Here is a 57,671-nt window from a genome sequence, read left to right on the forward strand (position 1 = left end):
TATGATATCAATTACTTGCTTGGCAAACACCTCTTAAAGACGAGTAAATCATTATGACCCCACTAGCCCTAGTACTGATCATCGGCGCCTATTTGTTAGGCTCGATCTCTAGTGCGGTTTTGATTTGTCGTATTCTTCGCCTGCCTGATCCAAGAAAAGTTGGCTCCAACAACCCTGGGGCGACCAACGTTTTGCGTATCGGCGGGAAAAAAGCCGCAGCCGCAGTATTACTGTGCGACATGCTCAAAGGCACCATCCCTGTCTGGGGCGCATTCTTCCTTGATATTGAACCGATCATCTTAGGTGTAATCGCGATCGCTGCCTGTCTTGGCCACATGTACCCAATTTTCTTCCACTTTAAAGGCGGAAAAGGCGTTGCCACCGCACTGGGCGCAATTGCTCCGATCGGCCTCGACTTTACCGCGATGGTGTTGGCAACGTGGTTAGTAGTCGCGCTTACGTTTCGTTATTCGTCTTTGGCGGCGTTGGTCACTGTGCTATTAGCGCCGCTTTACACTTGGATGTTTAAGCCGCAATACACGCTACCCGTTGCGATGCTTTGCTGTTTGATTGTCTTTAGACATCACCAGAACATTAAACGTCTGTTAGATGGCACTGAGCCGAAAGTCGGTGAGAAAAAGAAAGGACTAGATGAGGCCTCATAAGTAGAGGCCTTATTGTTATTTATTCGCCTGTGACTAGGCGTGTTTCGCTAAAAACTGCTCCAGCATTTGAGAAACAAACTCTGGTTGTTCTAAATTGGAAATATGCCCCGCCTGAGGAATTTGAACCAATTCAGAGCCCGCGATACAATCTTGCATAAGGTAAGACTCGAGAACTGGGCGTGGCGCATCTTCTTGACCGACAGCGATAAGCACAGGTAACGCAAACTTTTCAATGTCTTCAAACTGGTCACGACGACCAAATACCATCTTACCCATTCGAGCGACTTCAACCGCTTGCTCTCCAGCCAGCGAAGCTAGGTGCTGACGGAAACCATTCACTAACTCTGGCGAATTTTGCTGTGCGTTACGAGCAAAGAAGAGTGGCGTGACCGCCTCAACAATCGCTTCCGGTACGACTTGCGCCTGAGCAATGGTATCCAGCATAGCGAAGTACTTGTTGTGCATCACTTCAGGCTCTAAGCCGACGAAAGTGTCCATTAACACTAACGACTTAACACGCTGAGGAACCAAGTTCACCACTTCAGTGCCCCACATGCCGCCAACCGACAAACCGACAATAGAAAACTCATCGATGTTTAACTGATCCATCAAAGCGACGATTTGTCTCGCATAATCAGTGAGCGAACGTGTGGTTTCTGGCGCGAACTGCGAATCGCCGTGCGCCCAAAATTCAGGGACGATACAGCGGTACTTATCGCTCAATGCAGCAACTTGCGGCGCCCACATCTTGCTATCCCATAGATAGCTGTGCCCGAAAACGACAACAGGCCCTTGCCCTTGGTCCAAATAAGCCATCTCACGGCCATCAATAGAAAACTTTTGCATTGGTAACTTTTGCATTGTTTATTCCGTTATCTTGGTCGGTAGAAGCTCGATAGAACAAGCTTTACCAACTGGTTGTTGCAATCGTTATAAAAGAAAAAGGCCGCGTTGAATGGCGACCTTTGTAAACATTAGCTGGTTATGAAAGCGGTTCTAGTTGGTCAATTGGCCAACGCGGTGTGGCTTGAACCGACAGATCCGCCACTTCACCATTTTTCAGACGCTGCATACCTGCGTAAGCGATCATTGCACCATTGTCGGTACAGAACTCGGTTCTTGGGTAATAAACTTCACCGCCGACCTTTTTCGCCAACTGCTCCAGATCCGCACGTAAGCGACGGTTCGCACTTACACCACCCGCAATCACGATGCGTTTGAAACCGGTTTGTTCAAGAGCGCGTTTACACTTGATAGTCAAAGTTGCACAAACAGCCTCTTCAAAGGCTAACGCGATATCGGCGCGAGTTTGCTCGTCATCACCGTTTGCGGCAATGGTATTCGCAGTGAACGTCTTCAAGCCAGAGAAACTCATATCCAAACCTGGACGATCTGTCATCGGACGAGGGAATTTAAAACGACCTGGCGTGCCTTTTTCTGCCAATTTCGAGAGAAGTGGACCACCTGGGTAATCCAAGCCCATCAGTTTCGCGGTTTTATCAAACGCTTCACCGGCCGCATCATCAATCGATTCGCCAAGAATCTTGTATTCACCAATCCGTTTAACTTCGACCATCATCGAATGTCCACCCGACACCAAAACCGCAACAAATGGGAACGGTGGTGGGTTATCTTCCAGCATTGGCGCTAAAAGGTGACCTTCCATATGGTGTACTGGCACCGCAGGCACGCCCCAAGCGTAAGCAAGGCTGCGGCCAATCGTCGCACCAACCAATAGCGCGCCGACTAAACCAGGGCCCGCCGTATACGCTACACCATCAATATCTTTCGGTGTCAGATTCGCTTCTGCCATCGCGGCTTTAATAAGAGGAATGGTTTTCTTAACATGGTCGCGAGAAGCCAACTCAGGCACTACACCACCGTAGTCTGCATGCAGCTTTACCTGACTGTATAGTTGATGGGAAAGCAGGCCTTTCTCATCGTCGTAAATCGCAATTCCTGTTTCATCACAAGAGGTTTCGATACCGATAATGCGCATGGTTTACCTTGGATGTCTCTGTCTATGATTCAAAATTGGCGCAATATTACATTGCTAGCGCCGTTCAAACAAATTTTGTACATACTATAATCGACAAAGTGCTTTACAAAGCCGTAGTGATCGGATTAAAATTCCGCACCATTTTTGATCAAGCTGATTGTAGACCTAGCAACTAAGCTAAGTACTGTGAAGTCAGCATTAACGAATTAACCCCTGAGGTGAAAGGCATATGCCAGTAGTTAAAGTACGTGAAAACGAACCGTTCGACGTAGCTCTACGTCGTTTCAAGCGCTCTTGCGAAAAAGCAGGTATCCTTTCTGAAGTGCGTCGTCGTGAGCACTACGAAAAACCAACTACAGTTCGCAAACGCGCTAAAGCAGCAGCTCAAAAGCGTCACGCTAAGAAGCTAGCTCGCGAAAACGCTCGTCGCGTTCGCCTGTACTAATAACTAAGTCCTAAAAGATTATAGTTATGGCTCTTATTGAACAACTCAAAGAAGAGCAAAAATTAGCGATGAAAGCCAAGGACAAATTGCGCCTTGGTACTATTCGTTTAGCTCTTGCAGCAGTAAAGCAACGTGAAGTTGATGAACAGATCACTCTGGGCGACGACGACATTCTTGCTGTACTGACCAAAATGGTTAAACAACGTCGCGACTCTGTCGCTCAATATGAATCAGCGGGTCGTCAAGACTTAGCCGATGCTGAGCAGGCTGAAATTACTGTACTTGAGGAATTTATGCCTCAACCGCTAACAGATGAAGAAGTAGCTGTACTGATTGAAAGTGCAATTGCAGAATCTGGTGCTGCGGGCATGCAAGACATGGGTAAAGTAATGGGCGTGCTTAAGCCTCAGATTCAAGGGCGCGCAGATATGGGTAAAGTAAGCGGTCTAGTTCGTTCTAAACTGGCTTAATTATCCAACAATATTTGCAGCAAGCCGTGCTATCCTTTGGAACGCACGGCTTGTTTGTATCTACTACTGTATTTTCTTTCTTTGTTAGGTTTTATGGCAGGACACATCCCTCGCAGTTTCATCGATGACCTACTCGCCCGACTTGATATCGTCGATATCATTGACGCACGCGTAAAACTTAAGAAAAAAGGCAAAAACTACAGCGCTTGTTGCCCTTTCCATAACGAAAAGACCCCTTCATTCAGTGTGAGCCAAGAAAAGCAGTTCTATCACTGTTTCGGCTGTGGTGTGCATGGCAATGCCATCGACTTTATGATGGAGTACGAGCGTTTAGAGTTCCCTGAAGCGATTGAAGAACTGGCGTCTTTCTTAGGCTTAGACGTCCCTAGAGAACAAAGCAGCAATGGTCGTTTTCAATCTAATCGACCACAGGCCAGCACTGAGCAAAAACGCAACCTTTACGATTTAATGGGCAGCATTGCTCAGTTCTATCGCGATCAACTTAAGCTTTCGAGCAGTAAAATCGCGATTGAATACCTGAAAGACCGTGGTTTATCCGGCGAAGTCGTCCAGAAGTTTGGTATCGGTTATGTCGCGGACGAGTGGGACTTAGTCCGTAAGAACTTTGGTCAAAACCCGCAAACGCAAGACATGTTGGTATCTGGCGGCATGTTGATTGAGAACGACAAAGGCAACCGCTACGACCGTTTCCGTGGTCGTGTGATGTTCCCGATTCGTGACCGCCGTGGCCGAGTGATCGGTTTTGGTGGACGCGTGATTGGCGAAGGTACGCCAAAGTATCTCAACTCGCCAGAGACACCTATATTCCACAAAGGCAAAGAGCTGTACGGCCTTTACGAAGTCATGCAGGCCTATCGCGAACCGGCGCAGATTTTGGTGGTCGAAGGCTATATGGATGTGGTCGCGCTGGCGCAGTACGGTGTCGATTACTCTGTCGCCTCTCTAGGTACTTCGACGACAGGCGATCACATTCAGCTGTTGTTCCGTCAAACCAACACTGTGGTGTGTTGCTATGATGGTGACCGCGCTGGTAAAGAAGCCGCTTGGCGCGCACTAGAAAATGCGTTGCAGTACCTGAAAACAGGCAACACACTGAAGTTCTTGTTTCTCCCAGACGGAGAAGACCCGGATAGCTACATCCGAAAATATGGCAAAGAGGCGTTTGAGCAACAGATCGAGCAAGCCACGCCGTTATCCAACTATTTGTTTGATAATTTGATCGAAATGCACCAACTTAACCTTGGTAGCAACGAAGGTAAATCGGCCTTGCGTGCTCACGCTAGCACCTTGATCAACCAGATCCCTGATCCCTATTTTCAAGAGCTTCTTGAAAAATTGCTCGATGAACGTACAGGCTTTGATAACCGGTTGCGTCAAGCGCGACAAAAAACTGGCGAAACTCGACCTCAGCCACATAAAAAAATAAAACGTACGCCGATGCGAGAGGTTATCGCATTACTGGTACAAAATCCGAGCTATGCTCAATTGGTGCCGGATCTGTCAAGTGTGAGAGACTTAACAGTACCAGGACTAAGATTATTTGTTGAGGTGCTTGAATATTGTCATCAGCATCCCAATATAAGCACAGGCCAGTTGATGGAAAACTGGCGAAATACAAGCCACGAGGCTTTACTCTCTCGTCTTGCCGGGTGGGAAATCCCCCTCGATGAAGACAACGAACAAGATATATTTTTGGATTCATTGGATAACATTCTTGCCCAGTGCGTCGAAAAACAAATTGAAAACCTGCAGGCTAAAGAAAGAAGTGTCGGTTTATCAACCGAAGAAAGAAGGGAGCTACTAGCTTTGATGCTAGACTTAAAAGCGTAACCCTGTTCGAATAGTCAGCAAACAATTAATTTGTTATTATGTGTGGTTTGCAACTCGCATACTAATTCCTTCACCAGATACTAAGTTGGATACCGTCTATGGATCAAAATCCGCAGTCACAGCTAAAACAACTTGTCATTAAAGGCAAGGAACAAGGCTATCTGACCTACGCAGAAGTAAACGACCACCTACCTGCAGAAATCGTAGATTCAGAGCAGGTAGAAGATATCATTCAGATGATCAACGACATGGGTATCCGTGTTGTAGAAACAGCACCTGATGCTGATGATCTAGCCCTGAATGATGATGAAACCATCACCGATGAAGATGCAGCGGAAGCTGCGGCTGCTGCGCTTTCCAGCGTAGAGAACGAAATCGGCCGCACCACTGACCCAGTACGTATGTACATGCGTGAAATGGGTACAGTTGAACTGCTTACTCGTGAAGGCGAGATCGACATCGCGAAGCGTATTGAAGATGGTATCAACCAAGTTCAAAACGCAGTGGCTGAGTATCCAGGCACTATCCCTTACATTCTTGAACAGTTTGATAAAATTCAAGCTGAAGAGCTTCGTCTGACAGACCTGATTACAGGTTTCGTTGACCCAGACGCTGATGAGACAGCAGCTCCAACTGCTACTCACATCGGTTCTGAGCTTGCTGAGTCTGATCTTGAAGATGAAGACGAAGAAGATGAAGAAGACGACGAAGATGGTGAGGACGATGAAGCAGAAGACGATACAGGTATCGATCCAGAGCTAGCTCTGGAGAAGTTTACTGCTCTACGTAATACCTTCCAGAACTATCAACTTGCTTGTAACGAGTTTGGTCAGGAAAGCCCGAAAGCGCAGATCGCGCACGAGCTTGTACTGGACGTATTCAAAGAGTTCCGTCTGACGCCAAAACAGTTCGATTACCTTGTTGACGAGCTACGTACCTCTATGGAACGTGTTCGTACTCAAGAGCGCCTCATCATGAAGGCTGCCGTTGAATACGGTAAGATGCCGAAGAAATCGTTCATCGCTCTATTTACGGGTAACGAATCAAGTGAAGCTTGGTTAGATGAGATTCTCGCTTCAGATAAGCCGTATGCAGACAAGATTCGTCGCAGCGAAGATGACATTCGCCGCTCGATCATGAAGCTGAAAGCGATTGAAGAAGAAACCTCTCTAACGGTTCAGAACATTAAAGACATCAGCCGTCGTATGTCCATCGGTGAAGCAAAAGCTCGCCGTGCGAAGAAAGAGATGGTTGAAGCGAACTTACGTCTTGTAATTTCTATCGCGAAGAAATACACCAACCGTGGTCTACAATTCTTGGATCTGATCCAGGAAGGTAACATCGGTCTGATGAAAGCGGTAGATAAGTTCGAATACCGTCGTGGTTACAAGTTCTCGACTTACGCGACATGGTGGATTCGTCAGGCGATCACTCGTTCGATTGCAGACCAAGCTCGTACTATCCGTATTCCGGTTCACATGATCGAAACGATCAACAAACTGAACCGCATCTCGCGTCAAATGCTACAAGAGATGGGTCGTGAACCGCTACCGGAAGAACTGGCTGAACGCATGCAAATGCCGGAAGACAAGATCCGTAAAGTACTGAAGATCGCTAAAGAGCCAATCTCAATGGAGACACCAATCGGTGACGACGAAGATTCGCATCTAGGTGATTTCATCGAGGATACCACGCTAGAGCTACCTGTAGACTCAGCGACCATGACCAGCCTACGCGTTGCAACAAAAGACGTATTGGCAGGCCTAACGCCTCGTGAAGCAAAAGTACTGCGTATGCGTTTCGGTATCGATATGAACACTGACCACACTCTTGAAGAAGTGGGCAAACAGTTTGACGTAACCCGTGAACGTATCCGTCAGATCGAAGCGAAAGCACTGCGTAAACTGCGCCACCCAAGCCGCTCAGAAACTCTGCGCAGCTTCCTAGACGAGTAAGTCTAAAAGGCACAATACGCTAATTGATGAAAAGGTGAGCTATTGCTCACCTTTTTTGTATTCAACGGATTTAAGTGGATAAAATCTAAGCGCATTTACCCTTCCCTCTGGCTAGACAGCTTGATCTTCATCCCCTATAATCATTGCCCTATCAAGGCCCCTTAGCTCAGTGGTTAGAGCAGTCGACTCATAATCGATTGGTCATGTGTTCAAGTCACATAGGGGCCACCATTATTCCTTAAGGCTTATGGAGAAATCCGTAAGCCTTTTTCGTTCTAGTCCTTTCCATATCCGGTCTGCGATTACTTCCTGTAAGCTCTGGTCCATTAGGTAAGCCGAAAAACTCCACGTAGTCACCACAGAATCACACTTCCTGTCTCAGAGTGATATCCACCATCAGAACCTTCTCTCGTCTGTACAACGCGAATCAGAGCAGATACATACCACTCAACACCAGAACCTAACCCCAGAAAAACTTCGCGCTGGAACCAACAAAAATATAACCAACATCCTGTCCATTAGCTGAAGTTATTAATATAGGTATGGGATGGATAGCTAGTTCAGTGACGGGAAGGACACCCATGATCCTAAAACTCTCAGAACTAGCCAGTCAGGAAAAAACAGCATTCAATGATGACCGATTACCCTCAGTGGTAATCGGTCTGTTATCTTTTAAGTGATTTAGGTCAGCAGTAAGCGACACTCAACTACAGCACCAGAAACAGCGGCTAGTCACTGGACTGGTATTCATACTCGAACCGGAAAAACTAACGGCACACTGGATTACAGCGCGAATCTGGTATGAGTTATGGCTACGAGTTGGGTTAGTCGAATAGGATGGAACTACCGTCGACGACGACGGCAAACTGGACGGAAAACCTAAATAGGAAATTTACATTAGGGTTCGTGTCCAGCTCGGTATCTAGCCAAAATCACAGCTAAAGACCGGACAGAGACCGGACCGACGACGCCGTCGCCAAAGTTGCTGGAACTACATCATGCAGGACGTTAGGCAGAATAAGCCTTAGAGAGAGATTACAGGGCCAGTCTGGTGTGACCGACCCAGCGATCTAGGATTTGTGGTTGTAGGGATTGGTGGTGCTAGATTTGGGGGGAAGTGAGTGGATTGTTAAAATGTGACTGTTCTCTTTATCTAAAGTTGGTAGTTTGAGCGATAAATGAACTGTACTTTGTGATAACATCTTACCAAATTAGATGAAGTGCAATTTGATTAGCATGGTTACAATAGAAAAAATCGAGATAAAAAACTTTCGTTCTTTTGGTAATAGGAAGGGAGATACAACAAACTTAGATAAGTTAAGCTCGTTAAACATTCTTTCTGGCTCAAACGATTCTGGCAAATCCAATATTATTAGAGCATTAAATCTTTTCTTTAATGGTCATACAGATATAGATAATTTTTTTGATTTCCAGAGGGATTTCTTCAAAAAAGCAATGTCCGATGACGAAAATGATATAAATGAGAAAGTTGTTACGGTAAAAATTTTTTTCAGAAATGAGAAAAATCACAACAAGAATAAACAATATCCTACAAAAGTATTCTTACCAGAAAGGTTCTTTGTCAGTAAACGGTGGACGAAAGCATCTTCTTATAGCCTATCAGACTTGCGCTCAAATATAGAAACATCGTTCAAGCACGAAAAAGGAGATATATTCGAGCACTTCAAGGATGGTACCACTAATGCTATAAAGTCTACGACTAAAGCTAGTTTACAAAAGCAGCTTACAGAATTTCTTGCACAAATACAGTTTCATTACGTACCAGCAATTAAAGATAAACAGTATTTTTCTAAGCTTTATGGTGAGCTCCAGCATACTCTTTGGAAAACAAAAACATCTAAAATAGACCGGAAAAAGAATGACTTCCAGAAAGAAATACAGAGTGAAACTGCTAAAATAATGCAGGATTTTCAATCCACTCTTGGAGATATGCACTCAAATTACCAGCCAGTATTCCAGCTACCTTCTGATTTGGTCGATTTATTTAAAACATTACAAGTTCAAACTGGAAATGTTGAGTTATCACAGCGAGGAGATGGTGTACAAGCGAAGCTAATACCAGAAATTTTGCACTATATTGCACTAAAAGAGCGTAGTTACACAAGCCGGACTGTTAGAAGTGATGTTCAGTCGAAGAAATACTTTATATGGGGATTCGAAGAGCCTGAGAACTCATATGAATATAAAAATGCGCAAATACTAGCTGATAGGTTTAAAGATATTTTTTCTCAAAGTGCTCAGATATTTATCACTACTCACTCTTTTAATTTTTTAGCAATGAAAGGGGATAATATTTCAAAGTATCGAGTTTGGCATAATCCTGAAGTGTCTTCATCAAAAATAAATAGAATCAAGCCTTCAAGAGAAAACGATTCAGAAAAAGAGACTTTAGAACTTTCGGATATCTATAAACTAAATGATGATTTGGGTGTTTTTACATTAAATGAGAAGCTTCTTCAAATTTATAAAGATATTGAAAAAGTAAAGAGTGAGCTAGAAGAAAAAGCATCAAGAATTAAACAGCATAAATCATATCTACTTGTTGAGGATAAACTTGAGCAAATATATAAAGTCGCATGGCTTATACTTAACGACATCCCGATTAATATTGACACCTTCGATGAAGACTTTGAAAAGAACTGTTCTTTCGAAATACATGGTCTAGGTGGGGCTGGAGCTCTAGGTGGGTTTCTTAGAAGTAAAAATACAGCGATTCATAAAGATGCTAGAGTTGTTGGTGTATTTGACTTTGATAAAGAAGGTTCAGAAAACTTCCATAATCTTAAAAAGGACAGTTTTTGGCCTAAAGAGGTCTTAGGTGCCAAAGAATCAGGTATTTATAGGAAGCGTAGCGACCATCCATATTTTTATGCGATGCTTTTACCTGTACCAAACAGATTAAATCATCTAGCAGATTTACAGCATGCAAATTTTTCGAGTTACATCGAGATAGAAAATTTACTACCCAATGAATTCTTGCTTCAAGGAAAGTTTGTCGATGAAAAAATAATAGTTGGAGTTAAATACCAAAAAATAAAGGATACTGCTAAGTCAAAACTATGGAAAAAAGCAGCAATCTTAAGTAAGGAAGATTTTAAAGACTTCGAACCTCTATTCAATACCTTTAATCAATTAGTTAGTAGTGATGAAGTTAATAAAGAACTCAACTTAATAACGGAAGAAAATGTCAAAAAATATGAAGATCAAAAAAACTTCTCTCTAAATAAGTAGTCAGTTAACTGCTGATGTATAATGAATGACTCGAATTCTGATGTATAAAAAAGCAGCGAATACCACACTCGCTGCTTTCCCTTATCAAACGCGGCTCACATCCCCCACTAACTCAGCAACATTAGCACTGACTTCTCTTAGCCTTGAACTGGCCAAATGAGCATATCTGGTACTAGTCTGAGGTGATTGATGCCCCAACAAATGCTGAACATCATAAAGCGTGGCATTACCTGAGTTGATCAGTATCGATGCGAAGCTATGCCTTAAATCATGAATTCGGAAGTTGTCAGTAATCCCGGCAGCTTTCTTGATTCGGGCGAATGCTTTCTTCGGATGAGCGATAGGTCTACCGGGTGCATCTCCGGCAAAGATATAGGGGTTCTTAAGTTGTTGAAATCGTCGTTGATCATGGATGACCTCCTTAGCTAGATGGTTGAGCAGGACCGTTCTCGACAGCCCCGACTTAGTGTGTGGTAGAAATAAGCTCCAGTTGCCGTCGTCGTCGACGGTAAGGCACTCCCATTTTGAGCCAGTTATTTCACCTATGCGCATTCCGGTCAGAAGTGCGAATTTCAATGCGTTAGATTGGGTGCGATTCGGTTCCTCGTTACATGCCTTGATGAAGGCTGAAACCTCAGCCCGTGATAGGAAACGTTGGCGAACATTATTTTCCTTCAACTTCCTGATGTACTGACCGGGATTAGAGTCGACATCCCCCCCATTCCATTGCCAGTCTGAACATGCGAAGGGCTAAGGAGCGTAGACGGTTAACCGTTGCTGGTTTCCTACCTTCTAGTAATCCGTCCAACAATTTCTGAATGTCTTGCTGACCGATATCAGTGAGAGGTTTCTTTCCCCATTTCGGATAGAAGTGGAGCTTGAGACTACCTGCATCACTTTTAGCGGTAAGCTTATTCATCATTGCATACGGTAAGTAATGAAGTTCTGAGAACTCTTGAAACGTTAGGACGTTGCGCTTTTCGTCTCGAATAGCCTTGGGGTCATTACCTAGAGCAATTTCCCGTTTATGGCCATTGGCAATCTGTCGAGCAGTGTTGATGTCTAGCGCTGGATACTCACCTAGCTGGATAGATTTCTTGGTTCCGTGCAGTGTGTACCTGAACAAGAAACGCTTCCTGCCTTGGCGGTTGACGATCATCTTTAGGCCAGAACATAACTCGTCTGTATATTCCGTTTCCTTACTTTTGCTCGACGGCGGCGTCGGTGGAAGTGAGTCGAGTTGGCGCTTATTGAATTTGAATTTTCGGGATTGCATCGCTGCCTCCTTAGTCATTCTCGATGGAGAAATACTGGCGTAATTCGATGAGCAGTGTCTTAGGCATCAGTAGGTAAATGCCCTTGCCAGAGTCCTCGACAATGCTCAGGGTGAGGACAGCGCCGTACTCCAGATCGTCTTCGAATTCGGTGTAGGTAAGTGCTCGTTTTAGCATTTCGATATCGTCGACGACGACGGCAGAGAGTTCGGATTTTGAGGTTAGGAACCAGAGCTCACATTGCAGTTCATCCCATGTCTGTTGGGTTTCTGCTTCATCGTGAAATGGTTCGGTGAGTATGGATATGATTTGTTCTTGTAGGGCTGTGGTGACAGGTAGGCTTGTGATTTGTTGAAGATTAGTGATCTTGTTCATATTAAACTCCATGAGTATTGGTATCATAGAAGTAATATGTGTTTGAGCCCGTTACTGATTCGGATGTAGTTAAGCAGAGAGTCTCTAATAACCAAACTCAAGCTCCAGCCCCTCAAGAGTCCATTACTGTAAACCAGCACCAGATATTACCCATTTAGCCGTGAATCGGTTAGAGATGTGTGATGGAGGATAATGTGGAACGATTGGATGTGGCTTGGGTCACGAATATATACGAAACATCAAAATGCCCCCTGTTTTGCTGATTTATCGTATTGAATAGTAATGCTTTTAAATTTATTGGTTGATTTTGTTAATGAAAAAAACAATTGTTGCGTTTGTTGTGGTAGCAGCCTGTGGAACTGGTGGTTACTTCGTAAATAATTTGATGATAGAGAACGTTGCTCAAGAGCTTATTCGTAGTACAGAGCGTTTGGCACATGACATCAGTGATAGCTATATTGATGTGCAGGTAATAGAATCGAAGCTTATTGGCGACAAAGTAGCTCAAAAATTCGCTATTTACTTAAAAGATGGTGCAGAACGCCATTCTCAACCTGTTTATTTAGACCATGATGCAACTGTTGCCCTTTTTGGCACAAAGGTCGAAGGCCAATTAGGTTTACCTAAAGATAAAGGACTCTCAGCTGAGTTTATCCGAGAAGTTACATCTTTTAATGAAAATATCCAATATACATTAAATCCTCATAATAAATCGATTGATCTTCAAAGTAGCCTGAATGTAGGTGTTATTAATGATGGTTCTCGTTCACAACTTAAGTTAGGTGAAATTAACTTCAATCTAGTTGGTTCTCTCGAAGATAACTCATCTCAATTTACTATCAGTAGCATTGACTTTTCCGAGCGTAAAGAGAGTGTTCATGTGGGCAAAGTATCTTTAGATACCGTTGTTAAACCAACATTGCAATCATCTATTTTTACAATTGATGAAGGACAACTGGTAGTAAGAAAAGGTGGTATGAATATCAGCGATATTCAGCTTAAAACAGAAGCCGTTGTCAGTGATAAAACATCTCTACACTATAACTGGACAGTTGGAACGTTTGATCTTGATTCGCCTGATATTACTTTACTGTCCTCAAAATTTGGTATGCAAGGTAGCGTTGAAGGGCTAAATACAACAACGTTGATGGATCTAGGTACAGCGCTAGAGAGCAATAACGAGTCACGTATTGAAGATTTATTCAAAGAAATTTTGGGGGATGGGATTGCGTTTTCTAATATCAATTTATATCTGAATGACTCAAGTTTGGGTGGTCATATCACTTTAAATAAAGCGAATTATAAAACCGTAGAAAGCTACGAATTCGACGATTTATTACAACGTTCAATAAACTCAGAACTAGATATTGTAGTCACTCCTGAGTTGATGGATAAGTTTAAAGTACCTTCTCATGCACGGCAAAAGCTTTGGGTTAAGGATGAAAATGCAAACTATACTACTAAGCTTAAAACAGCATTAGGTAAGGTAACCATAAACGATATAGAGGTGAATTAACTGTAAGCTCCTCACTTTAGTTAGCAACCACCAACTAAAATCCTAGATCGCTGGGTCGGTCACACCAGACTGGCCCTGTAATCTCGCTCTAAGGCTTATCCTGCCTGACTTCCTGCATGATGTAGTTCCAGTAATTATCGCGACGGCGTCGTCGGTCCGGTCTCTGTCCGGTCTTTAGCTGTAATTTTGGCTAGATACCGAGCTTGGACACGAACCCTAATGTAAATATCTTATTTAGGTTTTCCGTCCAGTTTGCCGTCGTCGTCGGTAGCTACGACGGTAGTTCCATCTGATTCCACTAACCCAACTCTTAGCCCTAACTCATACCAGATTCGCGCTGTAATCCAGTGTGCCGTTAGTTTTTCCGGTTCGAGTATGAATACCAGCCCCGTGATTAGCTGCTGTTTCTGGTGCTGTGGTTGAGTGCCGATGATTACTGACCTAAATCACTTAAGAGATAACAGACCGATTACCACTGAGGGTAATCGGTCTTCATTGAATGCTGTTTTTTCCTGACTGGCTAGTTCTGAGAGCTTTAGGATCATGGGTGTCCTTCCCGCCACTGAACTAGCTATCCATCCCATATCTATATATTAATTAACTTCAGCTAATGGACAGAATGTTGGTTATATTTTTGTTGGTTCCAGCGCGGAGTTTTTCTGAATTTTGGGTTCTGGCATGAGTGGTATGTATCTGCTCTGATTCGTGCTGTACAGACGAGAGAAGGTTCTGATGGTGGATATCACTCTGATAGGGGAAGTGTGACTCTGTGGTGACTACGTGGAGTGTTTCGGCTGACCTGATGGACCAGAGCTTACCGGAAGTAATTGCGGACCGGATATAGACCGGACCAGAAAAGATAAAGGCCCGTAGATTTCTCTACGAGCCTTTCGGAATTTGGCGATTATTGATGTGCGTAAAGCTCAATTTAGATAAAAAACCAGATGTAGATACGCTTTTCATTCTTTCCTACGTTGCAGAGATGAGATCTGCTACTAAACTCATTTCACAGTGTTAATTCTTATAGAGTTAGGAAACAAGGATGTTTGGCTTCACTCGTACACCACTAAGAAAAAACTCTGAATTAGGCAGTGAATTGAACTCAGCGGCCAATTTTAGAGAGTCATTAAAAAACACAGTACCTTACATAGAGTTCACTCCAAGCGGCGATATTCTTTATGCCAATGAACAGTTTCTTTCTGTCACTGGTTACTCGCTAGACGAAGTCTTAGGTAAACACCACAGCTTTCTTTGTTTTCCTGAAGACGTACAAACACCAGAGTATCGGCAACTTTGGCAAGATCTTTCCAACGGTAAACCTCAAAATGGCCGTTTCATTCGTAAAAACAAGCAAGACACCGCTATTTGGCTGGCAGCAACCTACTTCCCTGTGTTGAACGGCGAAGGACAAGTCGAGTACGTGGCGAAAGTCGCCGCCAATGTCACCGACGAGCAACGCGAACGAGAACGTAATCAAGCGTTATTGGATGCGTTAGATAAGTCTCTTGCGGTGATCGATTTTGAACCCGATGGCACCATCATCACTGCAAATAAAAACTTTCAGCAATGCATGGGCTACCAAGTCAGCGAGATTGCGGGTAAGCACCACCGCATGTTCTGCCCCGCTGAGTTTTACCAAGAGAACCCAGATTTTTGGAGTGACTTAAGCTCTGGAGCAATCAAACGAGGTCTATTCCAGCGCTTGGATAGTCATGGTCGACGCCTTTGGCTAGAAGCCACATATAACCCAATTTACGACCATCAAGACCAAGTTGTTAGGATCATTAAACTGGCGAGTGACATCACCGAGCGAGTTGATAAGGCGATGAAAGTCAATGAAGCCGCAACGACATCGTTTGAAATCGCTCAACAAACGGTTAACTCTGCCGAACAAGGTAAACAGCACGTGTCTGATCTTCTCACCAACTCTCAATCCATCAATTTGTCAGTAGAAGAGATGAACCGGTTAGTCACCGAGCTCAATAAGCAATCCAAGAGCGTGGAAGACATTATCTCCACCATTAGCGCCATTGCCGAGCAAACCAACCTCCTAGCGCTCAACGCAGCCATAGAAGCAGCAAGAGCTGGCGAACAAGGGAGAGGCTTTGCGGTGGTTGCCGATGAAGTGCGTAATCTAGCGGCCAGAACGTCACAATCAACGTCAGAAATTACCGGAGTCATAACTGAAAACACCAAAATCACGCAAAACTTATCTGGACAGATTCAAACCGTGATTGAAAAAACCACGCTTGGAGAAAGTCACACGGTGAAAACCTCAGGCATCATTGATGAGATTATTGAAGACGCGAAACGGGTATCCAGTACGGTGGAAAACTTATCTATCTAACTAATTGGCTACTGCTTCAGTGCCAGCTCTTTATCACAAAGAAAAAGCCTGATGATTGCTCATCAGGCTTTTTTATTATTGTTTACCACATTGATAGCAAACGTGTATCACTTTATAAAAGTGAGCGAGAGCGTCAACGGAACCTGGGTAGAGATCTCAATCCCCCCCACCGTTTCTGCTAACTTAGCTAAATTTTCTGTTGGGATACCAAAATCTGCCGCATTCACCACCACAACTGCAGATGAACTGACCGTAAGATAGTTATCTGTAGGCACGATAATGACTGGGAAGTCCATCTTCTTGGTGTTGCCATACATAGAAACATCCGCTGAAATGTTGGTTTTTACTGGGCCATCTGCCAGCGCTTGCCAGTCAATAACACCCGATACCGTCACGCTCGGGTATTTAGCAGCGTCAAAATACAGTTCATTGAGACGAGTATCGCGAATTGGCACACCTGTACTTAAACTTTTTAGTTCAGCGATGACTTGGAATTCACCCTTTTCGCTCAAGACTCCAGAGAGTAGATTTAACGTTGCAGGTTCTACAATGTATTGCTTTTTGGTGGTCGCAAAGCTCACCGAAGAAAGGTTGGGATCTAGTTGGTAGTTACCATTGGATAATGCGGCAGTGCTACCTAACGCCAGCAACAAACCAAGAAAAGGAGGAAGGATTTTCATTGCGTTCCCTTAGTTGAAAAAGTCCTCCCTTGATAGTAGCCGCACCAAGCAACATCAGCGAAAAAATTAACAGTAATTTAACCTAATGCTCTGAAATGAGATTCTCGGCTTAAACATGAGCGAGAATCTCACAGGCTTAGACTTCAATACGATTTTTCAGTACGTGTTAAAAGCCTTTGCTTTTCTTAATTAGATCGTAAGCATTCTGAATTTCCTGCGCTTTCTCTTTCGCAACGTTCATCATTTCCGGTGGTAGACCTTTCGCCATCAGCTTGTCTGGATGATGTTCGTTCATTAGCTTGCGATAAGCACGCTTGATGGTTTTAGCATCCGCATTACTATCGATACCCAGCAGTTTGTATGCATCGCTTAGTTGATCAGCGGTTGTGGCCTGCTGCCAACTGCCCGACTGATGAGAATGCCCGCCACCAGCGTGCCCCCCGAAACCACCTTGCTGGAAGCGAAATGCCGCTTCTTGCATTCTTAAACGCTGCTCCAGTTGCTCTGATGAGAAACCAAGCCCTTGGGCCACTTTGTGCAGTACGTTACGTTCACTCGGGTGAATCTCACCATCGGCAAACGCCGCTGAAATTTGCAGTTCTAAGAAAAACTGCATTAGGTCAAAACGACCACCCGCTGAAATTCTTACCCGTTCAAGTACGGACTCCAACGGAAAGTCAGCCTCTTTGCCTTCGCGAAACGCATCTTGGGCAGCTTTTCGCTGTTCACCATGCAGGTTCATTCGATCCATCATGGTGCTCGCCAGTTGGATTTCTTGGCGCGTCACCTGGCCTTTTGCCTTCGCGACGTGTCCCATCACCGCAAACGCCGCTTTGAAAAACTCGTCTTGTCGCTGTGCCTGAGATGGACCGCTACCAAAACTGGTATGAAAACCTGCGCTTCTTAATCGGCGAGCTTTATCGAATTGGTGCCCGATAAATGCCCCAAACAATGCGCCAAATATGCCCCCGAACAGAAAGCCAAAGAAGCCACCAAGAATTTTGCCAAAAATATGCATTATGTGCTCTCATCTATGAATTTTTTCGTCGTATAGCGGTCTGATAGTGCTGTAAGCTATAAATTCCTTTATTATAAGAACCGTTTTATTTTAATTTCGGTCACCCACTGCCCAGAGACTTTAGTCCCTGCATATGGCTTGGAAGCTATAACCGGATATACCCAGATCAACAGGATAGTAAAACTCGATGTCACCTTTCTCCCGCACCGTGTTAGCCGCTTCAATCAGTGCTGCTCTTTTCGTGCCTCAGACTCAAGCAGAAGCTATGTTAGACGATAGTGTGCAGGAACTGCCCGCTATAGATCAATGTTTGATCGATGAGCCTGAACCAGAAAACCCGAATCAGCAACCAGTAAAAGTTGAAGCTGACACGCTAGAAGCCATTAATGGTCAACGAGCCACTTACAAAGGCAACGTGGTTGTCGTACAAGGTAAGAAACGCGTACAAGCTGATCAAGTTACGCTACACCAGAAAGAGAACATCATTGTCGCGGAAGGCAATGTAACCTTCAGTGATGGTGCAATAAAAACCACCTCAGATAAAGCGACAAATAACCTCAACAGCGATGAAATGACGCTGGAAAACACAAAGTATGAATTCCTTTGTGAACAAGGCCGCGGCGACGCAGTTTACATTGCCAGAACAGGCAAGGCCGTTTATGAAATCGAAGACGGCAGCATCACTTCGTGTCCTGAAGGGGACAAATCATGGCGTATCCGAGCTTCGGACATTGATGTTGACCAAGACGAAGAAGAAGCGACCTTCTACAACACTCGCTTTGAAATCTTAGATGTGCCTGTATTTTACTTGCCTTACGTTACGGTCCCAATTGGTGATACACGTAAGACAGGTTTCCTCTACCCAACCGTCTCGTATGGTTCAAGTGACGGTTACGAAATGGCCGTTCCGTTTTACTGGAACATTGCACCAAACTACGACTTAGAAACCACCGTCAAGTACATGCAACAGCGTGGTACGCAGTTAAACAACAAATTCCGCTACCTGACCAGCTTTGGTGAAGGCTCTCTCGACTCAGAGTTTTTACCCGATGACCGAAAGTACACAGAAAAAGGCGACCGTTGGGGCTTCCAATACCAACACGATGGCATCTACCAAAAGTCGTGGAAGTTCCATGTTGACTACTCAAAAGTCAGTGATATTGATTACTTCACCGATGTCGACTCTAGTATCGGTAAACGCGAAGACGGTCAATTAGTGCAAGAAGGTAGCGTGCAGTACCGTACGTCCAATTGGGATGCAACGTTGCTGACGCGAGATTTTCAAGTTCTTACTGACCGAGACAACCTGCCGTACATGATGTTGCCTCAGCTGCAATTTAACTATTACGCACCTGAGCTACTGCGTTATCTCGATTTTGATGTCAAAAGCCAAGTCACCCGCTTCGATACCGACGCTGACGGCAAACCTGCCGCGACTCGTGTTCACGTCGAACCTGGCGTAACCATTCCTTTAGGTACTACTTGGGGCTCATGGGTAACGGAAGCTCGCTTCTTAGGGACTTATTACCAACAAGACCTAGATGGCGTAATTGACTCTGACCTGGACGAAGAAGTCACCCGATTTATTCCTGAGTTTCGCTCTCACGCGGGTATCGTACTTGAGCGAGATACCGTTATTCTGGATAGCTACACACAAACATTGGAACCACAAATCCAATACCTGTACGTACCAGAAGAAGATCAAGACAATATTGCGAACTATGATACAACCTTGCTACAAGCCGACTACTACGGTCTGTTTAGAAGCAGAAAATACAGTAGTATTGATAAGATTAAGGCCGCAAACCAATTCAGTTACGGTGCGAGCTCGCGCTTCTTTGATGAAAACTACAAAGAACGCCTAAATATCTCGTTTGGACAAGTTATCTACCTTGATAAAGACGATCGCCTAGATGTGACATCCGATAAACCATCTCACTACTCGGCTTGGGCAATTGAGATGGACTTCAACTATGACGATATCGTCTTTTACCACGGTGGCATCCAATACGACGTAGATACCACAGAAGTTCAAATGGCGAACAGTACGCTCGAGTACCAGTTTGACCGTGGCTATGTACAAGCCAACTACCGCTATGTCACGCTGGATTACATCGAGAACACGCTCGGTGATAGCTTAGGCGAACTAGAAACGATTACCGAAGAAGGCATTTCTCAGGCTGGTTTACTGGCAAGCTACAAGATCAATCGTAACTGGAACAGTAGCGTGCAGTACTTCTACGATTTAACCACTGACGAATCGTTAGAGTGGATGGCGAAACTGCAATATACCGACGACTGTTGGTACATTGGCTTCACCTACAGTGAACAGCTACGTGACTGGGATCCTGACTTCACCAGTTACCCGAACGCTGACCCTGATTATGAAAGCAACTTTGGCGTAAACTTTGGCATTATCGGTTTCGGTACCAACTTGGGTAGTGACACAGGCAGTGACAACTCGTTAGGTTATGGCCGCCCATTCTTCTTGAATAACTAATTTTTCAGTTTGCGGCCACGTGCCGCAAATAAGATGTATAGGACTACGAATGAAATTTTGGAAACAGTCGCTGTTAGCATTGGTGGCAATTGGTCAAATGAACTTGGCCAATGCTCAGCCAGTCGAACTCGATCAAATTAAAGTCATTGTGAATAGTGGCGTTATCTTGGAAAGCGATATCGACACCTCGATTAAATCGTTAAAAGCTAACGCAAATAAGAGCGGTCAAGCTCTGCCGTCACAAGACGTATTGCGTCAGCAAGTGACTGAAAAGCTGATCATTGACACGTTACAACAGCAAGAGGCGGAACGTATTGGCGTTCGCATCGACGATAACCGCCTCAATCAAGCGATTGAAGAAATTGCACGTAACAACAACCAGTCAATTGAACAGCTCACCGCATCTTTAGCGGCGGAAGGACTGAACTACGCAGAGTTTCGTGAGCAAATCCGCAAAGAGATCTCAGCCAGTGAAGCGCGAAATGCATTAGTACGTCGCCGCATCAACATTCTTCCAGCAGAAGTCGATAACTTGGCGAGCATTCTTGCTCAAGAAAGTAACGCAACCGTGCAATACAAGATTGGGCATATCCAGTTACGACTCAATGACGGTGACGACGCGGAGACAATCAAAGCTCAGGCGCAAGAAATCGTCGATAAGCTCAACGCAGGTTCTGATTTCAGCACTATGGCCTACACCTACTCAAAAGGTCCAAAAGCGCTTCAAGGTGGTGATTGGGGCTGGATGCGTAAAGAAGAAATGCCAACCATCTTTGCCGACCAGATTACGATGCAAAACAAAGGCAGTGTAATTGGTCCATTTCGCAGTGGTGTCGGTTTTCACATCTTGAAAATTGAAGACGTAAAAGGCCTAGAAACCGTTGCAGTTACTGAGATTAATGCTCGACACATTCTAATTCGTCCAACGGTTATCCTCAGTGATGAAGGTGTACAGCGTGAACTGAACGACATCATTGCGCGCATCAACGCGGGTGAAGCAACCTTCGGTGAAATGGCTAAACAGCACAGTGAAGACCCTGGCTCAGCGGCGCAAAACGGTGAATTGGGTTACCAGACTTCAGACATTTATGTTCCTGAGTTCAAGCACCAAGTAGATACGCTGCCAATTGGACAAATCAGCGAACCATTTAAAACAGTTCATGGTTGGCACATTGTCGAAGTCCTTGACCGTCGTCAGGTCGACCGCACAGATTCAGCACTGAAAAACAAAGCTTACCGTATTCTCTTCAATCGTAAATTCAATGAAGAAGTGAGCGCATGGCTGCAAGAACTACGCGCAAGCGCGTATATCGAAATCATCAAGGACGATGAAGATGACAGTTAAACGCATCATCGTAACCGCTGGTGAACCCGCTGGGATTGGCCCCGACTTAGTGCTTGCGCTGTCAAAAGACAGCTGGGCACACCAAATTGTTGTGTGTGCCGATAAAACCATGCTGCAAGAACGCGCTAAGCAGTTGAATATTGACGTCAACCTAATTGACTACGACGCTCAATCTCAACCTAAAGCACAACAAGCCGGTTCGCTGATCGTTGACCATGTGCCACTTGCCCAACCAACGGTGACAGGCCAGTTGAACGAAGTGAACGGACACTATGTATTAAAAACACTAGAAAGAGCCGCTTTGGGCTGTATGAATGGTGAATTTGATGCTATTGTCACCGGCCCTGTACACAAAGGGGTTATTAATCGTGCAGGTGTGGCGTTTAGTGGCCATACCGAATTTTTTGCCGAAAAATCAAACACCCCATTGGTTGTGATGATGCTCGCGACAGAAGGACTGCGCGTCGCATTGGTGACAACACATATTCCTTTGGCTTATGTTTCTAAAGCCGTCACAGAGGAAAGGCTGGAAAAGATCATTCATATCCTCCACAAAGATTTAGTGGAGAAGTTTGCAATTCCATCGCCAAAGATTTACGTGTGTGGACTGAATCCACACGCCGGTGAAGATGGTTGTCTCGGTAGAGAAGAAATTGAAACCATCACACCAACACTAGAAAAACTGCGCCAACGTGATGGCATTGACCTGATAGGACCGCTTCCGGCGGACACTATCTTCAATGAAAAATACCTTCAAGAAGCAGACGCAGTGCTTGGGATGTATCACGATCAGGTACTTCCTGTACTAAAATACAAAGGTTTTGGTCGTTCAGTGAATATCACTTTAGGCTTACCTTTTATCAGGACCTCCGTTGATCACGGCACCGCGTTAGACCTTGCAGGGACGGGTAACGCGGACACAGGAAGCTTTAGAACTGCGCTGGCTCACGCGATTGAGCTAGTCGAGAAGAAAACCAGTTAACTTGAGAAACTTATGAGAAATGATGTCCACTTAGGGCACAAAGCGCGTAAACGCTTTGGTCAAAACTTCTTAAATGACCCATACATTATCGACGGTATTGTCTCTGCAATTAACCCACTACCAGGTCAGAACCTAGTTGAAATCGGTCCGGGTCTGGGGGCGATCACTGAGCCTGTTGGCCGCGAAGTCGATAAGTTTACCGTTATCGAACTTGACCGAGATCTTGCCGAGCGACTACGCAACCACCCAGAGCTGGCTGACAAGCTGACTATTCACGAAGGCGACGCAATGCGTTTCGACTTCACACAGTTGGTGAAGCCAAACAACAAGCTACGCATTTTTGGTAACTTGCCATACAACATCTCGACGCCGTTGATGTTCCACCTTTTTGAATACCATAAAGACATTCAAGACATGCACTTTATGCTGCAAAAAGAAGTGGTCAACCGTCTGGCTGCCGGCCCGGGTTCGAAAGCATATGGCCGTTTGACGGTTATGGCACAGTACTACTGTAAAGTTGTGCCAGTACTCGAAGTGCCACCAACAGCGTTTGTTCCGCCACCAAAAGTGGATTCAGCCGTAGTACGTTTGGTGCCTTATGAAGTGCTACCTTACCCAGCGACTAACCTAAACTGGCTAGAACGCGTATGTCGCGAAGGTTTCAACCAGCGCCGTAAAACGGTTCGCAACTGCTACAAAGCGCTAGTCAGTGCAGAGACGCTGGAAGAGCTTGGTATCAACCCAGGCATGCGTCCAGAGAATCTCACTTTAGAGCAATTTGTTGATCTCGCGAACTGGCTAGACGCAAACCACAAATAATCTTCTTATACTTAGAGTTGTACGCCTTGGCCTACAACTCTATTTTTTTTGGCTTTACGCAGGAGTCTAAATGGAAGCACCCCCTTGTATAAAAGTCCAAGTCCACACCAAATACATCCCTGAGCAATCTCAACCGACGGCGAATCGCTATGTGTTTGCTTACATCATTACGATCAAAAACCTCAGCACTCAGACCGTACAACTTATCAGTAGACGCTGGTTGATTACCGATGCGAACGGTAAGCAGATGACTGTTGAGGGCGATGGTGTGGTCGGTCAACAGCCATTTATTCCTGGCAACGACGAATACACCTACAATAGCGGTACAGCACTTGAAACACCGGTTGGAGTGATGCAAGGTCAGTACATTATGCAGGATGAAAAAGGCCAGGAGTTCATCGCTGAAATCGAACCCTTCCGTCTCGCATTACCTAATATTCTCAATTAACTCTGACTTAGGATTATCTCGTGTCCACATACATTGTTGGTGACATCCAGGGCTGCTTTGACGAACTACAGTTATTACTTGAGCAAGCCAGCTTCAACCCAAAACAAGATACTCTCTGGGTGGCTGGTGACTTAGTCGCACGTGGACCTAAGTCTTTGGAAACTCTGCGCTTTATTCGCTCACTCGGCGATAGCGCCAAAGTGATCTTAGGCAATCATGATTTGCACCTTCTTGCCGTTTCACTCGGCATTCACAAGGTCAAGAACAAAGATAAAACCGCATCGATTTTCCACGCGCACGACAAGAAAGAGTTGCTACACTGGCTTCGCCACCAACCACTGCTGGCCGAACACGACGAGTTTGTGGTCTGTCACGCTGGTATTTCTCCGCAATGGACGCTCAAACAAGCCAGAGCAAATGCGCGAGAAGTCGAAGCCATCTTACAAAGTGATGATTGGACTTGGTTGATTGAGAATATGTACAGCAACCAACCAGACGCTTGGCATGATGACTTAATCGGCTTAGACCGCTACCGTTACATCATTAACGCCTATACCCGTATGCGCTTCTGTTTTGCTGACGGCAGACTGGACATGGAATGCAAACTTCCTCCCGAACAAATTAAGCAAGCAGGTTTAGTACCTTGGTTTGAGCTGAAGAATCGCATTAAGCTCAACAAAACCATCCTGTTTGGACACTGGGCAGCGTTAGAAGGTTATCTTGGTGACGATGCGATTGGCTTAGATACTGGCTGCGTTTGGGGAGGCAGCTTGACCATGTTGAGATGGGAAGATAAGAAGTTCTTTACCCAACAAGCGCTGTAACGCTATCAGGTAAATAAGACAAAAGGCTAAGTAATTACTTAGCCTTTTTAGTTTTCGCCGTTGGTGGCAGAGTTACTTTTCTAGCACAACAAAACGCATGTTATACGCGTTTTTCTCGTCGGCTGAATAATTCTCAGAGTAAGTTTCTTGGTATTCACTGCCCCATTGAGGGAACTGAGTATCCCCTTCAACTTTCGCGTCAATGTGGGTCACATACAGCTTGTCAGCTTGGGCTAGGCACGCTTCATAGATGGTGCCGCCACCGATGATCATCAACTCTTCTGCGCCATTGGCTGCTTGGATTGCTTCTTCGATTGAGGTCACAGTTGTCACCCCTTCGATAGTCAAGTCAGCATCTCGGCTGATCACAATGTTTGTACGCCCAGGTAGAGGTCGACCGATAGACTCGTAGGTTTTACGCCCCATCACAACAGGTTTACCCATGGTGCAGCGCTTGAACCACGCAAAGTCTGCCGGTAAATGCCAAGGCATCTGATTGTCTTTACCAATAATTCGATCCTGCGCCATTGCTGCGATCATGCTGATGATCATTCTTTTGCTCCTGTGGCTTCTGCCTTAAACGATGGGTTTGCGGCGATAGAATAGCAATCCTGGCATAGCTAAGCCAACCGCTAATCCCGCAATAATAAACATCGCCTTAAGGAAATTTTCCATCAGCATCGCCACAAGCTCAGGGCTGTAGCCACGATGGTTCAATTCCACTAGCGCGATCATCGCTTTAAACGCAAATACGCCCGGTACCATAGGGATCAACGCGGCAACCGTGAACACTTTAGGGTGAGCAAGAAAGCGATGAGACCAATGGATACCGACCATACTGACGATCATCGCGGCGAAAAAGGTCGCCCACTCTATTGGGATACCAAACTGGAGCATCAGATAGCGAGAGCCATGACCAATCGCACCACCCAAAGCGCAGTACATTAATGCTTTTTGCGGCACGTTAAAGACCAAGGCAAAGCCGACCGCAGGGATAGCGGCGAAGAACATATCGTTAAGTAGGCCTAACAGGAGTTCGAACGTGATCATAGTACCCACCCCCAAACGCCAACTAAGCTCATCGCAGCGACAATACCAAGACAAGTTGCCAAGGTAAGCAAACTCGCCATCACAAAACGTGCGATGCCCATGTTGATGTAACCCTTTAGCATATCCGCTACGGCGTTAATTAGCGGAAAACCCGGTACTAGCATCAGCACTGACGAAGCCATAACCACAAACGGTGCGTTACCTAAGTCATAAATCACCGCTTGCGCGGAAACCACTGTCGTCACGAACGCCGTCGCGGCAAAGTTCATTAGCGGGTTAAAGTGACGATGGCCAATTTCTTGCCTGACGACCATTCCCGTCGACGAGGCTAAAAATGTCATCGCAAACACCACCCAATCACCACCAGCCAAGCGACTAAACGCCGCACATGAAAGCCCGATCATCACAACTACTAACCAGCGGTTGTAGCGCTCTGGGCTAATGTCATTGAGCTTCTGCTTAGCCATGGAGTAATCAATGATGCCGCGCTCGAGCATGATACAAATGCGCTGCACCTGAGTGATGACACGCATATTGATACCGCGGTCGGGACATCGACGTGCGGTGGTAATGCAGTGTTCCTGATATACCGTGGTGACGACAATTGAGCTGGCAGATAACGAGACTTCAACTTCGTCCATCCCTGCAGCAATACCAAAGCGACGCATAAGGTCGCCGACTAATGTGCTTTCCGCTCCATGCGCTAAAAGCATTTGCCCTGCTTGGGCGATCAAACGAGAAACGGCTCGTTGTTTAGATGCCATGATTCAGTTCTACTCCCTTAGAATCTTTTTTGCTTAATCACACCTCAAGATACACGAGGTGGTTTCGCCATTGTTGCGGATTCTGAATTCAAGTAATTTGATTTAGACACAAAAAAGCCGCAATTGAGAATTGCGGCTTAAAAATAGTTTGGAATTAGTCGCGAACGTAAACAACGTGGCCGTCGTCTTCTTCGTCGTCCCAATCATCCCAGTCGTCATCATCGTCTTCTTCAGTGATGACATCGCTACCTGACATCGCGTCTTTATGGTAATCATCCCACATGAAGTTAACTTTTTCTTCTTCAGTCACTTCTTCGCTTTCGCGAGGTAGGGTTTCCATAAAGTCAGCCAGTTTGTAGCACAGCTCTTTAGTGCCTTGCTTGTTCACAGCAGAGATCTTGAAGTATTCGCCTTCCCAACCTAGTGCGTCAAGGATGTTCTGAATAATTTCATCGGCTTCTTCTGCTGGCATTAGGTCAACCTTGTTGAATACTAACCAACGTGGTTTATCAGCCAACTTCTCGCTGTACTGCTCAAGCTCATCAATGATCGTCAGTGCGTTTTCAACCGGATCAGATTGATCAATCGGCATAATATCGATCATATGTAGCAGGACACGACAACGCTCTAAGTGCTTAAGGAATCGAATCCCCAAACCAGCACCATCTGCTGCACCTTCAATCAAGCCTGGAATATCGGCGACAACAAAGCTCTTTTCCGGAACGACACTGACTACACCCAAACTTGGGATTAGGGTCGTAAACGGATAGTCTGCCACTTTTGGTTTCGCTGCCGAAACCGCACGAATAAAGGTTGATTTACCCGCATTTGGCAGGCCAAGCATGCCTACGTCAGCCAATAGCAGTAGCTCAAGGCGCAGTTCACGAACTTCACCTTTAGTACCCATAGTCTTTTGACGTGGTGCTCGGTTTACCGAAGATTTAAAGCGCGTGTTACCAAGGCCGTGCCAGCCGCCTTTCGCGACCATCACTTTCTTGCCGTGCTCTGCTACTTCGGCAACAATTTCATTAGTGTGGATGTCAACCGCGCGAGTACCAACTGGTACACGTAGCACTTTGTCTTTACCACGTTTACCCGTACAGTTACCACCGCGGCCATTTTCACCACGTTCTGCTTCATAGAAGCGTTGGAAACGGTAATCGATCAGGGTGTTTAGGTTTTCGTCTGCAATGATGTAAACATCACCACCGTCACCGCCATCACCACCGTCTGGTCCGCCTTTCGCAACGAATTTCTCACGCCAGAAACTCACTACACCGTTACCGCCGTCGCCAGCTTGAACTTTAACTACCGCTTCATCAACGAATTTCATCTCTTACTCCGCTCAAATGCTACTAAACGTAGCTGCGTTGCAAATATCATCTCACCATCCAGCTAGGTGGTATAAAGTGAATGATATAAATTCTAGCAGATCCCATTTTCAGATCGATCACCTAAAACCTAAGATCGTCTGCTACCCAGGAACAAATATTGAGGGACTTTTTTCAAAGTGCCTTAGTATTGGTTCCATTCATCTTTGGCATACTTGCCATAAATAAAAAACCCCGCCGAGTTGGCAGGGCTTTTGAATTCAGCTAGAAGCCTAAATTCTTATCGATACTGAAATTACTCAGACTCGATGCTTACGAATTTACGGTTCTTAGGACCTTTTGTCTCGAACTTAACTTTACCGTCAGTTAGAGCAAATAGAGTATGGTCTTTACCTAGGCCAACGTTGTTACCAGCGTGGAACTTAGTACCGCGCTGACGCACGATAATGTTACCAGCTAGAACAGATTCACCGCCGAAACGCTTAACGCCAAGACGTTTACTTTCTGAATCGCGGCCGTTACGAGTAGAACCACCAGCTTTTTTGTGTGCCATTGTTAAACTCTCCTATTAGATTAAGCGTTGATACCAGTGATCTTCACTTCAGTGAACCACTGACGATGACCCTGTTGCTTACGAGAGTGCTTACGACGACGGAACTTAACGATTTTAACTTTATCGCCACGACCGTGTTGCACAACTTCAGCAACCACTTTACCGCCCTCTACTAGAGGAGCACCAACTTTAATGTCTTCACCGTTAGCAACAAGAAGAACTTTATCAAATTCAACAGTTGCACCAGTTTCAACGTCTAATTTCTCTAAACGAAGAGTTTGACCTTCGCTTACACGGTGTTGTTTACCACCAGATTGGAAAACAGCGTACATATCTTACTCCGCTTTTTCCGCACAGCCGTATGCATTATTTATAAGCATCAAGGGTGTGCGCTAAACTAATCATCAATAGGGCGCAGATTCTACAGAAGAGACGCTCCTATGACAAGCCATATTTTTAAAAAATTGGCGAAAAGCTAATCGCCAAATAAAAGTGCGGCAATCATGCCCTTTAACCATGTATTAATCAACGTTTTTTAGTGTATTATTCAACGATTAAAGCAGATAAGAAGACCTTATAAGTTCTAACTTCAGCCGGATTTACCATGGATTTTAAAGCTATCCAAGCGCTTACTGCCGATGACATGGCAAAAGTGAATGAAACGATTCACGCTCAACTCAACTCAGACGTATCTTTAATCAACCAATTAGGTTTTTACATCATCAGTGGTGGTGGCAAGCGCATACGTCCTTTGTTAGCAGTGTTAGCTGCTCGCGCTTTGGGTTATCAAGGAAATGCTCATACGACGGCTGCGGCCTTTATTGAGTTTATCCACACAGCTACTTTGTTGCACGACGATGTTGTTGACGAATCTGACATGCGTCGTGGTAAAGCCACCGCGAATGCCGCGTTCGGTAATGCAGCCAGTGTTTTGGTTGGCGACTTCATTTACACCCGCTCTTTCCAAATGATGACTGAGCTAGGATCAATGAAGATCCTTAAGTTGATGAGTGACGCAGTGAACGTTATCGCCGAAGGCGAAGTTCAGCAGCTCATGAACTGTAATGACCCAAATACGACTGAAGAAAGTTACATGCAGGTGATCTACTCTAAGACGGCGCGTTTGTTCGAAGCGGCGACTCAGATTGGTGCGATCCTGAATGACTCTCCAGCAGACGTTGAACTGGCAATGCAAAACTACGGTAAGTATCTCGGTACTGCATTCCAGTTAATTGATGACGTGATGGACTACACCTCTGACGGTAAAGAAATGGGTAAGAACGTGGGTGATGACCTTGCAGAAGGTAAACCGACTCTTCCTCTTTTATATGCAATGAAAAATGGCACACCTGAACAATCAGCAATGATTCGTGAAGCGATTGAAAAAGCCAACGGCATGGAAAAACTGAACGAAATTCTGGCAACGATGGAAGAAACAGGCTCTTTGGAGTACACACGCCAAAAAGCTTACCAAGAAGCCGATAAAGCCATTGCAGAACTGCACGTCTTAGCAGACTCTCCTTATAAAGAAGCACTGGTGACTCTGGCACACATGTCGGTACACCGTAGTAAGTAGACGTTAGAAATGACAACGGGAACCAGCAAGGTTCCCGTTTTACCATCCAGTCTGGTGTAACAATCAGGTCACTCCCCTAAAAGTACAGCCACGTCAGACGGCGTATTCCAGTTCAGCAAGTCGAAGGCAAATTGGCTTGTGCGCCGTTGCAGTCGAGTCTAAAGCTCTTTTTATTAAGCAACAATGCGCTTACCCTCAAGCTCAAATTAGCAACAAAACTTTATCTTAGATGCAAAATTAGTATATTTTGTGAGCGACTTATTCTTTAGCACGATAAATTTGCGCATCTTTCATGTTTTATCGAATTTTGATTCCTATTTCTCGCCGCTGTCACTGAATCGTCATCGCTCCTTCACCAATTCCTCACACCATTGTCGCGCGACTGACATATCCACTTCCTACCCTCGAACTGAGATTGGTTCTATCGAGGTTTATATGGAAGTTACTAGCCCTTTTCGCTTACCGAGGAAGACTCCCTTTGGTATAGGTGAGAACGTTACTGAGTGGGCAACCGGACTCAGTAAGCTCGACAAGTTTTACGCGCAGCGTCCAGCAGGTTGCGACAGTAGAGCTTTCCTTCGTTTCACACTCGAGATCCTTGGGATCGAGTATCAAGTTGTAAAAGGATCGCTCTGTCACGTTCCGGCTTCTGGCGCGACGATAATAGTCGCGAACCACCCTCTAGGCTGCGTCGAAGGCGTGATCCTCGCAGAATTGCTGTTACAAGTACGAGACGATGTACAAATCCTAGCCAACCAATACCTGAAAACTGTGCCCGAATTAGACGAGCTATTTATCGGTGTTGATGTGTTCGAAGGAAAAAATGCTCATAAAGCAAATCTCAAAGCACTCCGCCAAGCGCACCAACATTTGGATAACGGCGGTCTACTGCTACTGTTTCCAGCTGGCGAAGTCTCACAACTGGTCGATAGCAAAGCGCAGCATATTGAAGACAAGGAGTGGAGTCGCTCAGTCAGTAGCTTAATCAATAAGTCCAAAGCCACGACCATTCCCGTATTCATCGACGGACAAAACTCAAAGCGCTTTTACTTAGCGGGTAAAGTGCATCCTTTATTACGTACATTGATGCTCGGGCGCGAACTGCTTAACAAATCCAAACAGCAGATCCATTTGTCGATAGGCTCGGCAATTAAGTATAAAGAGGTTAACGGACTGACGGATGCACAGCTGGTTAACTACTTGCGCCTCAATACCTATTTGTTGCAAAACAAGACGCTGACTCAAACCCAAAACAGCCACCACAGCAATGAACCATTACCAATTGCCCCTGCTCTGCCACTCAGTGATTTACTCACGGACTTGCGTACCCTACCAAAAGAGCACCACCTACTAACCAGTGGGGAGTTTGACGTCTATTGCACCACCAGCGACCATATCCCTTCTTTATTACAGGAAATTGGTCGTCTGCGTGAGCGTAACTTCCGCAGCGTGGGTGAAGGCACCGGGCTGCCAATCGACATCGATGAGTTTGATACACACTATCTACACCTCTTTATTTGGGACCGCGACAACCAGTGCCTAGTCGGTGCCTATCGACTAGGTTTAGTCGATGAACTACTGGCGAAAAAGGGCCTAGACGGACTGTATTCACGAACACTCTTTCACTACGAACAACCCTTTTTGCACAGTATGGGCAAAGCGATTGAAATGGGACGCTCGGTGATCGATGAAAACTATCAGAAAAGCATGGGAGCGTTGCTGCTTCTATGGAAAGGTATTGCCGCTTATATTCAGCACAACCCAGAATACACCCACTTGTTTGGCCCGGTGAGCATCAGCAGTGACTACAGTGACCAAGCCCGACAATTACTGGCGGAAACCATGACGCTCCACCACTATGACGCGGAAAAAGCCAGCTACGTGACCCCGACGAATCCACTGCCAAGCCAAAAGAATGGTTGGAATACTGGTATGTTAACCGCGCTAGCCGACCTACAATTGCTATCGCGGGTCATCGCGAGAATTGACGAAGGAAAAGGCGTGCCCGTACTGCTGCGCCAATATCTCGGGCTTAACGGCAAACTGGTGTCTTTCAACGTTGATCCTGACTTCAACAACGCACTGGATGGGTTGATCATGGTGGATCTCAAGCAAGTTCCCGTAAAGACACTGGCACGTTACATGGGAGCAGATCACGCCCAGCGCTACTTGGAATATCATCAAGTTACGCTTTAATCAGTAGCGGTAAAAGTGCCACGTGACTCACGCGGCACTTTTGCTATTAAGATGATCGACTTATTTTTAAGCCAATAGCCAATCTAGTGAACAAGCTGCATAGCATATGCAACATATTACTCCAACATGTTCATAAGTATTAGATAGATCGTTCAAAGCTATCACTTTGCTTGTTAAACAAATGCATTGACGAAAAAAACAACTAACTGAAAGCTAAGCAAGACGATAACCAAAATAACAAGGAAGTAAACGAAGTCATGCTGCGATCGAACAAACCTCTTCGCTCTGCAATCACCGGGGCGATCACACTCTCTTTGGCTTTATTCTCAGCAACCAGCCTTGCCGCTGAAAAAGTCTACCGACTCAAGCTTGCGGAAACGTGGGGACCCAACACACCAATTCTCGGTGACGCTACCAAGAACATGGCAAAACTGGCAGAAGAAATGTCAAACGGACGTCTGCAAATTCGTGTTGACTCGGCCAACAAGCACAAAGCACCGCTTGGCATTTTCGACATGGTTAAATCTGGTCAGTACGACCTCGGCCACTCCAGTTCATACTACTGGAAAGGCAAAGTCCCTAATACGTTGTACTTCTCTTCGATGCCGTTTGGCATGATGTCTACCGAGCAGTACGCTTGGTTCTATCGTGGCGGTGGTATGGAATTGATGGAAAAAGTATACGGTCCGCACAACTTGCTTTCATTCCCGGGCGGTAACTCAGATATTCAGATGGGCGGCTGGTTTAAAAAAGAAATCAATTCACTGCAAGACCTGCAAGGGTTGAAGATCCGTATTCCAGGTTTTGCTGGTGAAGTGATGGCACGCGTGGGCGCTGCGCCAACCAACATCGCACCGGGCGAGCTATACACCTCGCTTGAAAGAGGCACAATCGATGCTTTGGAATGGGTAGGTCCCGCTTTTGACCTGCGCATGGGCTTTCAGAAAATCGCACCTTACTACTATACCGCATGGCACGAGCCAGGCTCGGAAACTCAGTTCCTAGTCAACAAGAAGAAGTGGGATGAATTACCTAAAGACCTGCAAAGTATTCTAGAAACGGCCTTCCGTGTAACCGCATTTGATATGTACACCCAGTCAATCGACGCGAACGCCAATAGCTGGGAAACGATGAGTACCGAGTATCCAGAGATCAAAGTGCGTGACTTCCCACCGGAAGTTCTACAAGCAATGAAAGCGGCGACACAAAGCTTGCTTGAAGAAGAAGCAGCAAAAGACCCGCTGGCAAAAGAGATCATTGAGTCACAGAAACGCTACCTAGCTAAAGTCCGAGCTTGGACGGACATTTCTTCAAAAGCCTACTTAGACGCCAACTAATCCTATCGACAAGGGCAGCAACGCTGCCCTTTTTACTCTCTCTGAATCGATGAAAATGTGTCATTTTATTTCACAAAAACACCAAATGAGATCTAAGTCACTTTCGGACTTCTGACTAGCGGATTTAACAACAAGATCAAGATCACACTTATAAATTCACCGAATCAATATAAAAACAAAATAGTGACATAGATCACTTAGTGGTCGTTTTTTAATCTTTGAAAATTGATAAGTTGATCATTTAAAAGTTATTGACATTTATATGACTTTAAATTTGTCATTAAATTACATGTCAATTTATTGACGAGATTCACGCAAAAAGTACTTGGAGGGATATATTTATAAGGTCCAGATCACGAAAAACCCGTTGTCAGTTCCATCATAAAAATGTGTGGTAAATTGATTGGGTACTAAGCAATCAGACGGTTTTGGCGAACCGTACTACAACATATTAACAGAACATCGAACGGGGAACTCGTATGATATCACCAGATGCTAAGATCAAGATACAAAATTTTGGTCGCTTCCTGTCAAACATGGTAATGCCTAATATCGGTGCATTCATCGCATGGGGTTTTATCACTGCTCTATTTATTCCAACCGGTTGGTTGCCAAATGAAACACTGGCAGCAATGGTTGGTCCAATGATTACCTACCTATTGCCACTGCTGATCGGTTACACCGGCGGTAAGCTAGTCGGCGGAGATCGCGGCGCAGTAGTAGGTGCTATTACAACAATGGGTGTGATTGTCGGTACCGACATCCCAATGTTTATGGGCGCAATGATTGTCGGCCCAATGGGTGGCTGGGCAATCAAGAAATTCGATAACTACATCGACGGCAAAGTGAAAAGTGGCTTCGAGATGTTGGTGAACAACTTCTCAGCAGGCATCATCGGTATGGTGTGTGCAATCGTCGCTTTCTTCTTAATTGGTCCATTTGTCAAAGTGCTATCAGGCGGCTTGGCAGCAGGCGTAAACTTCCTGGTTGCAGCTCACCTTTTACCTTTAACTTCTATCTTTGTTGAACCAGCAAAAATCCTGTTCCTGAACAACGCGATTAACCACGGTATTTTCTCACCACTGGGTATTCAACAAGCATCGGAAACTGGTAAATCGATCTTCTTCCTAATCGAAGCAAACCCAGGTCCTGGTCTAGGTATCCTGCTAGCGTACATGGTGTTTGGTAAAGGTACTGCTCGTCAGACTGCAGGTGGTGCATCGATCATCCACTTCTTCGGTGGTATCCACGAGATCTACTTCCCGTACGTACTGATGAACCCTCGTCTAATCCTTGCTGCAATCGCTGGCGGTATGACAGGTGTATTTGTCCTAACTGTATTCAACGCGGGTATCGTTTCTCCAGCATCACCAGGCTCTATCTTCGCGGTATTGCTGATGACACCTAAGAGCGCGATGGTTGGCGTACTGGCGTCTATTGCTTCAGCGGCTGCAGTGTCTTTCACAGTTGCGTCACTATTACTTAAGACTCAAACGTCAACAGAAGAAGACGGCGACGGTGCTGCGCTAGAAAAAGCAACCTCACAGATGAAAGACATGAAGTCTGCGTCGAAAAGCAGCGCTGCGACAAGTGCGCAAGCAAAAGGTGACGTAAACCTAGCGACAGTTCAAACCATTATTGTTGCGTGTGATGCTGGCATGGGTTCGAGCGCAATGGGTGCAAGCTTACTACGTAAGAAAGTACAAGAAGCGGGCTTGAACATCAGCGTGACTAACTTAGCAATCAACAGCCTGCCAGAAGATGTGGATATCGTTATCACCCACAAAGACCTGACAGACCGCGCGCGCAAACACGCTCCAAATGCACACCACATGTCTTTGACTAACTTCCTAGACGGTGAAATGTACAACAACCTAGTGACTCAATTACTTGCTGCGCAAAAGCACGATGCAGCAAACGATGATCGCATGGTGAAAGTTTCTATCGTCGCCGCAAACGACGACAGCTTTGAAGTTCAAGCTTCGCCGGTATTCCAAATTCAACGTGAGAACATCCACCTAAACTTGCCAGTGACGACGAAAGAAGAAGCCATTCGCTTTGCAGGTAACAAATTGGTCGAGATGGGCTACGTCGAACCAGAATACGTAGACGCAATGTTCGAACGCGAAAAACTGGTTTCAACTTATTTAGGTGAATCTATCGCGGTACCACACGGTACGGTAGAAGCTAAAGATAAAGTGAAGAAAACGGGTATCGTGATCTGCCAATACCCACAAGGTATCCAATTTACTGACGACAAAGATGATATTGCCAAGCTGGTGATTGGTATCGCCGCGAAGAATGACGAGCACATCCAAGTCATCACAACAATTACCAATGCTCTAGACGATCCAGAGGCGATTGACACGCTTACCACGACCAAAGATGTAGAAGAAGTCCTCAACATCCTTGGCGGAGAGCAAGCGGCTTAATCCACATCTGAATACCCTTTTGCTCCTGAGCAAAACCGAGGTCAGCTGTCGCCCCCCTATAACGGTTGACCTCACCCTAACGTCGTTAGCACATTTTAATTGGTAGGTAAGTTATGAAAAACGCAGTTCATTTTGGCGCAGGTAATATCGGTCGAGGCTTTATTGGTAAATTGTTGGCAGACGCAGACGTAGAAGTGACGTTCGCCGACGTAGACGCCCCACTCGTCGACCAATTGAGCCACAAACAAGAGTACAAAGTTAAAGTCGTTGGCACAGAATGCAAAATCGACACCGTTAGTCATGTAACAGCTGTTAATTCAGCCAGTGATGACGTCATCGAACGCATGGTACACACGGATCTAGTCACGACGGCTGTCGGTCCAAACGTACTGGATATTATCGCGAAGACCATCGCAACTGGTATCGCGAAGCGCTTTGAAGCAGGCAATGAAGCGCCGCTGAATATCATCGCGTGTGAAAATATGGTTCGCGGTACGACTCATCTAAAAGGCGAAGTTTACAAACACTTAGACACATCACTACACGCAAAAGCAGACGAGCTAATCGGTTTTGTCGATTCTGCAGTTGACCGTATCGTTCCACCAGCCGAAGCAGCGAACGATGACCCACTAGAAGTCACAGTGGAAAGCTTTAGCGAGTGGATTGTGGATGAGCAACAGTTCAAAGGTGAAATTCCACGTATTGATGGCATGGAAACCACCAATAATCTGATGGCATTTGTTGAACGCAAGTTGTTCACGCTCAATACGGGTCACTGCATCACCGCGTATCTTGGCTGCTTGAAAGGTCACCGAACTATTCGTGAAGCGATTGAAGACCCAGAGATCCACGCGGATGTAAAACAAGCGATGTCAGAGAGTGGAGAAGTACTGATTCGCCGTTATGATTTTGACCGCGATATGCATAATGCGTACATCGAGAAAATTCTTGGCCGTTTCGCCAACCCGTATCTGGTAGACGAAGTTGACCGTGTTGGCCGTCAACCGATCAGAAAATTGGGTCCAAACGATAGATTGGTCAAACCTTTACTCGGTACAATCGAATATGGCACTGAAAACCAAGCACTTTTAAAAGGCATCGCCGCAGCTTTGAAGTATACTAGCAGCGAAGATCCACAAGCGATTGAACTACAAACATCGCTAAAAGAACACGGCGTGCGCAAAACTGTCGCGCACTACACTGGTCTAGCGATAGACAGTGAAGAAGTCGCAAAGATTGAAGCAATCTACGCGTCTCTATGACGATAACTTGAGGGGAGCATTGTCTCCCCTTTTAAACGAAAACGACTAATTGGTATATGGCAGACAAATTTAACGAAACTGAGATTATAGAGCGATTAAACAATGCCCCATCGGTACGCGGTTTCTTTATCGCTGCGGTGGACATTTTTAATGACTCTATCGATGCGCTGATACAAAGAATCTTTCGAAAAGATAACTTTGCGGTGCAGTCAGTCGTCGGGCCTTTACTTCAAGATTCAGGCCCTCTGGGTGATTTGTCTGTGCGTTTAAAGTTGTTGTATGGCTTGGGTGTACTACCGGACAACGTCTATCACGACATCGAAGATATCATCAAAATCAAGAACACACTGAACAGTGACGCTTCCGATTACGAGTTCACTGATCCAAATATTCTTGAACCCATCACCAAACTCAATTTGGTCCAAAGCCTTGGCATGGTGCAACTTCAAGTCTCTGAGCCTGATGATGATATCGACCTTGAGTTTTACCAACTGCAACTGCAACGTCAGCAGCAAATCATTAAATCCGGACTTTCTTTAGCCATTGTAGAGATCTGCAATGAGCTGGATAAGGAAAGTCCGTTTTAATGTTTGCGGAATGCTAAATCCCTATTTGCCTAACGCTTACTGTTTTGAATCATCACTAGCTGAAGCCAGAGTTATCTCAAATCGCGTAAGACTCCTTTCCGAACTCACATTCACCGCTCCACCATAGGCATGAATGATCGATTGGGTGATAGACAGCCCTAATCCAGCGCCAACACTCCCTCGGTGCACGCGCGATTTGTCTGCGCGGTAAAAGCGGTCAAAAAGATAAGGTAGGTTTTCTTCTGCAATTGTGTCGCCTTGGTTGGCAACGGTAATGAGTACTTGATTGTCTCGCTCCTGCACATTCAGTTCGATACAAGTTCCTGCATAAGCGTGCCTGATCGCATTAGAGAGTAGATTTCCCACCGCGCGCTCAAACATATTTTTATCCATGTACAGCTTAGCGTCGCCTTGGTAAGTCATCGTGAGTGAGGCTTCTTCGGCAAGGATGTCATAGTAATCAACTAGCCGTTCGATTTGCGCCTTCACAGAGAAACACTCGTCATTGCGATGAATGAGCTTGTTTTCCGCTTTGGCGATATAAAGTAAGTCATTGATGGTCTTGGTGATGCGATTCAGCTCTTCCAAGGTTGATGCCAGCGCGTCTTGATATTCGTCTTCCGAGCGTGCAGCGCCAAGCATCACTTGGTTTTGCGTCATAACATTGGTCAACGGCGTCTTGAGTTCATGGGCAATATCGGATGAAAAATCACTCAAACGCTGAAAACCTAATTGCAAACGGTCCAGCATCGCGTTGTGTTTTCGTGCCAAGTCCTGCAACTCAGTCGGTAGCGACTCAACGGGAAGACGCAAATCCAACTGCTCTGGAGTCACTTGTTGAATATGTTGATTGAGCGACGCTATCGGCTTAAGACCTTTCTTAACCACCCACCAACTGTAGACAGAAGAAGCGACAAAAGCAGTCCCCAATGTCCAGAACAATATCCAAGCCAGTTCTTCCAAAAACACAATGTGGTGATTAATACTCATCCCCAGCACTACCACATAGCGCTCTGACTTAAATGCAAACGCTCGAATGGCTAATGAATCTTCGCGCCACTCAATCTCGTTTTTACGCTTCAATATATTGGGTGCAGTAGGAGTAAAGCTTTGAGCTGAGGGAAAGGTCAAATTGGAGTTTTTATAGATGACTTTCTCTTTGTCGAACACCCACATGTACAGTGGCATGTTCTTAGATTGATCAAACACCGCTTGGGGAGAACTCAGTAAGGTGTTTTCAATCGCATTAAACTTGCTGACAATGTAGTTGTAATCTTGGTTAAGAAAGTGTCGTTCGATGGCAAACTTGAGGATAAAGGCTAAGAGAAAATAGGTCACAAACGCCATTCCCACCAGCATCAACAGCAGTTTTTTCTTCATCGACAAAGTGCATCGCCAGCTACGCATCTTTTAGCGCTTCCAGCTTGTATCCCATCCCTCGAATGGTATGGATCAACGCTTGCTCAAACGGTTTATCCACTTTGTTGCGCAGCCGTTTGACCGCGACATCAATCACGTTGGTATCACTATCAAAATTCATATCCCACACCAAAGATGCGATGGTGGTGCGAGAAAGAACCTGCCCCGATTTACGCATCAAAAGTTCCAGCAGTGCGTATTCTTTGGCGGTTAAGTTAATACTCTGCCCTGCACGACTCGCGGTTCTTTTGAGGATATCCAATTGCAGATCGGCGACGGTAAGAATCTGAGATGACGTACTGACTTGCGACGGCTTATGGTGGCGAAACACGTTTTGTATCCGCGCCAGCAGCTCAGCAAATGCGTAAGGTTTGACTACATAATCGTTAGCACCTAGCTCAAAACCTCGCACCCGGTCTTCAACTTGTTCTTTGGCGGTTAACATGATCACGGGCGTAGCAATATCGCTGCTTCTGAGCGTATTTAACACCTGCCAACCGTCCAATTTAGGTAGCATGATGTCGAGCAGAATCAAATCGTAGTCTTCGCTGGTCGCATGATAGAGTCCGTCAACACCATCATTAACTAAATCGACTACATAGCCCGATTCAATCAAGCCTTTTTGCAGATATTCTCCGGCTTTCACTTCATCTTCGACAATCAGTATTTTCAAAACTCGCGTACCTACTTCTCAGCAAATTTTCGTCGCGCTCAGGTTAAAGATCGACAAAGAGCATGGAGCGAGCGACACCATACTCTTACAAATTTGGCGATCATTATCGGTTATCGTCACGCTCGGCGTAGTGCACCGTGACATTGACGTTACCCAGAAACTCAATTTGGCCATCTTCGTTCATACGCTCAGACACGGTTACGTAACCGCCGTCTTTGATATGAGTCGTTTTGCTATCCACGCCGTACTTTTGAATGCGTAGCGCTTGGTACAACTCGTCTGCTGACATCGCTTTCAGAGAAGAGAGCTCAGCAATCGCATTTTGGTAAGCCGCATCAGACGTAGATGCCGGCGCAACTGAAATGGTTTTAGCCTGCTCGCGAGAAGCGTAGTTGCCGCCAACAAAATAAGGCTGGGCTAACGCCGATGCGCTGATTAGTGTCATAGAGGTTGCAAAGAGAGCTGCTTTTAATACGTTCATGTTATGTTCCTTTCTGGGCTTGTTTCGTATGTGGTCATTATTCAACACCGCACCTGACAAGACACTTTCAGCAAAATGACATTTTTGTCATGTTCGCTCTCTTACTCAAGATGACTCTAGCTGCTTGTTTTATCTAGAAAATGTCGACACTCGACATTATTACTTAATCATACGACCCGCTCTACCTCCTTAAGTTCCTTATTTATCAGTAAATTAAAAACACACCAAATAAATGAAACGCCGTTCTATGTGACAACAATCTCGAATCTGTATAACTTTTATTGTCGATATTCGACATTTGTATATTCTTTAAATGTCGAATGTCAACGGAGAGAGTTATGAGTGAGTTGTCGTCCACCATTAATAAAGAGCAAAACCCCGAGACAGAACAGCTGTCCGAGTTGCCATTAATGGAAGTACTGGAATTACTCAATGCACACGACGCTAGTGTTGCAGTATCGATCAACAAAGTGCTGCCAGACGTCGCCAAAGCGGTTGAACTGATCGCCGCACAGATCAGACAAGGTGGTCGTTTATTCTATGTTGGAGCCGGAACCAGCGGCCGACTTGGTGTATTGGATTCAGCGGAATGTCCCCCTACATTCGGTACCGATCCTGCTTTAGTTCAGTCCATTATCGCGGGTGGCGTTGACGCTATGCTTGCTGCGGTGGAAGACATTGAAGACTGCACCGAGTCGGCCCCTGCCGAGCTTCAACAGCGTCAGCTTACAGTACACGACGTAGTGCTTGGTATTGCCGCCAGCGGAAGAACTCCCTTTGTTATTTCAGCGCTGGATTACGCCAGACAAATCGGCGCTAAAACCATTGCGCTCAGTACCCGAGGACCGGGGCTCATTTCTCAACACGCGGATGTGTCTATTGCACCGGATGTCGGTGCAGAGGTGCTCGCAGGATCAACTCGAATGAAAAGCGGCTCAGCACAAAAGATGTTGTTGGGAATGCTCAGTACCTCGGTCATGATCCAATTGGGCAAAGTCCACGGCAACCTGATGGTGGACGTCAAAGCGAACAATCAGAAGCTACGCATTCGTGCCCAACATATGGTGCAACAAATTTGTGAAGTGGGTGAGCTAACCGCCGCCAATCTATTAGATGCGGTGGATTACAATGTTCGTGCAGCGGTGTTGCTGCACACGTTGGACACTTCACCTTCGAAAGCGCTTGCTCTTGCGGCGCAACCCTTCCAACCTCTGAAACAGCAGTTACTGCAAGGAAAATAGCATGGCAAATAAGATAGAACATCTAGAACTGATTGCCGATCAAATTGAGCAGCATATTGGCGGCTTTGATAACGTCGCGACTCTGACCAACTGCATGACACGCGTGCGTATCGTGCTAAAAGACCGTTCCCTGTTTAACATGGATGCACTGCGTGATGTCGAAGGCATTAAAGGGGTCGTCGATGCCGGAGAGCAGTATCAAATCATCGTCGGAATGGGCACTGCGGCCAAAGTGACTGGTGTGCTGAACAAACGAATGAAAGGCGCTGGACTTGAGGAAGACTCAACAGAAGCACCAGTCGCACAACCATTTTCGATTCGTCGCGCGCTCAACACCTTAGCCGCAATCTTTGTACCGACCATTCCTGCTCTGATCGGTTGTGGTCTTATTCTGGGGATGGTGAACATCTTCAAACTCGTTGCTCCGGACTTTGTGGCAACCAACCCAGATATCTTCACGCTGTTTACTGTTGTGGGTAAAGCCGTATTCGCCGTACTTTCTGTCATGATCGGTATGAATACTGCCAAAGAACTTCAAGCGTCTCCTGCGATTGGTGCGGTAATGGCTGCGGTTTTAGCCGCACCAGGTCTTGCCAACGTTGAGTTGTTTGGTAACGCCTTAGTACCGGGCGGCGGTGGCATGTTTGCAGTGCTGTTGGTCTGCGTCTTTTCTTCTAAGTTTGAACTTTGGTTCCGCAGCCACTGTAAAGAGAGTCTCGATCTTATCTTCACCCCAACGGTGACAATTTTGGTGTCGTCAGCGGTAGCCTTATTTATCTTGCAGCCTATCGCGCACGCAGTAAACGTGTGGCTAGGTAACTTAGTCTCGGTGGCACTACTTAACGAATCGGCTGGCTCGGTAGCGGTTGGCGGCATCTTAGGTGGCGGCTTCTTGTTCTTACTATTAACAGGTTTGCACCAAGGTCTTATCCCTATTCACGCACAAATTCTAGAGACATTTGGCCTCAACTACCTGTTCCCAATTTTGGCGATGGGCGGTATGGGACAAGTCGGCGCAGCAGCGTACGTTTACCTCAAATCGAAAAATGAGCGCCTGAAGAAGACCATCACGGGTGCGCTGCCAGTCGGTATTCTGGGTGTCGGTGAACCTTTGCTGTTTGGTGTATCGCTACCGTTAGGCAAAACCTTTATTGCCGGTTGTATTGGCGGTTTTGCCGGTGGTGCCATGATGGCGGCTTTCAAGATTGGCATCATCATTCCGTTTGGTACTGCTGGGCTTTCGCTGATTCCACTCGTGGGTGAAGGTCAGATCCCATCTTTCCTTCTTGCGGTAGTGTGTGCATGGATTGTCGGCTTTATCGCGTCGATGCTATTAGGATTTACCGATCCAGTCGAAAAGCCAGCGAAAAGTCGCTAATATCATCCCGTCGTACAATTTGCTGCGACGGGACGATTTAACTGCAGAGGCATCAATGGAAAGCATCATCAATAAAGTCAACGCACTCGCTCATTCAACCAACCTGAACGAGCAAAAAATTTCGCACTTTATTATTGAGCAGCAATTTGACCTCGCTAAGTTTAGCGCCACCAAAGTCGGCGCTAAACTGGGCATCAGCGATTCGTCGGTAATTCGCTATGCCAAAAGCATCGGCTGCAGTGGCTTTCCGGACCTAAAACTGAAGCTGGCGGCACTTGCGCCTCAGGCACAGAAGCTACCCACTCAATCTGTATATGCAGAAATCGAAAGCAGCGACTCGACCCAAGCCATCATCGAGAAGTCAAAAAACTTATTTACCAGTAAGATCGAGCAATCCTTAAGCCTGATTGATACCGACACCATTGAACGCAGTGCTGAAGTACTGCTCAAAGCAAATAAGATCCTGCTTTCCGGTATCGGCGCGTCTGCATTGGTTGCCGCAGACATCAACCACAAGCTGATTCGCTCTGGTTTTAACGTGCAGTTCAATCTCGATTACCACATTCAAATCGTCCAGGCTTCACTGCTGAAAAAAGACGATGTGTTGCTGGTGGTATCAGCGCGAGGCAATACCCAAGAAGTACTGGCTGCGATTGAAAAAGCGCGCGCCAACGGTGCCAAAGTGATTGCCCTGACACGTTACGGCAAAGGCAAAGTGGCCCAGCTATCGGACTTCGTTATTCCTTACAGTTACACCGAAGAGCACAACCAATTGGGAATGGTGACACCACAACTGCTGCAGATGATTGCTTTCGACATCCTATTTTTCAAACTCAATACGCTGACCGACTCTGTCAGCATGAATACTGCGTTGGACTCACTTCGTCACATTCAGCGCTAACGAGGTTCCCCGATATGAAAATGGGCAAAGATCCCGACTATCGTTTTTCCCTTGCTAATGAACGCACTTTTCTCGCGTGGATACGCACTGCACTGGCTTTTCTAGCGACATCGATAGGCATTGATTTGCTCAGTGCGACCCACGACAGTCCTATCCTTCGTCATAGCGAATGGCTCACACCCGGTTTAGCCAGCGTGGCGCTAGTGACCGCTGTATGGGCATTTTTGCGTTGGTATCAAAATGAAAAAGCGATGCGACTCGAAGACCCATTCAAGTACAGTAATAGCTTGATTGCGATAACCTTAGTCGTCGTCAGCTTTGCGTCTTTGGTCGGGTATTTGGCGATATGAAACCCTCGCCGCTTGAACGCGACCCGGGGCTACAACGAGAGCGCACTCAACTGGCGTGGACGCGCAGCGCGTTGGTGATGACCACGGGGACTATGCTGCTGATTAAAGTCGGCTCACTCTCCATCTTGCAGTACTTGCTGCTGTTGGTTGCACTATGGTTGTTCCTCAATCAGATTGTCAGGCGCAAAACCGAAATCGCGACTCAGTCAAACGTGGTGCATCGAAAAATGTTGGTTCGCAACCTATGGATTGCCTGCGCGGTTGCTCTCGCAGCATTGTGGGTCTGTCTGCACTAGTTTTGTCGGTGAGCATAAAAGCAAAAGCCACCTATCACGCAGCGCGCAATAGGTGGCTTATTATATTCACTTGATAACGATTCAGTATTATTCCACTGTTACCGCTTTCGCTAGGTTACGAGGTTGGTCAACGTCGGTACCTTTGATTAAGGCAACGTAGTAAGACAACAGCTGCATCGGGATGGTGTAGTAAATCGGCGCAGTGATTTCACTAACGTGAGGCATTGCAATGATCTTCATTGTCTCATCCGCTTCAAAGCCCGCATCCACATCAGCAAAGACATACAGCAAGCCGCCACGAGCGCGTACTTCTTCAATGTTCGACTTTAGCTTTTCTAGCAGATCATTACTTGGCGCAACCACCACCACTGGCATATCGGCGTCAATCAGCGCCAAAGGACCGTGCTTCAATTCGCCCGCCGCATACGCTTCCGCGTGGATGTAAGAAATCTCTTTTAACTTGAGTGACGCTTCCATCGCGATTGGGTAGAACTCACCACGACCCAAGAACAACGTGTGGTGCTTGTCAGCAAAGTCTTCCGCCAGAGCTTCGATCTGTTTTTCAAACGCCAATGCGGAATTGATCTGCGCAGGTAACGCGTGTAACGCCTCCACGATCTCTTTTTCTTTCTCTTTGCTGATGCGGTTTTGCTGCTTACCAAGCGCGGTTACCAGCATCAATAGCGCAGAAAGTTGCGTGGTAAACGCTTTGGTCGACGCCACACCAATTTCAACACCCGCGCGGGTCATAAAGGCAAAATCAGACTCACGAACCAAAGAAGAGCCCGCCACGTTACAGATGGTCATCGCCGCCATGTAACCTTTTTCTTTCGCCAGGCGCAGTGCTGCTAGCGTGTCTGCGGTTTCACCCGATTGAGACAGAGTGATCAACAGGCTGTTTGGACGCGTGACAAACTTGCGGTAGCGGAACTCAGAAGCGATTTCGACGTCACAGCTTACGCCAGCAATATCTTCAAACCAGTAACGCGCAGTCATACCCGCATTGTACGAGGTACCACATGCGACGATTTGTACGTGCTCAACACGGCTCAGAATATCCGCTGCGTTAACACCGATAGACTCAGTCACGACTGAATCTGCGCTGATGCGCCCTTCCATGGTGTTGATTAATGCGGTTGGCTGCTCGTAAATCTCTTTTTGCATAAAGTGGCGGTATTTACCTTTATCACCCGCATCGTGCTCAGCGTTTGACTCGGTAATTTCGCGCTCAACACGCTCACCCGATTGGTCAAATACCGTCACTTCGCGGCGAGTAATTTCTGCCACATCACCTTCTTCTAGGTACATAAAACGGCGAGTCACGCTCAGCAACGCCAATTGGTCTGAAGCTAGGAAGTTCTCGCCAACACCAAAGCCAATTACGATTGGGCTACCTGAACGCGCCACAACAATACGTGACGGATCTTTGCGATCCATCGCGACAGTGCCGTACGCGCCTTCTAGTTGCTTTGCGGTTTTCTGCACGGCTTCAATTAGGCAATCTGTACTACGAAGTTCCCACTCCACCAAGTGAGCAATCACTTCCGTATCAGTTTGAGATTCAAATACGTAGCCGCGCTCACGTAGCGTTTCACGCAGCTCTTCGTAGTTTTCGATAATGCCGTTATGCACGACAGCGATATCACCAGACATGTGTGGGTGTGCATTCACTTCTGATGGCTCACCGTGTGTTGCCCAACGAGTATGCGCGATACCGGTACCACCCGTTACGCCAATTTCATCAACCGCATCTGCCAACTCTTGCACTTTGCCCAAGCGGCGAACACGAGTCAGGTTAGACTCTGAGTCTACAACAGCGACACCCGCTGAGTCGTATCCGCGATATTCCAATCGCTTAAGACCTTCAACTAAAATTTCTGCTACATCACGCTGTGCTACTGCACCTACGATTCCACACATATTAACTCCAATACTTTTCCTTCCGAACGGCAGCAAGCAAAGGCCTAATCGGGTTGTAATTTAAAAACGTTATACGCAGATCACTTTGATCCCATGGGATTCGATGATCTGTTTGAATTCGGTTGAGAGATCTTTGTTTGTCACTAGTACGTCTATCGCATCCCAAGCGAGCTCTAGGTTTGGGATCTTGCGGCCGATCTTTTCTGATTCGACCATGACGATCACTTCGCGAGATACTTCTGCCATCACTTTGCTTAAGCCAACTAGCTCATTAAAAGTGGTCGTACCGCGCTCTAAGTCAACGCCATCCGCCCCAATGAAAAGCTGGTCAAAGTCATAAGATCGTAGAACGGATTCAGCAACTTGACCTTGAAACGACTCGGAATGAGCATCCCAAGTCCCGCCTGTCATCAGCAAAGTTGGCTCGCTCTCTAGTTCATTTAGCGCATTAGCAACATTAAGAGAATTGGTCATCACCACTAGGCCACGCATGCCATCCAATTGTTTGATCAATGCGCCAGTCGTGCTGCCACTGTCGATAACGATACGGTTGTGTTCGCGGATCAGCTTTGCCGCTGCTTGAGCGAGTTCATCCTTACGAATCGAAACATTATGGTTCATTTCATCACTGACAACTTCTTTCGGCAGTGCGATAGCTCCGCCGTAGCGTCGCAATAGCTGACCGTTTTTCTCTAGTGACGCGAGATCCTTTCTAATTGTGACCTCTGATGTTTCAAATCGCTGTGATAGCTCTTCTACACTCACTTCCCCTTTTTCGTTTACTAAGTTGGAAATGGTGTGTCTTCTGAGCTGTGTATTTCGTTTCGACATTTATTCCTAATTTTTACATTTCGAAGTGAAACTTATTATAGTCAAAACGAAACTTTTAAGTCCATTTATTTTGATCCAAAAAATTAATAATTAGCGATAAAACCTTGTCCTAAGACAATTCTTAAGCAGTGATATTGGATGAATTAGGTGATAGAATGCGCCACCTAAAAGAAAAAAAATTACAGAATTGAACGTTATTTTTTTGCAACTAAGCCCATATATACTGGTTTAGTCACATAAATACTGAATATTAGCGCGCCGACTTGGTCATAAAATGACTAAACTTGGTGAAAGACTTTCAGTTTTGAAGTCCCGATGAATGAGCGCCGTCTCCGACGAAAAGCAGGCACTAAATGCTCGGTCGACAGCATAGACTTCAACCTAAGTAACAACTTTCAAATTGTAACTATTATTGACCGGAGAGTATCTTCCATGAAAAAGACCAAAATCGTATGTACGATTGGCCCTAAAACTGAATCTGTAGAGAAGTTAACTGAACTAGTAAACGCAGGCATGAACGTAATGCGCCTGAACTTCTCTCACGGTGACTACGAAGAGCATGGCACTCGTATCGCGAACTTCCGTAAAGTAATGGAAGCAACTGGTAAGCAACTTGCGATTCTTCTAGACACTAAAGGTCCTGAAATCCGTACTATCAAACTAGAAAACGGCGACGACGTTGATCTAGTAGCTGGTCAAGAATTCACTTTCACAACTGACACTTCAGTTGTAGGTAACAAAGACATCGTTGCGGTAACTTACCCAGGTTTCGCCGCTGACCTAAACGTTGGTAACACTATCCTAGTAGACGACGGTCTAATCGAGATGGAAGTGATTGCAACGACTGACACTGAAGTTAAATGTAAAGTTCTTAACAACGGTGCACTAGGCGAAAACAAAGGTGTTAACCTTCCTGGCGTTTCTGTAAACCTACCAGCACTATCTGAAAAAGATAAGAACGACCTTAAGTTTGGTTGTGAGCAAGGCGTTGACTTCGTTGCAGCATCTTTCATCCGTAAAGCATCTGACGTTAAAGAAATCCGTGAAGTACTTGCAGCAAACGGCGGCGAGAACATCCACATCATTTCTAAGATCGAAAACCAAGAAGGTGTTGATAACTTCGACGAGATCCTAGAGCTTTCTGACGGCATCATGGTTGCTCGTGGTGACCTAGGTGTTGAAATCCCAGCGGAAGAAGTAATCTTCGCTCAGAAAATGATGATCGAGAAGTGTAACCGTGCTCGTAAGATGGTTATCACTGCAACTCAAATGCTTGATTCAATGATCAACAACCCTCGCCCTACTCGTGCGGAAGCAGGCGACGTTGCTAACGCAGTAATGGACGGTACTGACGCGGTAATGCTTTCTGGTGAAACAGCGAAAGGTAAATACCCTGTTGAAGCAGTAACTATCATGGCTCAAATCGCGAACCGTACTGATTCAGCGCTTAAAGCTGAACTAGGTTCTCGCCTAGACAGCCCACGTCTACGTATCACTGAAGCGGTATGTAAAGGCGCAGTAGACACAGCTGAGAAACTGGCTGCTCCACTGATCGTTGTTGCAACTGAAGGCGGTAAGTCTGCACGTTCAGTACGTAAGTACTTCCCAACTGCAAACATCCTAGCACTAACAACCAACAAGAAGACGGCTGCACAGCTTGTTCTAACTAAAGGTGTTACACCTGTTGTTGTTGATGCTATGGACAACACTGACGCATTCTACGTACGCGGTAAAGAGCTTGCTCTTGAGTCTGGCCTAGGTAACAAAGGCGACATCGTAGTCATGGTTTCTGGTGCTCTAGTTGCTTCAGGTACGACAAACACTGCATCTGTACACGTGCTTTAATTCGTAACGTTTACAAGATAAATAAAATGAGGGCCTCGGCCCTCTTTTTTTGTTTTTACTCGTTAGTGTCTGCGAAATCGTTAGTCCAATTTATAGATCACATCAACACGGTCGCGGATCACGATCGTCGAATCTTGATAAGTGTTGGACTCCATTTTGGCGTCCATCGCCATTGAACGCATTAACACTGGCTGGGAGCTTGGCATGTTATAGTCGATTTGCCACACACTACCTAGCTTGTGACCAAAACCTTTCGCTAATGAATCCGCTTTGCTGTTAGCGTCTTTGATTGCAGCCATTCGCGCTTGTTCACGATACTTGGCTGAATCTTTGACTTTCAGACTGATGTTGTCGACTTGGTTAATACCCGCGTTCAGAGCGATATCTAAGTATTGATTCAGCTTAGTCAAATCATCTACCGTCACATTCACCGTTCGGCTCGCACGGTAGCCTACCAACTCAGGTTTACCTTCTTTTGGATAATGGTACTGCGGAGACAGGTACAGGTTTGAGCTGGTAATGTTGTCTTTGCTCACGTCCTGATCGGTTAGCTCATCAAGAAAGTCAGACACGACTTTATCAACGGATTGCTTTGCCTGCTCAGCGGTCATGGTTGTCTCAACCACTCGAACGGTAAACTCTGCCATGTCTGGTGTCGCGACTACTTCGCCGTAGCCAGAAGTCGACAGGTGTGGGAAATCGACATTGTTGGCCATCGCGCCGAAGCTAAGTGCGCTGGTCAGCAGTGCTGCAATTACTGTAGGAACTCGTTTCATTCCGCGTCTCCGTATGTGATGGAATCCATACATAATAGGAAACGAACCATATTAGACCAAGTTTATTCCTTTGATCTGACAGAGAATTTACTCAGTCAAATGGCTATTTGGGCAGTAAAGAATGGGCATGAGAGACAATCGCCTCGCTGATCTCTTGCAGTAATCCGGTCTCGAGCTGCCAGTGATGCCAGTAAATTCGAAAGGTCATAAAAAAGCCGGGGATCAAGTCGATCAAACGCCCATCATTGAGCTCTTTTTCGATCTGTACTCTTGGGATCAAACAGTACGCGCAGCCCATTAAAGCCATGTTGACAAAGGCTTCTGAACTCGCGACGTGGTGGTTGATCACGCTGTCTGGGTCAATGTTGTAATGCTGCTGAAGAAAGCTGCGGTGTAAGTTGTCGTGCTGATCGTAGGAAACTGCCGGCGCGTGTTGCAATGCCTCTCGGGTAACACCATCGGAAAAATATCGCGTGACAAACTCTGGATTCGCGACGCAAACATAATCCATTCGGCCTAAGTATTGCGCTTGGCAGCCAGTGATGGCTTTAGGCTCCATACTGATCGCGCCCGTCACTTCACCATTTTTCAGTTTATCGAGTGTGCGCGCTTCAGCATGGACGACAAAATTGAGTTCCACTCTGCGCGATTGCATCAATGGGGCGAGCGCAGGGAGCAACCAGGTTGCAAGGCTATCGGCGTTAGTCGCGATAGAGATATTGAGGGGACGCTTGCTACTGTCATTGCCAAGCTCCGGGATCAATTCGTTTTCCAGCAACTGCACTCGCTGGTAAAAGCCTAACAGTTTTTTGCCGATTGGCGTTGGACGTGGTGGTTGTTCGCGGATCACAACAGGCTGAGCGATGAATCTTTCCAATTGCTTGATCCGCTGTGATATCGCTGATTGAGAGACAAACAGTTCTTCGGCAGCACGCTCAAAACTACCGCTACTTACCACCGCTTCTAACGCCTCGATCCACTTGTAGTCTAAACCACGCATACTTCCCTCAGTCTGTTTTCGACTTGTTCTCCCACAACATTAGCAGTACTTATATAACATTAAAATCATTAATTATATTTATAATCCTATTCGTTCTATCTTGTTAATTCAGCAATCAATGCATCGTTAAACAGGAGAGAAAACGTGAACTTTTGGCTGTTATTTCAGGGTTTTGGATTAGGCGCCAGCATGATTATTCCCATCGGTGCGCAAAATGCTTATGTGCTCAATCAAGGCATTAAGCGTAATCATCACCTGACGACCGCAACTATCTGCAGCTTTTTGGACGTTTTCTTTATTTCACTGGGAATTTTCGGCGGCGGTGCGATTTTGTCACAAAACGAAACGTTACTAACCGCGGTGACTCTCGGTGGTATCGCGTTTCTGAGCTTCTACGGCTACTTGTCTTTCAAAAGTGCCTTTAGCCATTCCACGCAAAGCGAGACAGCCACCAGCAAAAATTTACGCGGCAAGCGCGCTGTCGCTTTAGGCGCTATCGCCGTGACGGTATTCAACCCTCATTTGTACTTGGATACAGTAGTGATACTTGGTTCGATTGGCGGACAATTTGAGGGACAAGACCGAATTGCGTTTGCCCTCGGCACGATGATGGCGTCCTTTGTTTGGTTCTATACCCTATCTGTCGGTGCGGCAAAATTGGCTCCGACCTTATCAAAACCGAGAGTAAAGCAAGGTATTGATATTGCTATTGCCATTATGATGTACGTGATCGCGTTTCTATTAGCCAAAGAACTGGCTACAAATCATTGGTAGAGAGTTATGGATAAGCTGGAAAAAATTTACCGCTTTAACACTGAGTTGCTCAATCAATTAGACATTCCATTTAATGAATGGACGCACGAGCCGATTTTAGACTTCGAAACCGACGTCAAAGTCGCGAGAGAACTTGGCTGGACTGGCACACACAGTAAAAGTTTGTTTCTCAAGCTGAAGCCTTCTGGCTACGCGCTGTATATCACCGATAAAGACAGTCGGTTGGATAGCAAAGCCATTAAACAGATTACCGGTAAGCGCGTATCGATCGTCGGCAATGATGAAATGACCGAACAAACCGGCTGTGTACCGGGTGCGGTATGCCCCTTTGGCTTACCTGATGACATCACGATTTTCGTCGATAGTCGACTCTATCAACACGACGAAATTCTCTACACACCCGGGCACCCAGAGCGGACGATTGGATTTACCGGCTCTGAGTTGTCTAGGATTCTCAGCTCACTGCCTAATCCGTATTACGAGATATAAAAAAGCGAGGCATCTGCCTCGCTTTTTATCACTAATCGAATTAGTCTTCGACTTTGTTCAGATGAACATCCATTTGTGGGAATGGGATTTCGATGCCGTTTTCATCCAACGCTTCTTTAATTGCTTGCATTGAATCGAAGTAAACGTTCCAGTAATCCGCAGTTTTAACCCAAGGGCGAACCACGAAGTTCACTGAAGAATCAGCCAGAGCAAGAACGCCAATCGTCATGTCTGGATCTTTCAGAATACGAGGGTCTTTTTCTAGCGTCTCACGAATAACTTGTTTAGTTTGTTTTAGATCCGCTTTGTAAGACACACCAATCACTAGGTCAATACGACGTGTAGAGTGGCGAGAGTAGTTAGTGATAGGACCGCCGATAACGCCAGAGTTTGGTACAACCACCATTTTGTTGTCTGGTGTTTTTAGTACCGTCTGGAAAATTTGAATCGCTTCAACGCTACCTGCTACGCCGCCAACTTCTACGTAATCGCCAGATTTGAACGGACGGAATGCAACAATAAGAACGCCTGCCGCAAAGTTAGATAGTGAGCCTTGAAGCGCAAGACCAACAGCCAAACCTGCTGCACCAATTACTGCAACAACAGAAGCCGTTTGAACACCTACGCGACCAAGCGCTGCGATAAGTACGATGATGAACAGTAGGTAGCGAACCAGACCGTGGACAAATTCCACGACCGCTTTGTCCATGTTTTTCTTTTCTAGCACTTTAGAAATGCTACCAGCCACCGCTTTAACGATAATGTTACCGATAAATAGGATAAGCAGCGCAGAAATGATGTTCACGCCGTATTGAATCAGTAGGTCTGAGTTACTGTTCAACCACTTTTCAGCCTGAGAGAGCCCTTCCGCTAAAGGCGCCTCAACGCCCATAGATTCACCTGCCATAATTTGTATCCTCTAAATACAGATTTTTATTTAACCGAGAAAAGGTATTTGCGAGCTGCAACCGAGCCCAAAATGTTAACCACATCCATATCGTTGCACTGAAACAATCGTCAGAATTTTGGCACAATATCTTAAAGCCAACTTTTTTCAAGTCAGATTTTTGCAAATAGATTCAAAACAACTAGTTATCTGCATTGCTTGATACTGGCTCGTTACAGATTACGCAATGGATTTACATTTCGCCATACTTTTTGCGCAAAATTGCATCGTTTGGTCGATAATCAAACACAATTTCATTAATTCAGACGATCAACTGATTGCGTATTTAAGGCATGCTTAGATTTATCAAATGCGCTCAATTGATGTTTTAAGCCGTCAACCATTCAGCCTTTGCACTTTCAAAAGGCGTAAAAAAGCCCGCTCTAACAGCGGGCTTTTTAAACAACTCAATCGTTACCGATTATAGTACGTCAATTGCGTTAAGGTCAGCAAATGCTTGCTCTAGACGCTCAACCATTGATACTTGACCAGCACGTAGCCATACGCGTGGATCGTAGTATTTCTTGTTTGGCGCATCTTCACCAGTTGGGTTACCGATTTGACCTTGTAGGTAATCGTGGTTTTCCGCTTCGTACTTACGGATACCATCCCAAGTTGCCCACTGTGTATCAGTATCGATGTTCATTTTGATAACACCGTAGCCGATTGATTCGCGGATTTCTTCTAGAGAAGAACCTGAACCACCGTGGAATACGAAGTTTAGAGAGTTCGCTGGTAGACCGAATTTCTCAGACACGTGCGCTTGAGAATCACGTAGGATAGTTGGAGTTAGAACAACGTTACCTGGCTTGTAAACGCCGTGTACGTTACCGAAAGATGCCGCGATAGTGAAACGTGGGCTGATAGCGTTTAGTTTCTCGTAAGCGTACGCAACGTCTTCTGGAGAAGTGTATAGCTCAGACGCGTCCATATCAGAGTTGTCTACGCCGTCTTCTTCACCACCAGTACAACCTAGTTCGATTTCTAGAGTCATGTTCATTTTAGCCATGCGCTCTAGGTACTTAGCAGAAATTTCGATGTTCTCTTCTAGAGACTCTTCAGAAAGGTCGATCATGTGAGAAGAGAATAGTGGCTTACCAGTTTGTGCGAAGTACTCTTCACCAGCGTCTAGAAGACCGTCGATCCATGGTAGAAGTTTCTTAGCTGCGTGGTCAGTGTGTAGGATAACTGGCACACCGTAAGCTTCAGCTACAGCGTGAACGTATTTAGCACCAGCGATAGCACCAAGGATTTGAGCACCTTGACCTTCAAGTTTAACGCCTTTACCTGCGAAGAAAGCTGCACCACCGTTAGAGAACTGAACGATTACTGGAGCTTTAACTTTTGCAGCTGCTTCTAGTACTGCGTTTACAGAGTCAGTACCTACACAGTTTACCGCTGGAAGCGCGAAGTTGTTTTCTTTAGCAACTTCAAAAACTTTCTGAACGTCATCGCCAGAGATAACACCTGGTTTTACGAAATCGAAGATCTTAGACATGGATTTAATCCTATTTATCTGTCGTTTTAAAAATAAAACTTGTTAAGTTTAAATTCTTGCAAACGTTTGCTCACAACTCGGGATATTCTAGCAAAGAACAATGTGACTTGCAGCAAACAAGAAAGGCGGAGAATCACTCCCCGCCTTTGTTTAATTACTTAGCACGCGCTTCTAGCATTTCTACTGCTGGAAGCTTTTTGCCTTCTACGAACTCAAGGAACGCACCACCACCTGTTGAGATGTAAGATACGTCAGCCTTGATGCCGAACTTGTCGATAGCTGCTAGCGTATCGCCGCCACCCGCTACAGAGAAACCTTCTGAAGAAGCGATTGCTTCAGAGATACCTTTAGTACCTGCTTCGAAGTTCTTGAATTCGAATACGCCTACTGGACCATTCCATAGGATAGTTTTCGCATTTTTAAGAATCTCAGCAAGTTCTGCTGTTGAGTCAGGACCAAGGTCGAAAATCATGTCGTCGTCTTGTACTTCAGACACGTGTTTGATTTCCGCTTCTGCGTTTTCATCAAATGCTTTTGCACATGCAACGTCAGTCGCTACTGGAATTGCACATTCGTCCATTAGCTTCTTAGCTGTATCTACTAGGTCTGCTTCGTATAGAGACTTACCAACGTTGTGGCCAGCTGCTGCGATGAATGTGTTTGCAATACCACCACCAACAACAAGTTGGTCAGCGATCTTAGATAGAGACTCAAGAACAGTCAGCTTAGTTGAAACTTTAGAACCACCAACAATAGCAACCATTGGGCGTGCTGGGTTGTCCATTGCTTTACCTAGCGCGTCTAGTTCGTTTGCTAGTAGAGGACCAGCACAAGCAACAGGTGCGTGCATGCCAACGCCGTGAGTAGACGCTTGAGCACGGTGAGCAGTACCGAATGCATCCATTACGAATACGTCACATAGTGCCGCGTATTTCTTAGATAGCTCTTCTTCGTTTTTCTTCTCGCCTTTGTTAAAGCGAACGTTTTCTAGAACAACAAGTTCACCAGCGTTTAGCTCTAGGCCGTCTAGGTAGTCTTTTGCTAGCTTAACTTCGCAATCTAGTGCGTCGTTTAGGTAGTTAACAACAGGTTGTAGAGAGAACTCTTCAGCGTACTCACCTTCCGTTGGGCGACCTAGATGAGAAGTAACCATAACTTTAGCGCCGGCTTCTAGACAGTGCTTGATAGTAGGTAGAGAAGCTAGGATACGTGCATCAGAAGTCACTTTGCCTTCTTTTACTGGTACGTTTAGGTCCGCACGGATAAATACACGTTTACCTGCTAGATCCAGGTCAGTCATCTTGATTACAGACATGATGTGTCCTCTCAAATATTCAAAAAGTAAAGTTTTCAGTAGCCCGGCAACCCTGCCAAGCTCATTAATTCTTCAAACTGGTTTTGATATGGAGATACAGCATATTTATTTCAAGGGTTAAAATAAATATTTCTCCAGTGCTGCTCTACGACTTATTTCGCAGCTTGCATTACGAGCGCAGTATCCAGCATGCGGTTCGCAAAGCCCCATTCGTTATCGCACCAAACGAGCATTTTAACCAAGTGCCCATTACTCACTCGAGTCTGTGTACCATCGACAATCGCGCTATGGGGATCATGATTAAAGTCGATAGAAACGAGCGGAGCTTCAGTATAGTCAACAATGCCCTGTAATGTACACTGAGAGGCATTAACAATGGTTTGATTTACGTCATTAACTTTCACATTTGTATTAATTGTGACACTTAAATCCATCGCAGTGACGTTTACAGTCGGTACTCTGACCGAAATTGCTTCAAATTTGTTGGAAAATTTCGGGAATATTCTTTCAATACCCTTATGCAACTTAGTGTCTACTGGAATGATAGATTGACTGGCTGCGCGAGTTCGTCTCAGGTCAGAATGGTATGCGTCGATCACCTGCTGGTCATTCATCGATGAGTGAATGGTAGTGATCGTTCCGGAGTCGATGCCAAATGCGTCATCAAGCGCCTTGATGATCGGCACAATACAGTTGGTGGTACAAGAGCCGTTCGATACCACGTTATGATCAGCGGTTAGGGATTCGTGGTTCACACCGTAGATAATGGTGTTGTCGACGTCGTTTGCTCCAGGATGAGAAAAGAGCACTTTCTTCGCGCCGGCCTGAATGTGTTCTTGTCCATCGGCTTGAGAACCGAAAACACCGGTACAGTCGAGTACGATGTCGACGTCAAGGTCACGCCAAGGCAATAAGTTAATTTCCGAGAGATGAAGGATGCGGATCGAGTCAAACTCGCCGCTTTCGTGGTGAACATAGATGTGTTCTTGATCGTTAGTGATCTTCTTACCAAAGCGTCCGTGGCTGGTATCGTATTGCAGCAAGTGCGCCATCGCATCAGGTTGAGCCAGTTCATTGACCGCCACGACCTTAATTTGCTGGTTTTTGCCGCTTTCATATACCGCTCTTAAGACATTACGACCGATACGTCCAAATCCATTGATCGCAACTTTTAGCATGATTCCTTCGCCCTACTCACTTTTCGTGTCACAGATAGTAACTGATAAGGCAGCAAAGCGCACCTGTTGAATCAAGGCGAGGCGAGATTAAACAAGGCCGCAGCAAAGCCGGCCTTGTTAGTTTCAATCAAGATTTAGAACGCGACGTCTAAACCTAGCCAGTAACGGCGACCGTCTTCAACATAGCCGTACTCTTCATAGCTGATTTCTTCGTCCAGCAAGTTATAAATCGCACCTTTGAGCTTGGTGTTGTCGGTTAGCTGATACGTCACACCAGCATCGACAAAGGTGTACGCAGGTTCAATGATACTGGTTCTTGACGGCCCTGTTACCGGGTCCATCTCTTCACCGCGATAAGTCACTTTGGTCCAGCTTTCAAGTTTATCAGTGGTTTGCCAGCTCACGTCCACATTGAACAAATGCTTAGGCAGTTGTTGCAATGGCATCCCTTTGTACTCACCTGTCTTTTGCTCAGAATCGGTAAAGGTGTAGCTTGAGCTCATGTAA

General features: G+C 45.8%; 51 protein-coding genes, 1 tRNA gene and 1 pseudogene (1 of these 53 cut by a window edge). 29 read left to right on the top strand and 24 right to left on the bottom strand.

The features are described from left to right. Window positions 1-53: 53 nt before the first annotated feature. Window positions 54-665, top strand: a complete 612-nt coding sequence (gene plsY / locus AKJ31_RS08845; protein ID WP_053408743.1) for a glycerol-3-phosphate 1-O-acyltransferase PlsY — start codon at window positions 54-56, stop codon at window positions 663-665. 33 nt (window positions 666-698) lie between these two features. Here plsY and AKJ31_RS08850 read toward each other — a convergent pair whose 3' ends face one another. Together AKJ31_RS08850 and tsaD are read right to left on the bottom strand one after the other, a co-directional pair. Continuing rightward, entirely contained in the window at window positions 699-1,511 is an 813-nt protein-coding gene (locus tag AKJ31_RS08850) for an alpha/beta fold hydrolase (protein ID WP_053408841.1), read from the bottom strand. A gap of 136 nt (window positions 1,512-1,647) precedes the next feature. Beyond that, window positions 1,648-2,664: a tRNA (adenosine(37)-N6)-threonylcarbamoyltransferase complex transferase subunit TsaD gene (gene tsaD / locus AKJ31_RS08855; protein ID WP_053408744.1), complete on the bottom strand. Its 1,017-nt coding sequence runs from the start codon at window positions 2,662-2,664 to the stop codon at window positions 1,648-1,650. A gap of 229 nt (window positions 2,665-2,893) precedes the next feature. Between tsaD and rpsU the strand changes: the two genes are divergently transcribed. The 6 genes from rpsU (at window position 2,894) to AKJ31_RS08885 (ending at window position 10,637) form a co-directional block, all read left to right on the top strand. Then, window positions 2,894-3,109, top strand: coding sequence for a 30S ribosomal protein S21 (gene rpsU / locus AKJ31_RS08860; protein ID WP_001145625.1), 216 nt, complete (start codon window positions 2,894-2,896; stop codon window positions 3,107-3,109). Between the two features lie 26 nt (window positions 3,110-3,135). Beyond that, window positions 3,136-3,579 carry a GatB/YqeY domain-containing protein gene (locus tag AKJ31_RS08865; RefSeq protein ID WP_053408745.1) on the top strand — a complete coding sequence of 148 codons (444 nt, stop codon included), beginning with the start codon at window positions 3,136-3,138 and terminating at the stop codon, window positions 3,577-3,579. A gap of 93 nt (window positions 3,580-3,672) precedes the next feature. Then, window positions 3,673-5,430 (top strand): DNA primase, encoded by a 1,758-nt coding sequence (gene dnaG, locus AKJ31_RS08870; RefSeq protein ID WP_053408746.1) that lies wholly within the window; start codon window positions 3,673-3,675, stop codon window positions 5,428-5,430. Window positions 5,431-5,528: 98 nt separating this feature from the next. Beyond that, window positions 5,529-7,385 (top strand): RNA polymerase sigma factor RpoD, encoded by a 1,857-nt coding sequence (gene rpoD, locus AKJ31_RS08875; protein WP_053408747.1) that lies wholly within the window; start codon window positions 5,529-5,531, stop codon window positions 7,383-7,385. Window positions 7,386-7,540: 155 nt separating this feature from the next. Next, window positions 7,541-7,616: transfer RNA gene (locus AKJ31_RS08880), tRNA-Ile, on the top strand. A 1,005-nt stretch (window positions 7,617-8,621) separates the two neighbouring features. Beyond that, complete coding sequence (locus tag AKJ31_RS08885) at window positions 8,622-10,637, top strand: ATP-dependent nuclease (protein WP_245639041.1); 2,016 nt, start codon at window positions 8,622-8,624, stop codon at window positions 10,635-10,637. Window positions 10,638-10,721: 84 nt separating this feature from the next. Here AKJ31_RS08885 and AKJ31_RS08890 read toward each other — a convergent pair. Together AKJ31_RS08890 and AKJ31_RS08895 are read right to left on the bottom strand one after the other, a co-directional pair. Then, window positions 10,722-11,913 (bottom strand): annotated as a pseudogene (locus AKJ31_RS08890) (tyrosine-type recombinase/integrase). Window positions 11,914-11,923: 10 nt separating this feature from the next. Next, window positions 11,924-12,286, bottom strand: a complete 363-nt coding sequence (locus AKJ31_RS08895; RefSeq protein WP_211263049.1) for a hypothetical protein — start codon at window positions 12,284-12,286, stop codon at window positions 11,924-11,926. Between the two features lie 313 nt (window positions 12,287-12,599). Between AKJ31_RS08895 and AKJ31_RS08900 the strand changes: the two genes are divergently transcribed. Both AKJ31_RS08900 and AKJ31_RS23525 read left to right on the top strand, forming a co-directional pair. After that, the gene (locus AKJ31_RS08900; protein ID WP_025590507.1) at window positions 12,600-13,802 is read left to right on the top strand and encodes a hypothetical protein; all 1,203 of its coding nucleotides are present in this window, start codon (window positions 12,600-12,602) and stop codon (window positions 13,800-13,802) included. Between the two features lie 1,042 nt (window positions 13,803-14,844). Continuing rightward, a complete protein-coding gene (locus tag AKJ31_RS23525) occupies window positions 14,845-16,149 on the top strand; it encodes a methyl-accepting chemotaxis protein (RefSeq protein WP_053408750.1) in 1,305 nt (434 codons plus the stop codon). A gap of 107 nt (window positions 16,150-16,256) precedes the next feature. On the opposite strand, the gene AKJ31_RS08910 is transcribed toward AKJ31_RS23525, so the two are convergent. Together AKJ31_RS08910 and djlA are read right to left on the bottom strand one after the other, a co-directional pair. After that, window positions 16,257-16,829 carry a YceI family protein gene (locus AKJ31_RS08910; RefSeq protein ID WP_053408751.1) on the bottom strand — a complete coding sequence of 191 codons (573 nt, stop codon included), beginning with the start codon at window positions 16,827-16,829 and terminating at the stop codon, window positions 16,257-16,259. Between the two features lie 166 nt (window positions 16,830-16,995). Then, window positions 16,996-17,847, bottom strand: a complete 852-nt coding sequence (gene djlA / locus AKJ31_RS08915) for a co-chaperone DjlA (RefSeq protein ID WP_053408752.1) — start codon at window positions 17,845-17,847, stop codon at window positions 16,996-16,998. A 187-nt stretch (window positions 17,848-18,034) separates the two neighbouring features. On the opposite strand from djlA, the gene lptD reads away from it, so the two are divergent. The 6 genes from lptD to apaH all read left to right on the top strand — a co-directional run bounded on the left by lptD (window position 18,035) and on the right by apaH (window position 24,765). Continuing rightward, window positions 18,035-20,347: an LPS assembly protein LptD gene (lptD, locus tag AKJ31_RS08920; RefSeq protein WP_053408753.1), complete on the top strand. Its 2,313-nt coding sequence runs from the start codon at window positions 18,035-18,037 to the stop codon at window positions 20,345-20,347. 49 nt (window positions 20,348-20,396) lie between these two features. Further along, window positions 20,397-21,692, top strand: coding sequence for a peptidylprolyl isomerase SurA (gene surA, locus AKJ31_RS08925; protein ID WP_053408754.1), 1,296 nt, complete (start codon window positions 20,397-20,399; stop codon window positions 21,690-21,692). After that, window positions 21,682-22,674, top strand: a complete 993-nt coding sequence (gene pdxA / locus AKJ31_RS08930; RefSeq protein ID WP_053408755.1) for a 4-hydroxythreonine-4-phosphate dehydrogenase PdxA — start codon at window positions 21,682-21,684, stop codon at window positions 22,672-22,674. Before surA ends, pdxA begins: the two co-directional genes overlap by 11 nt. Window positions 22,675-22,686: 12 nt before the next feature. Then, complete coding sequence (rsmA, locus tag AKJ31_RS08935; RefSeq protein ID WP_053408756.1) at window positions 22,687-23,493, top strand: 16S rRNA (adenine(1518)-N(6)/adenine(1519)-N(6))-dimethyltransferase RsmA; 807 nt, start codon at window positions 22,687-22,689, stop codon at window positions 23,491-23,493. A gap of 70 nt (window positions 23,494-23,563) precedes the next feature. After that, a complete protein-coding gene (apaG, locus tag AKJ31_RS08940) occupies window positions 23,564-23,941 on the top strand; it encodes a Co2+/Mg2+ efflux protein ApaG (RefSeq protein ID WP_053408757.1) in 378 nt (125 codons plus the stop codon). 20 nt (window positions 23,942-23,961) lie between these two features. After that, the gene (gene apaH / locus AKJ31_RS08945; protein ID WP_053408758.1) at window positions 23,962-24,765 is read left to right on the top strand and encodes a bis(5'-nucleosyl)-tetraphosphatase (symmetrical) ApaH; all 804 of its coding nucleotides are present in this window, start codon (window positions 23,962-23,964) and stop codon (window positions 24,763-24,765) included. A gap of 72 nt (window positions 24,766-24,837) precedes the next feature. Here apaH and folA read toward each other — a convergent pair whose 3' ends face one another. The 6 genes from folA to rplU form a co-directional block, all read right to left on the bottom strand. Continuing rightward, complete coding sequence (gene folA, locus AKJ31_RS08950) at window positions 24,838-25,317, bottom strand: type 3 dihydrofolate reductase (RefSeq protein ID WP_053408759.1); 480 nt, start codon at window positions 25,315-25,317, stop codon at window positions 24,838-24,840. A gap of 24 nt (window positions 25,318-25,341) precedes the next feature. Further along, on the bottom strand, window positions 25,342-25,815 hold the full coding sequence (locus AKJ31_RS08955; RefSeq protein ID WP_053408760.1) for a threonine/serine exporter family protein: 474 nt from the start codon (window positions 25,813-25,815) through the stop codon (window positions 25,342-25,344). Next, window positions 25,812-26,579, bottom strand: a complete 768-nt coding sequence (locus AKJ31_RS08960; RefSeq protein WP_053408761.1) for a threonine/serine exporter family protein — start codon at window positions 26,577-26,579, stop codon at window positions 25,812-25,814. The genes AKJ31_RS08955 and AKJ31_RS08960 overlap by 4 nt, the downstream gene beginning before the upstream one ends. 154 nt (window positions 26,580-26,733) lie before the next feature. Beyond that, on the bottom strand, window positions 26,734-27,912 hold the full coding sequence (gene cgtA, locus AKJ31_RS08965) for an Obg family GTPase CgtA (protein WP_053408762.1): 1,179 nt from the start codon (window positions 27,910-27,912) through the stop codon (window positions 26,734-26,736). A gap of 293 nt (window positions 27,913-28,205) precedes the next feature. Continuing rightward, the gene (gene rpmA, locus AKJ31_RS08970; protein WP_053408763.1) at window positions 28,206-28,463 is read right to left on the bottom strand and encodes a 50S ribosomal protein L27; all 258 of its coding nucleotides are present in this window, start codon (window positions 28,461-28,463) and stop codon (window positions 28,206-28,208) included. A gap of 20 nt (window positions 28,464-28,483) precedes the next feature. After that, a complete protein-coding gene (gene rplU / locus AKJ31_RS08975) occupies window positions 28,484-28,795 on the bottom strand; it encodes a 50S ribosomal protein L21 (protein ID WP_000271393.1) in 312 nt (103 codons plus the stop codon). Window positions 28,796-29,067: 272 nt separating this feature from the next. Between rplU and ispB the strand changes: the two genes are divergently transcribed. The 6 genes from ispB to AKJ31_RS09005 all read left to right on the top strand — a co-directional run bounded on the left by ispB (window position 29,068) and on the right by AKJ31_RS09005 (window position 37,853). Beyond that, complete coding sequence (gene ispB / locus AKJ31_RS08980; protein ID WP_053408764.1) at window positions 29,068-30,039, top strand: octaprenyl diphosphate synthase; 972 nt, start codon at window positions 29,068-29,070, stop codon at window positions 30,037-30,039. Between the two features lie 435 nt (window positions 30,040-30,474). Continuing rightward, entirely contained in the window at window positions 30,475-32,235 is a 1,761-nt protein-coding gene (locus tag AKJ31_RS08985) for a bifunctional lysophospholipid acyltransferase family protein/GNAT family N-acetyltransferase (protein ID WP_053408765.1), read from the top strand. A gap of 257 nt (window positions 32,236-32,492) precedes the next feature. Continuing rightward, a complete protein-coding gene (locus AKJ31_RS08990) occupies window positions 32,493-33,572 on the top strand; it encodes a TRAP transporter substrate-binding protein (RefSeq protein WP_053408766.1) in 1,080 nt (359 codons plus the stop codon). 479 nt (window positions 33,573-34,051) lie between these two features. Next, window positions 34,052-36,004 carry a PTS mannitol transporter subunit IICBA gene (locus AKJ31_RS08995; protein ID WP_053408767.1) on the top strand — a complete coding sequence of 651 codons (1,953 nt, stop codon included), beginning with the start codon at window positions 34,052-34,054 and terminating at the stop codon, window positions 36,002-36,004. 113 nt (window positions 36,005-36,117) lie between these two features. Further along, window positions 36,118-37,266, top strand: a complete 1,149-nt coding sequence (locus AKJ31_RS09000; RefSeq protein WP_053408768.1) for a mannitol-1-phosphate 5-dehydrogenase — start codon at window positions 36,118-36,120, stop codon at window positions 37,264-37,266. A gap of 56 nt (window positions 37,267-37,322) precedes the next feature. After that, complete coding sequence (locus tag AKJ31_RS09005) at window positions 37,323-37,853, top strand: MltR family transcriptional regulator (RefSeq protein ID WP_053408769.1); 531 nt, start codon at window positions 37,323-37,325, stop codon at window positions 37,851-37,853. 36 nt (window positions 37,854-37,889) lie between these two features. Here the strand turns inward: AKJ31_RS09005 and AKJ31_RS09010 are convergent, their stop codons facing one another. From AKJ31_RS09010 to AKJ31_RS09020, 3 genes are all read right to left on the bottom strand, one after another. Then, the gene (locus AKJ31_RS09010) at window positions 37,890-39,260 is read right to left on the bottom strand and encodes a heavy metal sensor histidine kinase (RefSeq protein WP_053408770.1); all 1,371 of its coding nucleotides are present in this window, start codon (window positions 39,258-39,260) and stop codon (window positions 37,890-37,892) included. After that, complete coding sequence (locus tag AKJ31_RS09015; RefSeq protein ID WP_053408771.1) at window positions 39,253-39,945, bottom strand: heavy metal response regulator transcription factor; 693 nt, start codon at window positions 39,943-39,945, stop codon at window positions 39,253-39,255. Before AKJ31_RS09015 ends, AKJ31_RS09010 begins: the two co-directional genes overlap by 8 nt. A gap of 103 nt (window positions 39,946-40,048) precedes the next feature. Next, complete coding sequence (locus AKJ31_RS09020; RefSeq protein WP_053408772.1) at window positions 40,049-40,426, bottom strand: DUF3316 domain-containing protein; 378 nt, start codon at window positions 40,424-40,426, stop codon at window positions 40,049-40,051. Between the two features lie 320 nt (window positions 40,427-40,746). Here AKJ31_RS09020 and murQ point away from each other — a divergent pair, with 320 nt between their 5' ends. Genes murQ through AKJ31_RS09045 form a run of 5 tightly spaced genes read left to right on the top strand, consistent with a single transcriptional unit; the run spans window position 40,747 to window position 44,592 of the window. Then, entirely contained in the window at window positions 40,747-41,667 is a 921-nt protein-coding gene (gene murQ, locus AKJ31_RS09025) for an N-acetylmuramic acid 6-phosphate etherase (RefSeq protein ID WP_281173341.1), read from the top strand. A 1-nt stretch (window position 41,668) separates the two neighbouring features. Next, complete coding sequence (locus AKJ31_RS09030; protein WP_053408774.1) at window positions 41,669-43,045, top strand: PTS transporter subunit EIIC; 1,377 nt, start codon at window positions 41,669-41,671, stop codon at window positions 43,043-43,045. Window positions 43,046-43,100: 55 nt separating this feature from the next. Then, window positions 43,101-43,946, top strand: a complete 846-nt coding sequence (locus tag AKJ31_RS09035; RefSeq protein ID WP_053408775.1) for a MurR/RpiR family transcriptional regulator — start codon at window positions 43,101-43,103, stop codon at window positions 43,944-43,946. A gap of 14 nt (window positions 43,947-43,960) precedes the next feature. Then, entirely contained in the window at window positions 43,961-44,296 is a 336-nt protein-coding gene (locus AKJ31_RS09040) for a YidH family protein (protein WP_053408776.1), read from the top strand. Further along, window positions 44,293-44,592, top strand: a complete 300-nt coding sequence (locus AKJ31_RS09045) for a DUF202 domain-containing protein (protein WP_053408777.1) — start codon at window positions 44,293-44,295, stop codon at window positions 44,590-44,592. The genes AKJ31_RS09040 and AKJ31_RS09045 overlap by 4 nt, the downstream gene beginning before the upstream one ends. Window positions 44,593-44,679: 87 nt before the next feature. On the opposite strand, the gene glmS is transcribed toward AKJ31_RS09045, so the two are convergent. Continuing rightward, on the bottom strand, window positions 44,680-46,512 hold the full coding sequence (glmS, locus tag AKJ31_RS09050; protein WP_053408778.1) for a glutamine--fructose-6-phosphate transaminase (isomerizing): 1,833 nt from the start codon (window positions 46,510-46,512) through the stop codon (window positions 44,680-44,682). Between the two features lie 69 nt (window positions 46,513-46,581). After that, on the bottom strand, window positions 46,582-47,343 hold the full coding sequence (locus AKJ31_RS09055) for a DeoR/GlpR family DNA-binding transcription regulator (RefSeq protein ID WP_053408779.1): 762 nt from the start codon (window positions 47,341-47,343) through the stop codon (window positions 46,582-46,584). A 432-nt stretch (window positions 47,344-47,775) separates the two neighbouring features. Between AKJ31_RS09055 and pykF the strand changes: the two genes are divergently transcribed. After that, window positions 47,776-49,188 (top strand): pyruvate kinase PykF, encoded by a 1,413-nt coding sequence (gene pykF, locus AKJ31_RS09060; protein ID WP_053408780.1) that lies wholly within the window; start codon window positions 47,776-47,778, stop codon window positions 49,186-49,188. An 80-nt stretch (window positions 49,189-49,268) separates the two neighbouring features. Here the strand turns inward: pykF and AKJ31_RS09065 are convergent, their stop codons facing one another. Both AKJ31_RS09065 and AKJ31_RS09070 read right to left on the bottom strand, forming a co-directional pair. Continuing rightward, the gene (locus AKJ31_RS09065) at window positions 49,269-49,964 is read right to left on the bottom strand and encodes an oxidative stress defense protein (protein WP_053408781.1); all 696 of its coding nucleotides are present in this window, start codon (window positions 49,962-49,964) and stop codon (window positions 49,269-49,271) included. Between the two features lie 103 nt (window positions 49,965-50,067). After that, the gene (locus AKJ31_RS09070; RefSeq protein WP_053408782.1) at window positions 50,068-50,964 is read right to left on the bottom strand and encodes a LysR family transcriptional regulator ArgP; all 897 of its coding nucleotides are present in this window, start codon (window positions 50,962-50,964) and stop codon (window positions 50,068-50,070) included. A 144-nt stretch (window positions 50,965-51,108) separates the two neighbouring features. On the opposite strand from AKJ31_RS09070, the gene AKJ31_RS09075 reads away from it, so the two are divergent. Continuing rightward, window positions 51,109-51,738, top strand: a complete 630-nt coding sequence (locus tag AKJ31_RS09075) for a LysE/ArgO family amino acid transporter (RefSeq protein WP_053408783.1) — start codon at window positions 51,109-51,111, stop codon at window positions 51,736-51,738. A gap of 6 nt (window positions 51,739-51,744) precedes the next feature. Then, window positions 51,745-52,227, top strand: coding sequence for a YbaK/EbsC family protein (locus AKJ31_RS09080; protein WP_053408784.1), 483 nt, complete (start codon window positions 51,745-51,747; stop codon window positions 52,225-52,227). A gap of 40 nt (window positions 52,228-52,267) precedes the next feature. Here AKJ31_RS09080 and mscS read toward each other — a convergent pair whose 3' ends face one another. The 5 genes from mscS to AKJ31_RS09105 all read right to left on the bottom strand — a co-directional run. Further along, complete coding sequence (gene mscS / locus AKJ31_RS09085) at window positions 52,268-53,134, bottom strand: small-conductance mechanosensitive channel MscS (RefSeq protein ID WP_053408785.1); 867 nt, start codon at window positions 53,132-53,134, stop codon at window positions 52,268-52,270. Window positions 53,135-53,594: 460 nt separating this feature from the next. After that, complete coding sequence (gene fbaA, locus AKJ31_RS09090; RefSeq protein WP_053408786.1) at window positions 53,595-54,671, bottom strand: class II fructose-bisphosphate aldolase; 1,077 nt, start codon at window positions 54,669-54,671, stop codon at window positions 53,595-53,597. Between the two features lie 154 nt (window positions 54,672-54,825). After that, entirely contained in the window at window positions 54,826-55,986 is a 1,161-nt protein-coding gene (locus AKJ31_RS09095; RefSeq protein WP_053408787.1) for a phosphoglycerate kinase, read from the bottom strand. Between the two features lie 152 nt (window positions 55,987-56,138). Further along, a complete protein-coding gene (gene epd / locus AKJ31_RS09100; protein ID WP_053408788.1) occupies window positions 56,139-57,164 on the bottom strand; it encodes an erythrose-4-phosphate dehydrogenase in 1,026 nt (341 codons plus the stop codon). 134 nt (window positions 57,165-57,298) lie between these two features. Beyond that, on the bottom strand, window positions 57,299-57,671 hold the 3' portion of the coding sequence (locus tag AKJ31_RS09105) for a ligand-gated channel protein (protein WP_053408789.1). 1,586 nt of this gene lie beyond the right edge of the window; 373 of the gene's 1,959 nt are visible here — the last part of the coding sequence; the start codon falls outside the window, past its right edge; it ends in the stop codon at window positions 57,299-57,301.

This window comes from Vibrio hepatarius, from assembly GCF_001274785.1.
GTDB lineage: Bacteria > Pseudomonadota > Gammaproteobacteria > Enterobacterales > Vibrionaceae > Vibrio > Vibrio hepatarius.

Bases quoted from the DNA above. Each gene is read 5' to 3' on its own strand.
- AKJ31_RS08865 (WP_053408745.1), top strand. From the start codon at position 3,136: ATGGCTCTTATTGAACAACTCAAAGAAGAGCAAAAATTAGCGATGAAA.
- AKJ31_RS09010 (WP_053408770.1), bottom strand. From the start codon at position 39,260: ATGCGTAGCTGGCGATGCACTTTGTCGATGAAGAAAAAACTGCTGTTG.
- AKJ31_RS09030 (WP_053408774.1), top strand. From the start codon at position 41,669: ATGGCAAATAAGATAGAACATCTAGAACTGATTGCCGATCAAATTGAG.
- fbaA (WP_053408786.1), bottom strand. From the start codon at position 54,671: ATGTCTAAGATCTTCGATTTCGTAAAACCAGGTGTTATCTCTGGCGAT.
- surA (WP_053408754.1), top strand. From the start codon at position 20,397: ATGAAATTTTGGAAACAGTCGCTGTTAGCATTGGTGGCAATTGGTCAA.
- plsY (WP_053408743.1), top strand. From the start codon at position 54: ATGACCCCACTAGCCCTAGTACTGATCATCGGCGCCTATTTGTTAGGC.
- AKJ31_RS09020 (WP_053408772.1), bottom strand. From the start codon at position 40,426: ATGAACGTATTAAAAGCAGCTCTCTTTGCAACCTCTATGACACTAATC.
- rpmA (WP_053408763.1), bottom strand. From the start codon at position 28,463: ATGGCACACAAAAAAGCTGGTGGTTCTACTCGTAACGGCCGCGATTCA.
- pdxA (WP_053408755.1), top strand. From the start codon at position 21,682: ATGACAGTTAAACGCATCATCGTAACCGCTGGTGAACCCGCTGGGATT.
- AKJ31_RS08990 (WP_053408766.1), top strand. From the start codon at position 32,493: ATGCTGCGATCGAACAAACCTCTTCGCTCTGCAATCACCGGGGCGATC.
- rsmA (WP_053408756.1), top strand. From the start codon at position 22,687: ATGAGAAATGATGTCCACTTAGGGCACAAAGCGCGTAAACGCTTTGGT.
- rpsU (WP_001145625.1), top strand. From the start codon at position 2,894: ATGCCAGTAGTTAAAGTACGTGAAAACGAACCGTTCGACGTAGCTCTA.
- glmS (WP_053408778.1), bottom strand. From the start codon at position 46,512: ATGTGTGGAATCGTAGGTGCAGTAGCACAGCGTGATGTAGCAGAAATT.
- AKJ31_RS09070 (WP_053408782.1), bottom strand. From the start codon at position 50,964: ATGCGTGGTTTAGACTACAAGTGGATCGAGGCGTTAGAAGCGGTGGTA.
- djlA (WP_053408752.1), bottom strand. From the start codon at position 17,847: ATGCATATTTTTGGCAAAATTCTTGGTGGCTTCTTTGGCTTTCTGTTC.
- apaG (WP_053408757.1), top strand. From the start codon at position 23,564: ATGGAAGCACCCCCTTGTATAAAAGTCCAAGTCCACACCAAATACATC.
- AKJ31_RS08910 (WP_053408751.1), bottom strand. From the start codon at position 16,829: ATGAAAATCCTTCCTCCTTTTCTTGGTTTGTTGCTGGCGTTAGGTAGC.
- cgtA (WP_053408762.1), bottom strand. From the start codon at position 27,912: ATGAAATTCGTTGATGAAGCGGTAGTTAAAGTTCAAGCTGGCGACGGC.
- pykF (WP_053408780.1), top strand. From the start codon at position 47,776: ATGAAAAAGACCAAAATCGTATGTACGATTGGCCCTAAAACTGAATCT.
- AKJ31_RS09055 (WP_053408779.1), bottom strand. From the start codon at position 47,343: ATGTCGAAACGAAATACACAGCTCAGAAGACACACCATTTCCAACTTA.
- rplU (WP_000271393.1), bottom strand. From the start codon at position 28,795: ATGTACGCTGTTTTCCAATCTGGTGGTAAACAACACCGTGTAAGCGAA.
- AKJ31_RS08955 (WP_053408760.1), bottom strand. From the start codon at position 25,815: ATGATCACGTTCGAACTCCTGTTAGGCCTACTTAACGATATGTTCTTC.
- AKJ31_RS09095 (WP_053408787.1), bottom strand. From the start codon at position 55,986: ATGTCTGTAATCAAGATGACTGACCTGGATCTAGCAGGTAAACGTGTA.
- murQ (WP_281173341.1), top strand. From the start codon at position 40,747: ATGTCAACGGAGAGAGTTATGAGTGAGTTGTCGTCCACCATTAATAAA.
- ispB (WP_053408764.1), top strand. From the start codon at position 29,068: ATGGATTTTAAAGCTATCCAAGCGCTTACTGCCGATGACATGGCAAAA.
- AKJ31_RS08960 (WP_053408761.1), bottom strand. From the start codon at position 26,579: ATGGCATCTAAACAACGAGCCGTTTCTCGTTTGATCGCCCAAGCAGGG.
- AKJ31_RS08885 (WP_245639041.1), top strand. From the start codon at position 8,622: ATGGTTACAATAGAAAAAATCGAGATAAAAAACTTTCGTTCTTTTGGT.
- AKJ31_RS09000 (WP_053408768.1), top strand. From the start codon at position 36,118: ATGAAAAACGCAGTTCATTTTGGCGCAGGTAATATCGGTCGAGGCTTT.
- AKJ31_RS08995 (WP_053408767.1), top strand. From the start codon at position 34,052: ATGATATCACCAGATGCTAAGATCAAGATACAAAATTTTGGTCGCTTC.
- epd (WP_053408788.1), bottom strand. From the start codon at position 57,164: ATGCTAAAAGTTGCGATCAATGGATTTGGACGTATCGGTCGTAATGTC.
- AKJ31_RS09040 (WP_053408776.1), top strand. From the start codon at position 43,961: ATGAAAATGGGCAAAGATCCCGACTATCGTTTTTCCCTTGCTAATGAA.
- AKJ31_RS09045 (WP_053408777.1), top strand. From the start codon at position 44,293: ATGAAACCCTCGCCGCTTGAACGCGACCCGGGGCTACAACGAGAGCGC.
- AKJ31_RS23525 (WP_053408750.1), top strand. From the start codon at position 14,845: ATGTTTGGCTTCACTCGTACACCACTAAGAAAAAACTCTGAATTAGGC.
- AKJ31_RS08850 (WP_053408841.1), bottom strand. From the start codon at position 1,511: ATGCAAAAGTTTTCTATTGATGGCCGTGAGATGGCTTATTTGGACCAA.
- folA (WP_053408759.1), bottom strand. From the start codon at position 25,317: ATGATCATCAGCATGATCGCAGCAATGGCGCAGGATCGAATTATTGGT.
- dnaG (WP_053408746.1), top strand. From the start codon at position 3,673: ATGGCAGGACACATCCCTCGCAGTTTCATCGATGACCTACTCGCCCGA.
- AKJ31_RS09065 (WP_053408781.1), bottom strand. From the start codon at position 49,964: ATGAAACGAGTTCCTACAGTAATTGCAGCACTGCTGACCAGCGCACTT.
- tsaD (WP_053408744.1), bottom strand. From the start codon at position 2,664: ATGCGCATTATCGGTATCGAAACCTCTTGTGATGAAACAGGAATTGCG.
- AKJ31_RS08900 (WP_025590507.1), top strand. From the start codon at position 12,600: ATGAAAAAAACAATTGTTGCGTTTGTTGTGGTAGCAGCCTGTGGAACT.
- AKJ31_RS09035 (WP_053408775.1), top strand. From the start codon at position 43,101: ATGGAAAGCATCATCAATAAAGTCAACGCACTCGCTCATTCAACCAAC.
- AKJ31_RS08895 (WP_211263049.1), bottom strand. From the start codon at position 12,286: ATGAACAAGATCACTAATCTTCAACAAATCACAAGCCTACCTGTCACC.
- AKJ31_RS09080 (WP_053408784.1), top strand. From the start codon at position 51,745: ATGGATAAGCTGGAAAAAATTTACCGCTTTAACACTGAGTTGCTCAAT.
- rpoD (WP_053408747.1), top strand. From the start codon at position 5,529: ATGGATCAAAATCCGCAGTCACAGCTAAAACAACTTGTCATTAAAGGC.
- mscS (WP_053408785.1), bottom strand. From the start codon at position 53,134: ATGGCAGGTGAATCTATGGGCGTTGAGGCGCCTTTAGCGGAAGGGCTC.
- AKJ31_RS08985 (WP_053408765.1), top strand. From the start codon at position 30,475: ATGGAAGTTACTAGCCCTTTTCGCTTACCGAGGAAGACTCCCTTTGGT.
- AKJ31_RS09005 (WP_053408769.1), top strand. From the start codon at position 37,323: ATGGCAGACAAATTTAACGAAACTGAGATTATAGAGCGATTAAACAAT.
- lptD (WP_053408753.1), top strand. From the start codon at position 18,035: ATGTCACCTTTCTCCCGCACCGTGTTAGCCGCTTCAATCAGTGCTGCT.